This is a genomic window from Peptostreptococcus faecalis (assembly GCF_900240845.1).
GTDB classification, from domain to species: Bacteria; Bacillota; Clostridia; order Peptostreptococcales; family Peptostreptococcaceae; genus Peptostreptococcus; species Peptostreptococcus faecalis.
In genome coordinates this window covers 171562-229232 of the sequence record NZ_OERU01000001.1, presented here as the reverse complement: position 1 = coordinate 229232, position 57671 = coordinate 171562, and the positions used below count along the sequence as shown (strand labels likewise).

Here is a 57671-nt window from a genome sequence, read left to right as displayed (position 1 = left end):
AAATACATTTCAAAATACAATATTTAAATAATGTTAAAATTAAAACAAAAGAAATGGAGGATTGAAAATCATAACTTAAAGCTGAGGAGCTTGCAGGTATTATCAAACGTTGAAATCAAGGATACATTATTTATTTGGTAAATATAATGATATAAAAATATAGTGTAGTGGTAGAAAAAAATATAGCGAATAGACTTTAAATCAATAATTTAAAAAGGAGGCAAATAAGAAAAAATGAAAAAACTTAATAAAATTATTTCGGTATTACTGGCAGTTGTAATGTTTTTGTCTATAAGTAGTACGGGTGTTGGCACACATGCTGAGGAAAAGGTTAACATAAAGAGCAATGCAATAGATTATGTTGCAAATGATTTGAATAATTCGGGTTTTTCAAGAACGAAAGATGACGCTAAAAAAGTAGCAAAAGATTTTCTTAGTAAAACAAAAGTATCGTTTAGAAGTTTAAACGAAGATGAAAACCTAGAGTTGGTATATCCCTACAACGAAAATAAATTGTATAGAAGTGGGGATTCCACTAAAGATTCAAATCTATATATATTCAATAGAGAAAATGGTGGATTTATTATAGTATCAGGGGATAAGAGAGGGACTGATATACTTGGTTACTCTGATGATAATAAATTTTCAATGGAAAATGCTCCAGAAAACTTAAAAAATTGGATTTCAGAATATGAAAAGCAGATAGAATATATTAGAAATAATTCCAAAAAATTTGAAAATGTTGTCGAAGAAAAGTTAGCTCTTAGAAGCGGATTAAATGGGTTAAACATAAAAGTTGAAGAGGTATCACCATTTTTAAACGATATTAAATGGAATCAATTAGATCCATACAATCTTATGACACCTGAATATACACAAGGCAAGAAATCTGCGACAGGATGTGTTGCCACTGCAATGGCTCAAGTAATGAAATATTATGAATATCCAAAAAAAGGAGAAGCAGATTCTAGTTATGTTTGGACAAATCCTTATACTGGAGATCAACAAACATTATCTTCGGATATTTCCAATCACACGTATGATTGGAAAAATATGCCAAAAGATTATATAGGAGTAACAGATGAACAACAGAGAAATAATGTTGCACAACTAATGTATGATGCCGGTGTTGCTACTAAAATGGAATATGGTGAAAGTAGTGGTACTGCCTCATTATTTGCAGGACAAGCTTTTGTAAACAATTTTGGATATGATTCAGGATTAAAAAATTTATATCGTTCTACTTATGAAGAAAGTGAATGGGAAGATATAATTAAAGAAGAATTAACTGCAAAAAGACCTGTATTTTATGGTGGTTCAGGAGATGGTGGGGGACACCAATTCATACTTGACGGATTCAACGAAAAGAATTTATACCATGTAAACTGGGGTTGGGGTGGAATGGCCAATGGATATTATGCCCTAGATGCAATGAATCCTACAGCTCTTGGAACAGGAGCAGCAGGTGGTTCATATAATTTAAATCAAGAAATTTTAGTTGGAATTAAACCAGCAGATGAAAATAAAAGTGCTAATAAAATAAGATCGACTTTTAGTGGAAAATTATTAAATTATCCTGAGCAAAAAGAAGTCGGAAATTTAAATAAATCATCATATGAAACTACTAAAGATGAGATAATATTAAGTATGTGGGATATTTATGTAGAGGGAATGGAAGGTTTTGAGGGAGAATATTGTTTAGGAACTAAAGTTAATGGGCAATTAAGAACATCACAATTGTCTTATGGCTCAGAAGCAGGACATTTTAGCTCTTCTCAATCTTTTATTTGGCATAATTTAAGCGATTTTCCTGATGGAGAATATGAATTCAGAATGTACAAAAAAGGAACAGGAGAAACGGATTACACTGAAATTCCAAGTAAAACTGACAAGTCAGATGTAATAAAAGTAAAAGTACAAGGAAATTCTGTTACATATTATTTAAGCGATGAAAATTTTATAAAACTTTCACTAAATAACTTAGAAAGAGATTCTAGTTGGGAACTGTATTCCGGTGCCACAGGTAAATTTAATGCTACTATTAAAAATAACAGCGATAAAGAATATAACTCACTAGTGTACTTAGAACTTCAAAACAAAGAAAATGGAGCGAAATACACTGTAGGAAAAAATCAAGTTGTTATTTCACCACAAGAGGCTAAAACTATTAATATAGTAGATGATTTGAAGGTTGGTGATGCGAATATTCCAGCAGGAAACTACACTGCTAAAATTTTATATAACAAAGGTAATACCCAAGAAGACATATCTACAGGTGTATATGAGTACTTGGATAATGGAATTGATGTCGAAATTAAGAACAAAGTAGATGGAAAATTAGAAATCTTGAATGTAGGATTTAAAGAAGGTGCTGAAGATAAAATAGTAAGCGATCCAGATGATTTGAATATTGCAGTTAAAGCTACTGCTTCAGAAGGTTTAGTAGAAGGTTCTTTTACTGCAATCGTTGCAGATTATGGAACAGTTAACCAAATAATGCAATTTTCGACTGATAAATTTAGAATAGAATCAGAACAAGAAAAAGAAATATTAATTAAAAATTACGATGTATCAAAATTAATAGATGGAAATAGATATTGGATATTTTTGGTATACAATGGTGATCAGTTAGGAAGTGTTGCTCCTCTAGCATTTACATATAAAAAATCAGTAACGCCAGAAGTAAATAAAACAGCTTTAGATACAAAGATAAAAGAAGCAGAAGAAAAGTTAAAAGAAAAAGAGAAGTACACAGCTGAAACAGTAACTGCCTTGGAAACAGAACTAGCAAAGGCAAAAGTAGTAAAGGATAAAGCCAATGCAACACAAGCAGAAGTAGATAAAGCAGTAGTTGATTTAAATACAGCAATAACAAGCTTAGAAGAAAAACCAGTAGTAGATAAAACAGCTTTAGATACGAAGATAAAAGAAGCAGAAGAAAAGTTAAAAGAAAAAGAGAAGTACACAGCTGAAACAGTAACTGCCTTGGAGACAGAACTAGCAAAGGCAAAAGCAGTAAAGGATAAAGCCAATGCAACACAAGCAGAAGTAGATAAAGCAGTAGGTGATTTAAGTACAGCAATAACAAATTTAAAACAAAAACCAGTAGTAGATAAAACAGCTTTAGATACAAAGATAAAAGAGGCAGAAGAAAAGTTAAAAGAAAAAGAGAAGTACACATCTGAAACAGTAACTGCCTTGGAAACAGAATTAGCAAAGGCAAAAGCAGTAAAGGATAAAGCCGATGCAACACAAGCTGAAGTAGATAAAGCAGTAGGTGATTTAAATACAGCAATAACAAATTTAAAACAAAAAACAGTAGTAAATAAAACAGCTTTAGATACGAAGATAAAAGAGGCAGAAGAAAAGTTAAAAGAAAAAGAAAAGTACACATCTGAAACAGTAACTGCCTTGGAAACAAAACTAGCAAAGGCAAAAGCAGTAAAGGATAAAGCCAATGCAACACAAGCTGAAGTAGATAAAGCAGTAGGTGATTTAAATACAGCAATAACAAGCTTAAAAGAAAAACCAGTAGTAAATAAAAACGCTTTAGATACAAAGATAAAAGAGGCAGAAGAAAAGTTAAAAGAAAAAGAGAAGTACACAACTGAAACAGTAACTGCCTTGGAAACAGAACTAGCAAAGGCAAAATCAGTAAAGGATAAAGCCGATGCAACACAAGCTGAAGTAGATAAAGCAGTAGGTGATTTAAATACAGCAATAACAAGCTTAAAAAAAGAAAATACAGTAACACCGTCACCAATATCACCGATACAACCAGATTCGAAAAAGAAAATAGGTTTAATAGGTGGAAAATCTGCATTGACAGAAAACGTAGAAAACCAATTAAAAGACTTTACGCAGTATAGAGTAGCAGGTGAAGACAGATACAAAACATCTATAGAAGTATCAAAAAAATATGACAACTCAAATACAGTCTTATTAGCAAGTGGCGAAAAATACACAGATGAGCTAACTGCAACAGTGCTAGCAAATAAAATGAATGCACCTATAATATTAGTATCAAAAGACAAGTTGGATACTCAGATTAAGTCTGAAATAAAAAGACTTGGAGCGAACAAAGTAATATTAGTAGGTGGAAAAAATTCAATAAATGAAAAAATTGAAAAAGAGTTAGCCGATTATAAAGTTGAACGAATAGGTGGAGTAGACAGGTATGATACGGCAATACTATTAGGAGAAAGAGTAAGAGCATTGACAGGAAATAATACGGAAGCGATACTAGTAGATGGAACAAACTTCCCAGACGCAATAGCAATGACAAGTATGGGGGTAGAAAGAAATATACCAATAATGCTAACAAATCCATTAAAGTTACAAGAATTCACAGCAAATAAAATAAAAGACTGGGGATTGACAAAAGTTACTATCGGTGGAGGATCTGTATCAGAAACAGTTGAAAATGAAGTGAAAAAATTAGCAACTGTAACGAGAGTAGCAGGTAAAGACAGATATGAAACATCTGTAAAAATAGCAGATAATGTATATGGAGACTCAAAACATATAGTAGTAGCAAGTGGAGAAGTGTTCCCAGATGCAATAGTAGGAGCATCGTATGCAGCAAAAAACAGATATCCGATAGTATTATCACAGGCAAATAGAGTACCAGAAGTAGTAATGAACTACATACTTGGAAACAAATAAAAATAAAAAGTAAAGAAAAAGTGGTTTAAGTTTTTTAACTTAAACCACTTTTTTGTATCCTTCTTCTCTCAAAATTTCATTAATTACATCTATAAATTCCTGGTATAGTTTATCTTTTTTTGTAAGAGTAATAGATCCTTCGCCGTGTATATTTATTTTTATGCTATTTTTTTTAGAAGCTGAAATCACATCATCTAAAGATATGTTACATGCTGTTCCATCATCATATATTCTTGTATTCAATCCGCTTTCATCATCAGGACCGGTAATTGGCATAGATGATATCTTTTCACTGATTTCTCTGAGTTTAGGAGTAGTGTTTGGGCTAAAATTTTTAGCTATAACTTTATTGTTTTCAACTATTTTCATTCTTTTTAGCAAAAAGCCCTTATCTTCTAGATAGGCTATATTTGCAAGTCTTACATTTTCGGATACTTTATCGGAGTATGACTCTAAGTTAGATTTCCTATCCAAAGTGGTGTTGAATTTTTCACTTGTTTCAAATCTATTCATACCGCTGATTCTGTCTGCATCTAAAAATTTTGACATTCTATCAGATACAGATGCTGTTCCACCAATGATTATTTTTTTATAATCTTTGGTTTCCTTTTTTAAATTGCCAAGAGTTTCTCTTTTTTGCACAGTATCTATAGGTTCTGGGATGGTTAGAAGAACAGGTATAGAATTTGCTGCTGCTACTACTGCATCTGACGGTTTTTTGCCAGATGTAAGGTAGACAGAATCAATTTTCTCAATATTATTTCTGTATTTGAATACCTTTAAAGCAGTTTCATATTTATTTTTACCAGATAATCGCTCTGTATTGTATCCTTTTAATAAATTTGAACTAACTGAATTTTCTCCGCCAATGATTATTACTTTATCTGTTTTTTTATTTATCTTAGAAGTATTTATTTTTCCTTTGTTGTTTGTGATAAGGTCTGTATTAAAAAAGTTTGATAGAGGTGCTGCTACTATTAAATCACTATCGGACGAAGCAGAAGCTACTACGAATGTTTTACTTGAAGTTTCGCTATTATCATCTGAATAGGATTTTGTATAAAATAGCAAAGACATTATTAGCGCTATTGATGCAACTAGAGTAAAAATTATTTTTTTCATTTTATCCTCCTTAAAATATAACTACACCACTATTTTATCATATAAATAGTGCAAAAGACACACTATATAAATAAGGAGTTACAGATTTCCAAAATATATTATTTTTTTATGATGTAAAGATTGAATACTTTTTCTGTGGATAATATATACTATATAAATTATTTATATGGTATAATATAAGTTTGAAAAGGAGATGATTGCATGGAAGTTTATTTAGATAACAGTGCAACTACAAAACCGTTTAAAGAAGTTGTAGACGAAGTGGTTGTAGCATTGACGGAAGAATTTGAAAATCCATCTGCTGCATATAATAAAGGATTAATTGTAGAAAAAAAGATAAAAAAAATAAGAAGAAATATTGCGAATACATTAGGTGTTGAAGAGAAGACAATAGTGTTCACTTCTGGAGGAACAGAAGGAAACAATGCTATAATAAGAGGTGTAGCACATGCCAATAAGAAAAGGAAAAATCATATAATTACATCAGCTATAGAGCACCCTGCTGTATTGAAAACAGTGAGGGACTTGGAGGATGAAGGCTTTGAAATTACGGTTTTAGGCGTGGATGACAAAGGCTACATAGATTTGAAAGAGTTGAAAAACGCAATCACCGACAAGACTTGTCTAGTGAGTATAATGTATGTGAACAATGAAATAGGGTGTGTACAGCCAATAAAAGAAATTGGAGATATAATATCTAATTATAATGGAGAAGTCTTATTTCACGTAGATGCGGTACAAGGATATGCAAAAGTCAATTTTAAACTTAGTGAAATGAATGTTGATTTTTTGAGTGTAAGTGGCCATAAAATACACGCGCCAAAAGGTGTAGGATTTATGTATATTAAAGATGTAAATAAGTTCAAACCGTTTATGACAGGTGGAGGACAAGAGTACAGCTTGAGAGCCGGCACGGAAAATGTAGCAGGGATATATGGAATAGGAAAAGCAGTAGAAATACTATTTGAAGATATAGATAAGAATATTGAATCGATAAGAGAAAAAAGAAATTATCTTTATAAAAAAATAGTAGAGAATATATCTAATATTAAAGTTAATTCTGATATAGAAAATGGAGTATGCCATGTGTTAAATATTTCTTTTGAAGGCGTAAAAGGAGAAGTGCTACTTCATTATTTAGAAGAAGATGGAATCTATGTGTCAACAGGTTCAGCGTGTTCTTCAAAGAAAAAGGGAAGCTCAGTGCTAAATGCTATAAATTTGAGTCCAGATTTGGCAGATGGAGCAGTGAGATTTAGCCTAAGCGAAATGAACACTTTTGAAGAGCTTGATTATGCTGTAGAAAAGCTAAAACAGCATATTGAAATGATTAGAATTTTTTCAAAAAAGAAGAGATAATTATAGAAGGGTAGAAATATAAATGTATAACGTTTTAATAGCTAAGTACGGAGAGATAGGAGTTAAGGGAAAAAATAGATATATATTTGAGAACAAATTGATAAAAAACATTAGAACTATGTTAAAATCAATTGGTGAGTTTAATGTTTATAAGGAATACGGAAGAATATATATAGATGTAGATGATACTAATTATAAGCAAGTAATAGAAGAAGTTAGAAAAGTATTTGGAATAGTAGGTGTGTCAGCTGCTGTAAAAAGAGAAAAAGATTATGATATATTAAAAGAAACAGCTCTATATGTTCTTAAACACAAGATTGATGAGGGTAAAAAGAGTTTTAAAATAGCATCAAAAAGAGGTGACAAAAGTTTTAAAATGACATCTCAAGAAATGAGCATTGATATCGGTGGATATGTGCTTAAAAACATAAATAATCCAGAAGTTAAAGTAGATGTAAAAAATCCTGATGTAGTAATTACATGTGAGTATAGAAATGAACACACATTGGTGTATTCAGATTCTGTGGCAGGATTTGGAGGTCTTCCACTAGGAACAAATGGAAAAGCTATGACACTATTATCTGGAGGTATTGATAGTCCTGTAGCAACGTGGATGGTGGCTAAAAGAGGTGTAGATGTGGAGGCAGTACATTTTCACTCTTATCCGTTTACAAATATGAGATCACAAGAAAAAGTGAAAGAACTTGCAAAGATACTATCAAAATATTGTGGACCTATAAAGCTTCATATGGTAAATATACTAGATATTCAAAAAGAAATAGCACAAAAGTGTAATGATGAAGAAACTACTATATTATCGAGAAGGTTTATGATGAGAATTGCAGAAAAAATAGGAGAATCTAGATATTGTGATGCTTTGATAACAGGGGAGAGCATCGGACAAGTGGCTTCTCAAACTATGCAGGGAATTGTATGCACTAATGATTCTGTAAAAATGCCTGTATTTAGGCCTTTGATTGCAGAAGATAAAATAGATATTATTAAGACTGCTGAAAAAATTGGTACGTATGAAACATCTATAATACCAGAGACAGATTGTTGTGCTTTATTTTCTCCTAAAAAGCCTGTTACAAAGCCAAGGTTAGAGAAGATAGAAAAATCAGAGTCTAAATTAGATGTGGATGCTTTGATCGAAAAAGCAATAGAAGAATCTGTTATGGAAGTGATTTCTTACTAAAAAAATAGATTTGATGTGGTTTATTTATTTTAAGTAAATCGAATAAAAATGTGAATAATATTCAAAAGCTGGGTATACATAAGGACAGATGTATCGGTGCCAATTAATGATTATGCAAATTTTATTTTCATGAAGCAAAGTTTATGTATATAGAGTAATTCACATTTATTAGTGATGGCTTTATTGCCTGTGGAGGAAAAAATATATATGAATAGTAATGTAAAAGATATTGCATTGATATTTGAAGGTGGGGGGATGAGAGCATCTTTTTCATCTGGAATATCAAATGTGTTGGTAGAAAATGAAATATTTTTTGATTATGCGGCGGGTATTTCAGCAGGTGCTGGTACAGTAGTAAATTATTTATCCAGAGATATAGAGAGAACAAGGAAGTCTTTTGTTGATCTTGCGGATGATCCTAATATGGGAGGATGGGCGAGTTTTTTAAAAGGCAACGGATTTTTTAATTCAGAGTATATATATGAGAGATCTTCACTACCAGGAGAGTGCTTGGAACTCGACTTTGAGAAACTAATGAAAAATCCAGCTAACTTTAGAATGGTAGCGTATGATGCGATTAATGGTCAAGCCAAGAATTTCTCAAAAAAGGATGTATTTCAAATAAGGGATTTAATGAAGATTGTAAGAGCCTCTTCGTCGTTGCCAATACTTATGCCACCTACAGAAATAAATGGAAATATTTATTATGATGGAGGTCTTACAGGAGGCATACCACTAGATATAGCGATAAAAGATGGATATAAAAAGTTTTTTATAGTCAGAACGAGAGAAAAATCTTATAGAAAAAAGCCTATGAAATACAAAAAAATAATAAAGGCAAGATTTAAAAAATATCCAAAAGTTGCTAAAGCTATGATAAATAGACATTATGTATATAATTTTATATGCGAGCAAATTGAAAGATTAGAAGCTGAAAATTTAGCTTATGTTGTATATCCTGAAGATATGAGCATAAGTAACATGGAAGGCGATAAGAAAAAATTGGATGAAATGTACTCTCAAGGTTATAGAATAGGTAATAAAGATTTAGATCGTTGGAAAGAATTTGTATTTAATAATAAGTAATACATAATAAAATTATAAAGTTAATATTATGTTGTGCGATGAAAGTAGTAACATTTTATTTTTTTTAAAAAGAACTATTATGAGTACTGACTCTATAGTTCTTTTTTAGAGGTGAAAATATGAATGAAAAATTAATGCAGATGTTAGAGGAAATGACTAAAAAATCTAAACTGGATGAATCAATGATGCAACAAATTAATGAATATTTGTCTGGAAAAAGAAAAAAGTTTGATATTGATTATGCAATATTTAACGAAATGAGTGAATTTAAGAAAAAAGTTTTGATGGCATGTTTTGAAATTGAATATGGACAGACAAAAACATACGCACAAATAGCAGAAGAGATAGGCAATCCAAAAGGATATAGAGCCGTTGGAAATGCCTTAAATAAGAATGAGTATCCTATTATAATTCCATGCCATAGAGTGGTTGGAACTGATAAAAAAATGCATGGATATGCTGGAGGTATCGAGTTAAAAAAAGAACTATTACGCCTTGAATCAAAAAAATAGTTTACAGATACCTATATTTGCACTTATAATAGAAAGATATGCGAATAGAAAGGAAATTATATGGAAGTTATAAAATTTAGTGATTTACAGATCGATGAAAGAATAAAAAGAGCAATAGAGGAATTGGGATATGAACAGCCATCTCCAATACAAGCACAGTCTATACCAACTATTATAGAAGGAAAAGACGTAATAGGGCAAGCGCAGACAGGAACGGGAAAAACAGCTGCGTTTAGTATACCTTTATTACAAAAGTTGGATCCACAAGATAGAAGCTTACAGGCTATTATATTGTGTCCTACAAGAGAATTGGCAATACAAGTATCGGAAGAAGTGAGAAAGCTTGCAAAGTATATGCAGGGAATAAAGACATTACCAGTATATGGTGGACAGCCAATAGATAGACAGATAAGAGCGTTAAAAGGAGGAGTGCAGGTAGTAATTGGTACTCCAGGAAGAGTAATTGACCACATAAACAGAAAAACTTTAAAGTTGAATAACGTAAAAATGGTAGTTCTAGATGAAGCAGATGAAATGCTTGATATGGGATTTAGAGAAGATATTGAGACTATAGTTAGTAATGTACCAGAAGAAAGACAAACTACATTTTTCTCTGCAACAATGCCAAAAGCAATTTTAGAACTAACTAAAAAATATCAGAATGATCCTGTTCATATTAAAGTAGTAAGAAAAGAACTTACAGTATCAAATATAAAGCAATTTTATATCGAAACTAGATTTTCAAATAGATTAGAAGTATTAACTAGATTAATAGATGTTTATAATCCAAAGCTAACTGTTGTATTTACAAACACTAAAAAGGGTGCGGATGAATTAGTATCTAACCTACAGGCAAGAGGATATGGAGCGGATTCTCTACACGGGGATTTAAAGCAAGTACAAAGAGATATTGTAATGGATAAATTTAGATCTGGTACTATAGATATTCTTGTTGCTACAGATGTGGCTGCAAGAGGTATAGATATTGATGATGTAGAATGTGTAATAAACTATGAATTACCACAAGATGAAGAATATTACGTTCATAGAATAGGAAGAACTGGACGTGCTGGAAGAGATGGAATTGCTTTTTCATTTGTATTCGGAAGAGAAATGAGAAAGTTAAAAGACATTGAAAGATTTACAAAGTCTAAAGTTCTAAAGCACACAATACCTACAGTAGATGATGTAGAACAAAAGAAAGTAGGTCAATTCTTTGAAACTGTAAAGGCAACTCTTGAAGAAGGTAATTTCTCAAGACAGTTACAGTGGGTTGAAGATTTTTGCAATCAAGAAGATTTTTCTATAATTGACATTTGTGCTGCCATTGTAAAAAAAACATTAGGAGACGAAGAAAAAGAAGAAATTAAAGAAGAAAAATCAGGAGATAACAGAAGAAAAAATAAGGGAACTAAATCATTTGAGACTAGTAGATTATTTTTTAACGTAGGAAGAAATCAAAGAGTGGAAGCAAAAGACATATTTGGAGCTATAGTTGGTGAATCTGGAGTTAAAGGAAAGCACATTGGAAATATTGATGTATATGACAAATACTCATTTGTAGATGTAGATAAAGACAAAGCGAAGACTGTTATTGATAGAATGATGAATGCAAAGATAAAAGGTAATAAACTTAATATCGAAAAAGCAAATAAAAAAGCTCGTAAAAAAAATAAGAAGTAAAAAAATAGACTATAAAAGCCTTAAATCAAATTGATTCAGGGCTTTTTTTATATTTAGAATTTGTATTTAAAATATTGAAGTCAAAGTTTTATTATATAAAAAAATCCATTGAGATAAATTTATTATAAATTCTCAATGGATTTTTATTTATTTTCATTATTTAGTTATCTGTTTCTATTAGTGGTATATCCGTTATTAACGCCAGTATTACCAGTGTATCCGTTATTAGCACCAGCGTTGCCAGTATATCCGCCATTAACGCCAGTATTACCAGTATTAGTAGTACCGCTATTGCCCGTAGTACCAGTATTACCTGTAGTATTACGATTAGTAGTAGTTGCTGGTTTAGTAGTTCGTGTAATAGGAGCAGGTGTATAGCTATATCTATCTGGAGCTGTTCCATCTATAAATGCAGCTAGAACTCCATATGAGCTACGTCCACCATCAACTGAGTTAATAGTCGTCATATATACGCCATCCGGCTTAGTGAAAGTCTTGTATTCTAGACTTTGGTGTACTCTGTTCATTATTCTACCCCAAAGCTTAGAAGATACCATAGATCCTCCACCTTCTATTCTACGTCTTGCCATTGTAGTGCCATCTTCATTCTTGACACCAGCATCATCACCTATGTAAGTAGAACCAACATAATAAGGTGTATAGCCGACAAACCAAGTATCTAAATAGTTATTAGTTGATCCTGTTTTACCTGCTACTGGTATTCCAGAACTCAATGAAGCGTTCTTACCGATACCTTCATTTACAACCGCCTTTAGCATGTCAGTGACTACATATGCTACATCAGGATCTACAACTTTATGAGTTTTAGGAGTATTTTTTACAATTAGCTCTCCGTTATAAGTTGTAATTGTTGTAAATATTTCAGGTTCTACATAAACACCACCATTTGCTAGAGCTCCGAAAGCAGAAGCCATTTGAAGTGGGCTAATACCCTTCGTAAGACCACCAAGAACTAATGAGTTGAAGTGTCTATCACTTCTCTTCATACCAGCTTTATTTTCTTCCTTGAAGTCAAGTAAAGTGGTAATTCCAAAGTTTCTAAGATAATCCATCATTACATCTATAGAATCATCGTAAGTCGGTCCAAGAAGCTCTGCAGTCTTGTATGCTATAGTATTAGATGAAAGTGCCATAGCATGCCTCAAACTCATTGATCCTTGACCTGTTGTAGTAGTATCAGGGTTGTCTGCTGTGTTTTCTTTAAATCTGTATCCACCTCGCACATCTGATATAGAAGTAGATTGTGTTACTTTTCTTGTATCAATAGCAGGAGTGTATACAGACAGAGGTTTTATAGTCGAACCGGGCTGGTAAGGAGTGATCGCGCGGTTAAGCGTTCTTTTAGCCTTTATATTACGTCCACCTATCAATCCCTTTATATTTCCTGTTCTATAATCTATTATTACAGATGCAGACTGAGGTTGACTCAATCCGTTTGCAGCAATAGTATCATTAGGGAAGTTTGAGCTGTTTTCATATTCTATCTCTATAGATTCCTGTATTTTAGGATCTATTGTAGAATTTATAATCAAACCACCGTTATAATACATTTTTTTAGCTTCTTCTTCTGTCTTTCCTTGCTCCATTAATGAAGTTACCACGTCCATTTCAATTAGGCTTTCTACTGAATTTGTTATTTCATCTTTAGAGTCTGGTAATTTTACGTCTATTTTTTCATTTAAAGCTGCAACATATTGTTTTTCAGTGATTACATTTAAGTCTCTCATTTTTTTCAGTACAACCTCTTGTCTTACCTTTGCATTTGGGTTAGAAATGGCCTTTCTGACAAGAAGATCCCCACTCTTTAGTTGCTTATATGTATCATCATCTACTAAATCCCACTCAGCTAGCTTTTCATACATATCTTTTTCTACGCTGTTTGCAGCCTCCAATTTTTCTGTCGGAATGAAGAATAAAAGTTTGTGATCTAAATCTGACTTAGTCTCATCTCCAGTTATTCTTGCTGTAGTGTATGGAGCATATCTTGCAGGATTTCTCGTTACACCGGCTAATATAGCCGCTTCACCTAAAGTCAAGTCTTTGGCATGTTTGTTAAAGTATCCCATAGATCCAGCTTCAACACCAAATAAATTTTTACCAACAAAGTAGTTGTTTAAGTATGTTTCTAATATTTTATCCTTATTCACGGTTTTACTCATTTCCAGTGCATAATAAATATCTTTTATTTTACGACTCATAGTTTGATCACTACTTGTAAGTAGTATTTTAGATACCTGCATAGGAATCGTACTACCACCTTGTCTTTGGCCTAGAAGAGTCTTAACAACAGAACGTCCAAGTCCCCAATAATCGACACCACTATGAGAGTAGAAACGCTCATCTTCTATAGAGACGATAGCCTTTCTTAGATACGGTGACATATCACTCAGAGGAACGGGTGTCTTTTTAAATCCACTCGGTGCCGTTGACATTGTTTCACCATTTGAATATTTTATTGTAGTAGTTTGATGTGTCAATTTATCTAATAATGCTTCATTTACTGGTTTAACATCTTTTAAAGAGGCAAATACAAAGCCCAATCCTATGGCAAAGCATACGATCATAAAAGCTATTATACCACCTATTATTTTTTTCTTTTTTTTGCTTCTTAGTTTTTTCTGCAACGCTTTAGAACCACTTCTAACTTTAGAATTATTTTTATCTTTATTTTTTCTATTTACTTGAATAGAATTATTGTTTGCGTTATCGTTTCTGTTAGTTTTAGAGTTGCTTGATGCTGAAGATCCGACAGCTCTAACTTTTGACGAAGGGTTCTCGGATGTAGAAGTTTTTCTTGAAGAAGAGCCACTTGGCCTAGTATTGCTAGCACTTGAATTTTTTTGCCTCTCTGATGGCAAAGTCATTCTTTTATTGTCAGGTCTAGAACTAGACTTTTGATTAGAAGTTTGTGTAGTTGCTCTTTTATTAGAGTTGACCTTTTTTCTTCTTATCTTACTCTTGTCTTCAGTTTTTCCTTTTTTCATAGATTCTAACCTCCTCACTAATTAATAATTATACTTTATATGTGTTTATATTACAACAATATACTTGAATAATTTACTAATTAATAATATGATTATAGGTAGAAAAGAAGACAATTATTATTAAATAAAGGAGTAAATTAATGTTAGTCGTAGATAGAGTAAGTCATGGATTTGGAGCAAGAACAATATTAGAAAATGTTTCGTTTAGAATTAGAAAAGGTGAGCATATTGCACTTGTTGGACCTAATGGAGAAGGAAAATCAAGCTTTTTAAATATAATAACTGCAAAGCTTATGCCTGATGCAGGGGATATAAAATGGTCAAACAGAGTAACTGTAGGATATTTAGATCAGCATACAGTATTGGAAAAGGGAAAGACTATTAGAGAGGTTCTTAGAGATGCATTTAAGCATATGTATGAACTAGAAAAAGAAATGTTAGATATTTACAATAAGATGGGGGATGCCACAGAAGAAGAAATGGGGAAATATCTAGAAGATACAGCAGATATACAGACAATGTTAGACCACAGTGGATTTTATATGATAGATGCAAAAATTCAGGAAGTTGCAAATGGTTTAGGTCTAGGTGAAATTGGACTTGACAAGGATGTATCTGACCTATCAGGTGGCCAAAGAACAAAAGTGCTGCTGACTAAACTGCTATTAGAAAACCCAACAATATTGGTTTTAGATGAGCCTACAAACTTTTTAGATGAGGAACATATTATTTGGCTTACTAGATATCTTCAAGAATATAGTAATGCATTTGTGCTTGTATCACATGATATAGATTTTATAAATAACACTTGTAACGTAATATATCACTTAGAAAATGGAGAATTGAATAGATATAAAGGAAATTATGACGAATTTGAAAGAAGAAATGAAATTAAAAAACGTCAAGAAGAACAAGCTTATGAAAAACAAGTAGAAGAAAGAAAAAAATTAGAGGATTTTATAGCAAGAAATAAGGCCAGAGTAGCAACAAGAGGAATGGCAAATTCTAGACAGAAGAAATTGGACAAGATGGAAATATTAGAAAGACCTCGTGAAAAAGTTAAGCCGAGTTTTTCATTTAATAGTGGGAAAGCGTCTGGAAAACTAATTTTTGAAACTAATAATTTAGTACTTGGATATGGTGAGCCACTTACAAAACCTCTTAATTTTAGAATGGAAAGAGGCATGAAAATTGCTCTAAAGGGTATGAATGGAATTGGTAAATCAACTCTTTTAAAGACTCTTTTAGGAATTACAAAGCCATACAAAGGTGATGTAAGACTAGGTGACTATTTGGAAATAGGATATTTTGAGCAGGAAAGTTCTCATGAAAATACAAAAACCGCATTAGATGAAGTGTGGAGCGAGTTTCCAGGTTTAGATAATATAGATATTAGAAGGGCGCTTGCGAAGAGTGGTCTGACAAATGATCATATTACTAGTCAAATGAGAGTTTTATCAGGAGGAGAAGCAGCTAAAGTAAGATTATGCAAAATAATGATGAAAGATATAAACTTTTTAGTACTTGATGAGCCTACAAATCACTTAGACGTAGATGCAAAAGAAGAATTAAAAAAAGCAGTTAAAGAATTTAAAGGGACCGTGTTATTAGTAAGCCATGAGCCTGAATTTTATAACGATATTGTAGATGATGTATGGAATATAGAAGACTTTACAACAAAAATAGTTTAAATATATTACATAAAATAAAACTAAATAAAATTTATATAAAAAAACTAAGTAAAATTGATATAAAAAAAGGAACTTGTTAAATTAAACAAGTTCCTTTTTTATAATATGAATCATTTATAACATGAAAATATAAATTATATATAATTTATTATACGAATAAAAAATATTTATTTTTCTATATCCCATTCATCAAACCATGTATCATCTAGCTGAGAAAGTAACTCTGTATACTTACTTTCATTTGCTATTTGAAGTTCTGCTTTTTTCTTGTAAGTGTTTACTGAAGCAGCACTCTTTTTAACAGGTTGTATCGTACCAGTACCAGCGACACATCCTCCAGGACAAGCCATTCCTTCAAGAAGGTATCCATTTCTTTTACCTGCCTTTGCAAGTAAAAGCATATTTCTACATTCTTTAAGACCATCTGCTTTATCTATAGGAATTTCCATATCTGGATTAGATTTCTTAATTAAGTCAACAACTGCATTTGCAACTCCTCCAGAAACTGCAAACCCTCTTCCGGCTCCCGTTCCATAGTTGACTTTTTCAGTAGATGCTGGTTCAATTTCTTCTAAGTTGATACCTTTAGCTTCAAACATACCCATTACTTCTTCATAAGTAAGAACGAAATCAACGTGGCTCTTTACTGATTTTCTTGTTGCTTCTAGTTTTTTAGAAACACAAGGTCCAATAAACACTACCTTAGTGTCTGGATATCTTCTCTTAATAAATCTAGCAGTAAATACCATTGGTGTCATTGCCATAGAGATATTATCTCTGAATTCAGGGAATAACTTTTTAGCCATTACTGACCAAGAAGGGCAGCACGATGTAGCCATGAAATCAAGTTTTTCAGGAACATTTGTCATAAAGTCTTCTGCTTCTTCAATTGTACATAAATCCGCACCTATAGCAACTTCAACAACATCGAAGAAACCTAATTCAAGCAGTGCAGCTCTTAATTTTTCTGGTGTAACCTTTGGTCCGAATTGTCCAATAAAAGCAGGTGCTATTTCTGCAATAACTTTTTCTCCAGATTTCATTTCATTAATCAATTGGAATATTTGTGATTTATCAGCGATTGCTCCAAATGGACATGAAGAAATACAGACACCACATGAAACGCATTTATCGTAATCGATAGAAGCTCTTCCATACTTGTCTGAAGTAATTGCATCCATTCCACAAGATTTTGCACAAGGTCTTTCTAGCTTTGTAATAGCAGAATATGGACATACTGATTGGCATCTTCCGCATTTAATACATTTTTCTTGATCTATAAAAGATTTCCCATCTACCATTGAAATAGCATCCTTAGGACAGACTTCTATACAAGGTCTTGCTAGACATCCTCTACATATATCAGTAGTTTTATAAACATTGTCAGGACATGAATTACATGCAAACTTGATTATATTTACAAAAGGTGCTTTGTATATTGTATTTTTTACAGAACCTTCATCAATATCAGTGTACAATGGAGCATGCTCAGAAACCTTTCTCAAAGGCATACCCATTGCTAATCTAACTCTTTCACCAACAATTGCTCTTTCTAAGAAAATACTTTCTCTATGAGAAGCGATTTCACCTGGTATTATGTTATATGGAATTTCTTCTAACTTATTATAGTTATCATCTCCATCGTAAGCAAATCTTGCAACTTCCGTGAATACATCTCTACGAACTTTAGCAATAGCGGTAAAAATACCCTTTAAACTCATTAATTTTACCTCCGAATATTATTTATATTTTAGTCGTATAAAGTATACCATATAAATGTGTAAAAATAAACAATATTAACCAGTTTATTTATGGAAAAAACAATATTATATTAAGTGATAATCAAGTAAAATTTATTAAAAAAGCAATACTGTCAAGACTATAAATATTTTAAAAATAGTAAAATCTTTCGAATTTGTTAAAAATTAAGTAAACTGTAGTTATCTTTTATAAAATAATAGCATTATTAAAAATATTTGAGTTTTAGATAAGGGATCAAGAAAGTGAAATTATAAAGTTAATATAGAATTAACATTAATTTAATTTTTTTTACATTTAATTAATTAGTGTTTAACATTTATAAAATATAATTTTAAGTGACAGTAAAATTATTATAAGAGTGCGTAGTTTAGTATTAAAGGGAACTCATAGGAGGAGAAAATGTTAAACAAAAAAATTGGTATACTAGCCTTGGCTGTTGTACTTACTACTTCTGTATTAGTAGGATGTTCTAAGAAAAATAATGATGATTCTGGAAATGAAATAAAGGGAAATATAACTTCGGTAGGATCATCTGCATTATTGCCACTTGCTGAATCCGCTGGAAAAGAGTTTTCAAAGATACATCCAGATGTGATTGTTAATGTTCAAGGTGGAGGTTCTGGTCAAGGACTAAGTCAAATAATAGCCGGAACTGTAGAAGTTGGAAATTCTGATATATTTATAGAAGAAAAAAACATAACAAATAATGAAATTAAAGACAATAAAGTAGCTGTTGTAGGAGTAGGTCCTGTTATAAATAAAAATATAAAAATAGACAACATTACTGGACAGCAGTTAAAAGATATATTTACAGGAAAAATAAAAAATTGGAAAGAAGTTGGGGGACCAGATTTAAATATTGTACTTATAAATAGAGCAGAAGGGTCTGGAACGAGAAGCACATTTGAAAAATTTGGACTAGGTGGAGTAAAATCCGCTAAAGCACAGGAACAAGATAATTCAGGTTCAGTTCAAAAAATTGTTGCTCAGACTCCCGGAGCTATAAGTTATTTATCTTTCTCATATTTTAATGACACTATTAAAGCTTTGAAAATAGACGGAGTGGAGCCCAATGCTGAAAGCGTTGGAAAAAATGATTGGAAGATATGGTCTTATGAACATATGTATACTAGAAAAGATGCTAATAGAGCTACAATAGAATTCATTGAATTTGTAAGAAGTGATGAAGTTCAGAAAAATGTAGTTGCTGAATTAGGGTATATACCAATAAATGTGATGAAAGTTGAAAGAAATGCACAAGGAGAAATTACAGAACTTAAATAGATAATATATTTCGCAAAAAACTGTGACTAAGTATTTTGTCATAGTTTTTTATGTGTGGGAGGTAAAAATGGGTAAACTAGCGGAGAAATTTAATTTAAAAAACAAAGCTTCTCTTGAAAAAAGAGGAAAAAGAATAACATTAATATGTACTCTATTGATGTTGTTGATAGTTGTAACTATAATAGCTATGGTTACGGTGAAGGGGATGTCTACTTTTGTAGTCAACAAAGTTTCAATAGGAGAATTTTTATTTAAATCGGATTGGCAACCTACTTCAGTCGATCAAAATGGTAGACCACTAGTTGGAGCTTTACCTATGATTTTAGGTTCATTTGCGGTGACATTTTTATCAATATTGTTTTCTACTCCATTTGCTATAGGAGCAGCTATATATATGGTTGAAATATCACCTGAAATTGGTAAAAAATACCTTCAACCAATTATTGAACTTTTAGTGGGAATACCTTCAGTAGTATATGGTATGATTGGTCTGACAGTAGTAGTTCCTATTGTTAGGGATATATTTGGTGGTACGGGATTTGGAATACTTTCAGGTACAATAGTACTTACAATTATGGTACTTCCAACTATAACATCTCTAAGTATAGATGCAATAGCATCTGTAGATAATAGCCAGAGAGAAGCTTCACTAGGTCTCGGAGCGACTAGATGGCAGACAATATATAAAGTTGTAATTAGAGCAGCACTTCCAGGTGTACTAACAGCTATAGTATTGGGAATGGCTAGAGCGTTTGGTGAGGCGTTGGCGGTTCAAATGGTTATAGGTAATACAAGTATAATACCAGAATCACTTACTACTCCAGCAAGTACGCTTACAAGTATATTGACTATGAGTATGGGTAACACTATACCAGGACAATTAGAAAATAACGTATTATGGACTTTAGCACTTATATTGATGTTGATGTCATTATTCTTTATAGCTTTGATTCACATGATTGGAAGGGAGAAAAAGGATGATTAGTATAGTTTTAAATAACACTTTTTATAAAATAGATAGATGTTTAGAAGAATTGGGGGGTGGATGTTAAATGTCGCCAAAGCGAGCCGATAAAATAGCAACAGGAGTAATATATGGTATAGTTGGAATTATATGTGCAATTTTATTGTTTATAATAGCTCATGTATTAATAAAAGGACTACCTAGCATTTCATTAGGATTTCTAACAAAACCAGCAGAATCTTTTCAAGCAGGTGGAGGTATAGGACCCCAGATATTTAACTCACTATACTTACTTGTAATAACATTAGTGATCAGTATTCCAATTTCTTTGGGTTCAGCGATATATTTAACCGAATATGCACCTAAAAACAAATTGACAAGCGCGGTAAAAACTTCAGTTGAAGTACTGAGTTCACTTCCTTCAATAGTAGTTGGTTTATTTGGTTTTTTACTATTTGTAATATATTTTGGTTGGAGTTTCTCGATATTATCAGGTGCTTTAACTCTTACTATATTTAATCTTCCAACATTGGTAAGAGTAATGCAACAGTCACTAGCTAGTGTTCCGGATTCACAAAGAGAAGGAACTCTTGCACTAGGCCTTACAAGATGGGAATGCAGTAAATATATTTTGATTCCTTCAGCATTACCAGGAATAATAACAGGTGTAATTCTTTGTGCGGGAAGAATATTTGGTGAAGCAGCTGCTCTAATATACACTGCAGGTCAGAGTGCTCCAGCACTGGATTTCACATCTTTAGATATAACTTCTCCAAGCAATCCATGGAACTTGATGAGACCAGCTGAGACATTGGCTGTACATATATGGAAAGTAAATAGTGAAGGAATAACACCAGATGCAGTTGATATTTCAAACGGATCAGCAGCAGTCTTAATAATAGCAATACTAATATTTAATATATTAGCTAGATATCTTGGAAAAGTACTATACAAAAAGATGACAGGTGGAGCATCTAAATAATAATAAAAAGGAAGAGTGATAATTATGGAAAATATTATAATAGAATCAAAAGATTTAGATATATATTATGGTGATTTTAAAGCTATTAAAAGTGCAAATATTGCATTTGAAAAAAATTCAGTTACAGCTCTTATAGGTGCTTCTGGTTGTGGTAAGTCTACATTCTTAAGATCAATAAATTTGATGAATAGAGAGGTAAAAGATTGTAGATTAGAAGGAGAAATACTATATAAAGGCGAAAATATACTCAGAGAAGATATCGATATATACGATATCAGAAAAAATATAGGAATGGTATTTCAGAGACCGAATCCTTTTAATATGAGCATTTATGATAATATAACATTTGCATTGAAGTGTCATGGTATAAAGGATAAAACTACATTAGACGAAGCCGTAGAAACTTCTTTACAGCAAGCAGCTCTTTGGAATGATGTAAAAGATAATTTAAAAAAGAGTGCTATAGCATTATCAGGTGGTCAGCAGCAGAGATTATGTATAGCAAGAACCCTTGCAATGAAGCCAGATGTGATTTTATTAGATGAGCCAACTAGTGCTCTGGATCCTATATCTACTTCAAAAATTGAGGATATGATTTTTGAATTACAAGATAATTATACAATAATAATTGTTACACACAATATGCAACAGGCGGCAAGAATTGCAGACAGAACAGCGTTCTTTCATCTAGGTGAAATAGTAGAATATGATAGAACAGATATTATATTCTCTAATCCTGCAAAGAGAAAAACAGAGGACTATATTACAGGTAGATTCGGTTAAGAAAAAAATTTGTAGAGGGGGAAGTTGTTGTGGAAAGAGTAGAGAAAAAAGGAAGAATAGTTTTAAATAATGAATTAAAGAATATGAGTGAAGAGATTTTAAAAATTGAAAAACTTGTATGCGCATCTATGGTAAAAGTTCAAAAGGCTATTACTGAAGATAATTTAGAATTGACAAAAGAAATTAAATCAGATGACGAACATATTAATAAGCTATGTATAGATTTAGAAAAGCATGCTTATAATATTATTGCATTGCAGCAGCCTATATCAGGAGATTTAAGATTAATAGTATCAATTATAAGAATAATACCAGATCTTGAGAGAATGGGAGACCACACAAAAGCTATAGCAAAAGTACTTCCATCGGTAAAAGGCTTAGACGTAAACTCTTCTATTGAAGTAATGCTAGAAGCATTAGCTCTACTTGTAGAAAGACTTGATAGAAGCATGGATGCTTTCCAAAATATGGATAGTGTAGCAGCAAGAGAAATAGCAAAGGGCGATGATGATATTGATGAATTATCTTCTCTAATGCTGAAAAAAGTAATAAAAGAAATGAAAAATGATCCAGGACATATAAAGAAGGTTTCAAAATTATTGCTACTTGCAAAGAGTATTGAAAGAATAGGAGATTATATTGTAAATATCTGTGAAACTACAGTATACCTAAATACTGGAGAGCTAGTAGAATTAATGTAATTGAATTAAAAAAGAAATAAATAATATTATATATTAATTATAAAAAAGTACCTAGCCGAAGCTTGGTACTTTTTTTGGTGTAAATAAATCATTGTAGTTTGTCTAAAATTATTGTAGATTTTCTAGATAAAATTTCTAGCTTAGAATGGAGAAAAACTGTTGCTGAACCAAGAATTTTCAGTAGCTAGTTTAATCTCTGCATCAAAAGAATCTCTATGTGCAATTTCCCAAGAAGCTAAAGTTTCTAATAATTTTTTTGCATTAGGATCTTCAGCTTTTTTAGCGGCCTCATCATAGAACTTAGCGAAGTCACTTTCCATTGCGTAAGCCATTCTCAATATTGGTAAATCATCTACAGCTTTGTTAAAGTCCATGCTCTTAATATCTCTTTCATTTATCTTGAAGATGTCTTCGCCACCTTTAAGTTTAGATACGTCAACTTGGTCAAAAGAACCATTATTTTCTAACTTTTGACATTGTTCATTTAAAATATTATAGTGATCATCTTCCATATCTGCTAATTCTTTAAAAATTTCTTTGTTTGAATTTTCTTGAACTTTGTCCAAATACATTTTGTAAAACTCAGATGCCTTTTGTTCCATATTCATTGCATACTTCAAAATTTCTACATAATTACTGTTATTCATTCGAGTACCTCCCCAATATAAATTGTTAGATTTAATTTGAATCAAAAACTAGAAAATAAATCACTTTCCAAACAACAAAATATTAAGAATATTTTGTATATAATAATTATAATATATACAAAAACTTTGTATATGTCAAGTAATGCTATATACGAGAGATACCTAATAAAATATAAAATATCATTGACTAAAAAATAGCATCTATAATTTTAAATATGTTTTTAAATATTGTTGCAAACTATTTTTTTTTATTATATAATTTATACAATATATATAGCGAAGACAAAGAGGAGTAGGCATATCTATTTTACAGAGAGAAAATCGTAGGTGGAAGATTTTTAAAGATGGTGTGTTGAAGGTAGCTTTTGAGCTAATTGTGTGAAGTAGAAATATGTGTAGCACAATTCGGGTGGTTCCGTTAAAGATTTCAAGAGCCAGTTTATATAAATTTAAACTGGAATTAAGGTGGTAACGCGAACTTTTCGTCCTTTTGTGGGTGAAGAGTTTTTTTATTTTACGGATTAAGTAATAAGTGTGACGCCTAGAATAAAAATATATTAATTAGGAGGAAATGATATGAGAGAAAATTTACCAAAAAATTATGATCCTAAAGAATTCGAAGATAGAATTTATAAGGAGTGGGTTGACAAGGGGTGCTTTAAATCTAAGATAGATAAAAACAAGAAACCTTTTACAATTGTAATGCCTCCTCCTAATATTACTGGTCAACTTCATATGGGGCACGCATTGGATGATACACTTCAAGATATCTTGATCAGATGGAAGAGAATGGATGGATTTGAAGCACTATGGATACCTGGAACAGATCATGCGTCAATTGCCACTGAAGTAAAGGTAGTAGATCAGATTAAAAAAGAGACAGGTAAGACTAAGTATGAAGCTGGAAGAGAAGAATTTCTAAGACGTGCTTGGGCATGGAAAGATGAATTCGGTGGAAAGATAGTAAATCAAGTAAAAAAACTGGGTGCATCATGTGACTGGGATATGGAGAGATTTACTATGGATGAAGGCTGTAATAGAGCAGTAACAAAGTTTTTCGTAGAGCTTCATAAACAGGGACATATTTATAGAGGCAATAGAATAATAAACTGGTGTCCAGATTGTAAGACGACTTTATCGGATATTGAGGTAGAGCATGAAGATAAAGAAGGAAGTTTCTGGCATATTAAATATCCAATAAAAGATAGTGACGAATTTTTAGAAATAGCTACTACTAGACCTGAAACAATGCTTGGGGATTCAGGAATAGCAGTACATCCTGAAGATGAAAGATATGCTCACCTTGTAGGTAAATCTGCAATACTTCCTTTAGTTGGAAGAGAGTTAATAATAGTAGCAGATGACTATGTTGATAAGGATTTTGGAACAGGTGCAGTAAAAATGACACCAGCTCATGATCCTAATGACTTTGAAGTAGGAAAGCGTCATGGATTAGAAGAAATAAATGTAATGAATGATGATGCTACAATGAACGAACTAGCGGGAAAATACGAAGGCATGGATAGATATGAATGCAGAAGAGAGCTAGTAAAAGATTTGGAAGAAGAAGGATACTTAATTAAAATTAAAAAGCATGATCATGCGGTAGGTACTTGCTATAGATGTCATACAGTTATAGAACCAAGATTATCATTGCAATGGTTTGTAAAAATGGATGAGCTATCGAAGCCTGCAATTGATGTATTAAAAAATGGTGAGTTAAAATTTGTGCCTGAAAAATTTGATAAGACTTATCTTCAGTGGTTAGAAAAAATAAGAGACTGGAACATATCTAGACAACTTTGGTGGGGTCATCAAATACCAGCATATTATTGCCAAAACTGTGAAGAGGTAATGGTACAGGAGAATTCTCCAACTAAGTGTTCTAAGTGTGGTTCTACAGATATAAAACAAGATGAAGACGTACTTGATACATGGTTTTCTTCTGGATTATGGCCATTTGAAGTACTAGGGTGGCCAGAAGAAAGTGATTTATTAGATTACTACTATCCTACAAGTGTGTTAGTTACAGGATATGATATTATATTTTTCTGGGTAGTAAGAATGGTGTTTAGTGCAATGTTCTGTATGGATGAAAAACCATTTGAACATGTATTTGTACATGGTCTTGTTAGAGCTGCAGACGGCAAAAAAATGTCAAAATCACTAGGAAATGGAATAGATCCTCTTGAAGTAATAGATGAATATGGTGCAGATGCACTTAGATTTACACTTGCAACTGGTAACTCACCAGGAAATGACATGAGATTTTATATGGAGAGAGTAGAATTTGCTAGAAACTTCAATAACAAACTTTGGAATGCGTCGAGATTTGTATTTATGAATTTAGAAAATGAAGATGTAAGTAATCTAAATAGAGATGTTGTTGAGAAGGATTTAACTCTTGCAGATAAGTGGATAATATCAAGAATAAATAGAGTAGTAGGCGAAGTTTCCCACAATATGGAAAAATTTGAATTAGGAATTGCACTACAAAAAGCATATGAGTTTACTTGGTCTGAATACTGTGACTGGTATATAGAAATAGTTAAGCCTAGATTATATGGCGATGACGAAGATGCCAAAAGAGCAGCACTTTATACTCTTACATATGTTCTAGAAAAAATATTGAAGTTACTTCATCCGTTTACACCATTTATTACAGAAGAAATATACAGTTATCTTCCAACAGTAGAGGGAAATATAATAGTATCTGAATACCCTCACTATAAAGAAGAAGATAATATGGAATTAGAAGAAGAAAAGATGAACCTTATAATGGAAGGAATAAGAAGTGTAAGAAATGTAAGAAGTGAAATGAATGTTCCGCCATCAAGAAAGGCTAAGACTATAATAGTTTCGACTCCTGATAAGAGAGAAGCTATGGAAGATGGTAAAGAATACTTCAAGTCATTAGCGTCTGCATCGGAAGTAGAAATAAAAGATACTACAGAGGGCATTCCAGAAGATGCAGTATCTATAGTAATAGATGGAGTAGAAATTTTTATCCCATTTGACGAATTAGTAGATATAGAAAAAGAAATAGAAAGATTAAACAAAGAAAAAAATAAGGCAATATCTGAAATAAAAAGAGTAGAAGGAAAATTAAATAATCCTAACTTCGTAAACAAAGCTCCAGAAAAACTTGTTGAAGAAGAAAAAGCTAAAAAAGAAAAATATGAAGATATGCTGAAAACTATTGAAGAAAGACTATCAAAATTAAGTTAGTTTTAGCTAATAAAATGATTTAATAAAAAAACTGTGTAGAACATAAGCTCTACACAGTTTTTTATTTTTGTAATTTATTTAGAAGTGTTTATCGCGTAATTATATCTTTCTTCAGCATAATCCCAGTTGATTACATTCCAAAATGCACTTATGTAATCAGGTCTTCTATTTTGATAATTTAAGTAGTATGCATGTTCCCATACATCTAGCCCTATTATAACTCTCTTAGAATCCATTACTGGAGAATCTTGGTTTGCAGATGATTCTACAGATAGCTTTTCACCATCATATACAAGCCAAGCCCATCCGCTACCAAAACGATTAGCAGCTGCCTGATTGAATTGAGATTTGAATTCTTCTAGATTTCCAAAAGTGTCCTCGATAGCTTTCTTTAAATTTCCTACTGGAACATTGCTTCCACCTGGAGCTAATAGTTTCCAGAATAGAGAGTGATTATAATGCCCCCCTCCGTTATTAATAACAGCTTGTCTTATTTCGGCTGGAACGCTATCGATATTTCTTAGTATATCCGATAGCTTCTTATCCTGAAGTTCAGCAATATCTTTTATAGCAGCATTTAGCTTATCTACATAAGCTTGATGGTGCTTAGTATAATGTATCTCCATTGTTTTAGTATCTATATGTGGCTCTAATGCGTCGTATGAGTATCCTAATTCTGGTAATTTGTAAGTCATAATAATTCTCCTTTTTTATTATAATAATTAATAACAGTTATCTGTTAGTAATTATTATACCACGAAACATTAATAATAATCATTATTATTATAAAAAATAAATATTTTCTAAAATAAAAAAAGACCCCAATTTAAATATAAACTGAGATCTATTTATATATTGTTTTAATTATCGAATAAAATTTACTTTAGGTTTTCTAATAATTTTTTTGTGTACTCCCATACTCTACCAACTGAAGATATAATCATATGTTCTTTTGGTGTATGAGCGTCAAATATGTCTGGGCCGAAACTGATCATATCAGTATTTGGTAGAATTCCTTTTAGAAGTCCACATTCAAGACCGGCATGAATAGAAGTAAGTTCAGGCTTTTTACCATAAAGTTCTTCAAAAGTTTTTACTGAAATATCTCTTAGCTCTGATTCAGCTTCATACTGCCAAGCAGGGTATGCTGAATATTCCTTTGTTGCAGCTCCGACTCTTTCCGCGATAGTGTTTACTATATCAAGTGTTTCTCTAAGAGAACTTGAAGATGCAGAACGAGCAGCAGTTACAAGTGTTAGCTTTCCATCTACTTCGCTTATTATAGCGTTATTAAGAGAAGTTTGAACTAGGTTTTCAATATCCTTACTCATAAATCTTACGCCATCAGGAAGCATCATTAAAAAGTCTATAACATTGTTGCTTAGATCTTTTTTGTAAGCTTCATCGGCTTTTGTAGGGTTGATTTCTATTTTGAAATTTGGTTCTTCAACTCTGTATTCTTCTATAATCTCTTTTGAAAGAGAGTTTAATTTTTCTTCTATTTTAGAAAAATCATCTACTTTTATTACTGCTTTTGCATAACTAGGTATAGCGTTATGTTTAATTCCACCTTCTAAAGAAGATAGAGTAATATCTTTTTTAACTGAACTCAATAATCTTCCAAGAACTTTAATAGCATTTGCTCTTTGAGTATGTATTTCAGCTCCAGAATGTCCACCTTTTAGCCCAAAAATAATTATTTCATAAGCATCTCCAGCAACATTTTCTTTTTCTAGTACAAATGTAGTGTCTATATTAGATCCACCTGAACAACTTACAAGAAAAAAACCTTCTTCTTCTGTGTCCAAATTCAGCAAACGTGTTCCTGAAAGGTGATCTGCAGTCAATTGCATAGCTCCATCCATACTAGTTTCTTCATTAGTAGTTATTAATAGCTCTATTGGAGGATGAGCTATATCATCAGCTTCAAGTATTGCTAACCCGTAAGCAACTGCAATACCATCATCTCCACCTAATGTAGTATCGTTTGCTCTAAGAACATCACCTTCTACGATCATCTCTATTGGATCAGTTTCAAAATTATGGTTAGAAGTATCTGCCTTTATAGGAACCATATCTACATGACCTTGTATAATTACAGCTTCAGAATTTTCATATCCAGGAGTAGCTGGTTTTTTAATTATTACGTTGTATATATCGTCCATATATACTTCTAAGTTTCTGTCCTTTGCAAATTTAACTAAGAATTCACTAGCTTCTTTTTCATTGCCAGAACCTCTTGGTATTTGGTTTAGTTCATAAAACCATTTAAAAACGTTTTTTGGTTCAAGATTGCTTAAGTTATTCATTTGTGGTTTACCTCCTAAAAATAAGTATAATTGCGAATAAAAAACTTTATTTTATATTAAAAAATAAAGAAATATAAAAAACTTTATTTATGTATGATATTCATAAAAAATAAAGTAAAAAATAATAACTATACTCTCTAATAATCATAGTACAATATTTACATTGAAAAAACAAGTGGAATTGAAATGAAATATCTCAAAAAATAGATTATAAAAGCTACAATATACACTCATATTTCTGTATAATATAATATATAAAATAAAATTGAAAGGGGAGTAGCTATCTTTAATTTTATAGATGGTGAAATTAATATGGATTATAAGGAATCTTTAGAATATATACATGGAATAGGCAGATTTGGAATGGTACTTGGGCTAGATATAATGAAAGAGTTGTTAAAAAGACTAGAAAATCCAGAAAAAAATTATAAAATTGTGCATGTAGCTGGTACGAATGGAAAAGGGTCTACATCGTCATATATATATAACACGCTTGTAAAAAGTGGATATAAAACTGGATTATATACTTCTCCATATCTTGAAAAATTCAATGAAAGAATTAAAATAGATTCAAGAGATATAACAGATGAAGAAGTAGCGGAATGTGCTACATATGTTAGAAATACAATAGAAGAAATGTTAAAAGACGGATTTAGACAGCCTACTGAATTTGAGGTGGTAACAGCAGTTGCCTTATTATTTTATAAAAGAATAGGTGCGGAAGTAGTCGTACTGGAAGTTGGATTAGGAGGAAGATATGATGCTACAAATGCTGTAGAATCAACTACTGTAAGTGTAATTGCCTCAATAGGATTAGATCATATAGGTGTTCTTGGAGATACAGTAGAGATGATTGCATATGAAAAGGCAGGAATAATTAAAAATAATGGAAATGTATTTTTATATGAACAATCAGAGTCTGTTACTGATATAATAAAAGAGGTATGCGATTCTAATCACGCAAAGCTTAGAGTATCAAAAAATTTGGAAGCCATTATAAAAAAATCAAATATAAATAATCAAGTGTTTGATTTTGTAGATTATTCAGGTGAATTATTTGAAGATGTCAAAATAAGAATGATAGGAAAGCATCAAGTTTTTAATGCCTCTTTGGCGATAGATGTATTAGTGTATTTAAAAGAATCAGGAGAATTAGAAAAAATAAGTAAAGAAGCTATTTATGATGGATTGTTAGATGCTAGATGGGCTGGAAGATTTGAAGTCATCTCAGAAAAACCACTTTTTATAATTGATGGTGCACATAATTTAGATGCTGCTAAATTCTTGGCAACAGAGGTGAACAGGTTAATTCCAAGTGAGTATAAAAAAATACTAATATTAGGTCTTTTAAAAGATAAGGATGTAGATGGAATTATAAAGACTCTAGTACCAAGCTTTGACAAAGTAGTAGTGACTTTACCGGACAATCCGAGAGCTATGGCTGTAGAAGAGGTCGCTTATAGAGTAGGTATGTATTGTGACGATATAGTATGTATTGAAGATGTTGAAGATTCTTTAAAATATGTAGAAGAAATCTTTAATCAAACTTCAAAGGAGAAAGTTGAAAAAAATCAAAAGAATAAAAAACAAAAAGGTAAAAAAATAAAAAATTACGATAATAAAAAAGAAAAGTACATGGTTGTTAGTGCTGGGTCATTGTATTTAGTAGGGAATGTAAGAAAGTCAGTAAAAGAAAAATTTAATAAATAAAATTAGGAAGGTGTTGCATATGCAACATCTTTTTTTTGTTTATTAAAATATAATAATCATACAGGGTAGTCAAAAACGAAAAATACTAAATAATAAATATAAACTTTTTATGGAGGAAATAACAATGAAAAATATTGAAATGTTTTGTAATCAATGTCAAGAAGCAGCAGGTAATGTAGGTTGCAGTATAAAAGGAGTATGTGGAAAGACTAAGGAAGTAGCTTTGATGCAAGATTTATTAATATATGCTACAAAAGGACTATCTGAAGTAACTACGAAATTAAGAAAAGAAGGTAAGTCAATTTCAAAGGAAGTAAATAGTTTAGTTACATACAACTTATTTACAACGATCACTAATGCCAACTTTGACGAAGAAATGATATTCAATAAGTTAATAGTTACACTAGATGCAAAAAAGGAATTGCTAAAGGAATTATCAAACTCAGAAAATTTAGGAGAAGCTGTGATTTGGGATGAAAGATGCCCTTCAAAAATGAATGAGAAAGCCAAAACTATAGGTATTCTTTCAATAGAAAATGAAGATATAAGAAGTTTAAAAACTTTGGTTTTATACGGATTAAAAGGATTGTCAGCCTACATGAAACATGCAAATGTATTAGGATACGAAGATGAAACTGTAGACGCTTTTTTACAAGAAGCTTTATACAAGACAACTCAAGATTTAGGAGCAGAAGAATTATTTAATCTTGTTATAGAAACTGGAAATGCAGGTGTAAAGGGAATGGAAGTTCTTGACAAAGCGAACACTAAGACATTTGGAAATCCAGAAATTAGTGAAGTTAATTTAGGAGTGAGAAATAATCCAGCAATTCTAATATCAGGTCATGATTTAAAAGACATGAAGCAATTATTAGAGCAAGCTGAAAGAGAAGGCGTAGATGTGTATACGCATTCAGAAATGTTGCCAGCAAACTATTATCCAGAGTTTAAGAAATTCACTAACTTAGTTGGTAACTATGGTAATGCTTGGTGGATGCAAAAAGATGAATTTGAAAGTTTCAACGGGCCGATACTAATGACAACAAACTGTATAGTACCTCCTAAGGATAGCTATAAAGATAGGCTATTTACTACAGGAGCGTCAGGTTATCCAGGATGCAAGCATATTGAAGCTGATTCAAATGGAAATAAAGATTTTTCTGAATTAATTAAGCTTGCTAAAAATCTGAATTCTCCGACTCAGATCGAAGAAGGAAATATAATAGGTGGATTCGCACACAATCAGGTAATAGCCTTAGCAGATAAGATAGTAGAAGCAGTAAAAACAGGAGCAATTAAAAAATTCGTAGTAATGGCGGGTTGCGATGGAAGACACAAAAGCAGAGAATACTATACAGAATTTGCGAAAGCTCTTCCAAAAGATAGTGTAATATTGACTGCAGGTTGCGCAAAGTATAGATATAATAAATTGAATTTAGGTGATATAGGTGGAATTCCTAGAGTCTTAGATGCTGGACAGTGTAATGATTCATACTCATTAGTTGTAATAGCACTTACACTGAAAGAAGTATTTGGGTTGGAAGATATAAATGATTTACCTATAGTGTACAATATTGCTTGGTATGAACAAAAAGCTGTAATAGTACTATTATCGTTATTAGCTTTAGGAGTGAAAAATATACACTTAGGACCAACTTTACCAGCATTTTTATCACCAGAGGTAACAAATGTATTAGTTGAAAAATTTGGAATAGCAAAAAACTCAACAGTTGAAGAAGATCTTGGTTTATTTTTTAACTAGAGTAAAACTATAGAGTAGATGAAAAGAAAGGGGCGGGTGCAAAACCGTCCCTTTTTTATTTATAAATAAAATATTTTGACAAATCAGTTTTTTATACTGTAAATTGATTGTTAAATAATGTATAATAGTATTTAAAGATAATACAGAATATTAAGATATCGAGGTGTTGGTAATGAAAGAAATTAAAGCAGGAGAGTTTAGACAAATTTATATTAGGATGTTACAACAAGAAAAATTTGTTGAATCCATTATAAGAGTATCTGAAGAGGAGATGCTTGACCTAGACTTGAAAAATGATTTGGATGAAAATATTGGAGTATTAGAGCAAGGTGATGTAGATGAAATCACTAAGAATCATTTCAAGGATCCTAAGTGGCTTTGCGATAACGTTCAGATAGTTGAAAGACGATTTGCTTATGCTGTAAAGAAAGTAATAGAAAAAGATGAAAGTCAAATGTTAAATCTAGAGACAGCAATTTATGAGCTAGGGCAAACGTGGGAGCCAGATTATAAAGATCTTCCAGTAAGACATACATATAATTTGATTAGAAACTTGCTTTTAGATGGTGTTGCTAGTGAAGAAATAAATGAAATAATAAGTGAAAATGATGATGAAATCGTATGGAAGAGAAAAAGGTCTACTACTCAAAAATATTGGACTTATTTGGACATTGATTTTAATAAATATTTTTTACCATTGAGAAGAGCCTTTATACAAGGATTTATTGAAAAAACAGATATTGAATTTAAAAAATTAGATGATACAGTCTGTGTATTATCTAAAAGAAGATAACTATATAAGAAATATATAAAAACAAAGAGACTATGTACCTGTTTTGAGGAGAATAGTCTCTTTTTGATTAGAAAATATTATAAAAATTTATATTCCTAGTATTTCTTTTATCATAGTATATTTTTCCATGTAGCCTTCATTCCATTTTTCACAAAGATCTTTAGCATCTTCTTCTGTGTCAACATTTAAATTAAGAGTCATGATGTTTTTTCTGCCTTTGACAATTATCAAAGTTACAACATATGTAGTATCTCCTTGAAGAGAGTAGTTGGACTGACGCTTGATCTGAGAAGAAAAAAGATCTTCTCCATTATCGATTATATACTCATCTATTGTATTTTTAAAATAGTCAGGAATTCTATTTTGAAAATAAACAAGTACTTCTAGCCCATTTTGAGTGATTGCGTATAGTGTAGTGTCATTTTTTGTATAGGTTGTAATGAACTTTGATTCTATCATTTTTGGAAGTAATGTCAGTAAAGTGAAGTAGTTCATAACATCTGTTCCAAGAATAATTTGTATAAGCTGTGAATCAGTTATACCATCATCTGTATTATTTAAAGTATATAAAATGACTAGTTTTTCTAAAATCAAATCATCTGTGCTGTTGTTAATCATAATTTGGCCTCCTTCGAAAGCATTTTATTTAAAGTATTATATAATTGATTTTATTAAAAAAAAGTAATAATGTCAAAAATAAATTATAACCAATATTTATTGAATCTGTAGAATTTTTGTAAACAATTCAATCTATATATTAATATAATGTAACCTTTTGAAATCAAAAAGATATATTATATTCACTCAATATATGTTACAATTATAATGTTTGTAAGAAGAAATTTAATTGAGCGTTAAAATTTAAATTTATATTTTTAAACAATATCTATAGAATAAAGAAATGTCAGATGAAATAAAATTTTTTACTTTATTACTTTATATAATAAAAATGTATTTGGGGGGCATAATGTTTAAAAAATTGAAGACTAAAAAAATTAAAAAAATTGCAGCGGTTTGTCTTTCGATATTTTTTCTGATGCCGTCTGTTACCTCTGTTAATGCACAAAGATACAATGATTCATACTCTGTTTCCTCGGTAATTTCTGATATGAAAACAGGGCGAATAGTGTATCAAAAAAATCCTGATAAAAAGGTTGCTATGGCGAGTTTAACAAAAATGATGACTTTGCTAGTGACATTTGATGCTATCAAAAATAAGCAGGTTGGTAAAGATGACACAGTGAGTATTTTATCTACAGATGTAGATAGGAATGGTACTAACATGCTATTAGAGCAAGGAGATTCAGTAACTTTAGGAAATTTAATGGATGGAATGATGATAGTATCTGCAAACGATGCCGCTCTTGCTATTGCACATCATGTAGGTGGAGACTATAATAAATTTGTTGAAATGATGAATGAGAAGGCTAAAGAGATAGGTATGGAAAACACTATCTTTTACAATTCAAATGGACTACCTCTTTCTGATGAGAAAGAAAAAACCTCTGTTGAAAATACCACTACAGCAAGAGATGTATTGATTCTTTCAAAGTGGCTTTACGAAAATTACCCAAAGGAAACTACTGAAATTACTGACAAGATGAAATTTGTATATCCACAAAAAAATATCGATAAAGAAAATACGAATCCACTTTTGCCATTAATTGGAGAAGTAGATGGACTAAAAACGGGGTTTACGCCTCAAGCAGGTTATTGTCTTGCGTATTCAATGTCAGTAGACAAGACGAATGGAAATGATGGAAAAAATAGATTGATTGGAGTGAGTATGGGAGCTCCTAGCAAGGAAGATAGAAAAAAAATATCATTTGAAGCTTTAAAATATATATCAGAAAATTATAAAACGAAAAATATTGCTCCTAGTGGAAATAGTGTAGTTTGCACAAATATAAATGGCATAGAAGGATTAAAAGTAAACTTAACAACAGAAAAGGATTTATATGCAATTAAAAAAAATACAGAAAAATTTACATATGAAGTTAAGTTTAAAAAAATGAGTATAATCGATAGTGAAGATGGATCATTAGGACATTTAGAAGTAAAAGACTCTTTTGGAAACATTGTTGCTGAGTCAAATCTATATGCGGATGTTCCGATAAGTGATATGCCATTTGAAAAAAGAGTAATCATTACATTTACTTCAATATACAATTTTTTTACAGGAAACAATGAAAATACAAATGAATACCCAATAATTACTTTATAGTATTAAAATGGAATTAAACGGCTACTGAATTCAGTAGCCGTTTAATGTTATTTAATAAAAATTTTATATTTATCGTAATTTTCTGGGCTTAGAGAAATGTTTAATTCAATACCTACTTCTGTTAAAGCAAAATCATCCATTTTCAAGGATTCAGTTTCTTTTATTTCATTGAAAACATCGTATCTAGAGTAAGGTATAAGAAGTTTAGTATACATATCGTAAGGATACAGATTATCTTGAAGCATCTCTAAAAATTCATTGAAGTTCATTTCAGTCTTGGCAGATAAATAAAGTGTATCATTATCACCTTCAGGTATTTCGTCAAGTTTATCTGCTTTATTATAGATAGAAATATTTTTCTTGTCTTCAACACCAATTCTTTTTAAAGTGTATTCCATAATACTCTTTTGGGCATCTAGTCCATTAGAGCTAGCATCATATACAGTCACGATTAAATCAGCATTTGCAACTTCTTCAAAAGTAGATCTAAAAGCTGTTCTAACTGTTCTAGGTATATCACTAACAAATCCAACCGTGTCTACAAGAAGAAAATATTTGCCGTTCATCAATCTAGATTTTCTAAGAGACACATCTTGCGTGGATAACATTTTATGGGCAACCAATATTTCACTTTCCTTTGAGTGATAAGGATCCTTTTCAATTAGTTTATTTATTAGAGTAGATTTACCTGAGTTTGTATATCCTATGAATGCTACTAGAGGTATATCAGAGCTAGATTTTTTTGTTCTCTGAACAAATCTATTTTTAACAACTATACTGATTTCAATGTCTAGAGCAGATAGTTTTCTATTTATTTTATTTTCATCTGTTAAAAGCCTTTTTCCGTTTGGAGAGTTTACACCAATTCCATCTGAATATTTATATTTATTTTGAAAGGCTTCAAGTTTTGACAGTCTATACTTGAGTTGTGCTTTTTCAATTTGAAGTTTTGATTCTCTTCTATTTGCTCTTGATGAAAATATATCTAATAGAAGTATAGTTCTATCTACTATTTTTTTTCCAGTGACAAGCTCCATATTTTTCATCTGTGTTCCGGATAATTCATCTATTACAACAATTATATTTATGCCAAGTTCATCTGCTTGTACAGTTAGTTCATCTAGAGTAGGCCTATCTAGGTAGTAATTTTCATCTATTTTTTGATGTAGTATTAATTCTGCTTTCACTTCTGATCCGGCTGACTGAACTAATTCTTTTAACTCAATCATGGATTCTTCAACACTTGTAGCGTGAATAGTTTGTCCTTCAACTACAGCTAAGGTAAGGGCAACTTCTTCAAAGTCGGCTGTGTCTTTATTCGAAATTATTAGATTATCCATAATTACCTCCCTATTTTAATTAGTAAATTATTTTTTATTTGATTTTTATATACTCTTTGTAAAGATTGTAGTCTTCCTCGTCTAGTGATACAACTAGATCGATTCCTTTTTCAGTGTATTCAAATTCATCTATATGATATTTTTCTTTGATAAGGTTAAAAATATTACCCTTGTCAAATGGTAATAATAAATTCACCTTGTATGTATTTTCCATTAAACAATTTTGAATTAAATTCATTAATTTATCCATATTTATGCCTTTTTTAGCAGAAATATATACGAGATCGTCATGATTCTTCGGATAGATATCAAGGTCTAATTTGTCAATTTTATTGTAAACAGTAATTGTCTTTTTATCATCAGCGCCCAAATCTTTTAAGACACTTTCTGTTGTTGTTTTTTGTATATTAGAGCTAGAGTTAGTAGAATCAATTACATGTAATATTAAATCAGCATATAAAACTTCCTCTAAAGTTGCCTTAAAAGCATCTATTAAATCATGTGGCAATTTGCTTACAAATCCAACTGTATCTACTATTAAAAATTCTTTTTTATTTGGTAAGCTAGCTTTTCTAAGAGTTACATCTAGAGTAGCAAAAAGCATATCTTTTGTAAAAACCTCTTTTTCTCTTTCGTAGTCAGGATGTGTTTTTATAATTTCATTTAAAATTGTGGATTTTCCCGCATTCGTATATCCAACTAGAGCTACAATAGGAATTTTATTTTTACTCCTTTGCGATCTTTGTATGTCTCTATTTTTAACGACTTGTTTTAACTCTTTTCGTATTACGGCAGCTCTGTTTAGTATATGTCTTTTATCTTTTTCTAGCTTTTGTTCACCAGGACCTCTTGTTCCGATACCAGCACCGGTTCTACTCATTTGTCCACCCATACCATACAGTCTAGGAAGTCTGTATTTTAACTGAGCAAGTTCGACTTGCAACTTACCTTCCTTGCTAAGAGCTCTTTGAGCAAAAATATCTAGTATTAGAATAGTCCTATCTATTATTTTTTTGCCTATAATATTTTCTATATTACGTATCTGTGCACCGGATAATTCATCATTGAAAACTATCATAGTGGCATCTAGGCTTTCTGCATATATTTTTATTTCTTCTATTTTTCCACTTCCTAAGTAAGTAGAAGTTTCGATGTAGGATCTATTTTGTATTACTTCTCCTACTACCTCTGCTCCTGCAGCAAGAACTAGTTCTTTTAGTTCAGCCATTGAGTCTTCTATATTTACATCTGAAGAATTTTTATTTGAGGTAATATTTAGACCTACGCAAAGTGCTTTTTCAGGTTCATTATCAATTTTGTGATTGTTTACACTTAAGTCATTTAGCATATTTTTCATATATAACAAACAACTCCTTTCATTGTGATTATAAGTGTTTGTAAGTTATTATTAACTTGATTATAACATATAATTTAAATATGAAAATAATTAAGTAGATATTTTTCTTTACACTAATAAAAAATTATAGTATAATAAACAAGTCATGCTGTGTACAGTATGTCTAAGGCATTGCCTTTAAATGGACAATGTAGTGGAACTAAAGGAAGTACGCAGAATAAAAGTTAAGGTGTGTTATTCTGAAAATTTTATTTTAGTTTTCGCACATCCATTCAAACGCAAGTGGATAATGTGTAAAGTGCACATCCATAAAAATTAATTTAAAAAGGAGAAAAATATGTCATCAATTACTAGAGGTCCAAAGTTTAAATTATCTAGAAGACTAGGTTTAAACGTTTGTGGACATCCAAAAGCAATGAACAGAGCTGGAAGAGGAACTGCAAGAAGCGATAAGAAGCTTTCTCCATACGGACAGCAGTTATTAGAAAAGCAGAGACTAAGAGCTTACTATGGTGTATCAGAAAAGCAAATGAGAATTTATGTAAAGAAAGCTCAGAAGGTTAGAGAAGCAACAGGTATTGCCCTAATAAGAACTCTTGAGTGTAGACTAGACAACCTTGTTTATAGAATGGGTCTTGCAAATTCTATAAAGCAAGCTAGACAGATGGTAGCTCATGGAAATATTCTTGTTAATGGCAAGAAGGTAGATATTCCTTCATTTATAGTAAGTGTAGGGGATGAAATATCTCTAAAAGAAAAGCTTAGAACAAACGAATTATTCAAGGCTAACTTCGAAGCAGCAGCTTTAAATGAAAATTCATATATAACTAAGGATCAGGCTAACTTTGCTGGAGTTTTAACTAGATTACCAGAAAGAGAAGAAGTTCCAATAGAAATAAATGATGCTCTTGTAGTTGAGTTCTACTCAAAATCATCATTATAAGAAAAAATTAAAAATCAAATTTTTAAATTTAACCGTTGTAAATACTTTTATTTACAACGGTCTTTTTTTATTTTATTAACAAATATAATTTTATGATATTGAAAATTTAAATATTGTAAAAATCACTTTACCTTAGATATAAAAAGATAGTTTCCCCTTATATCGGAGATGTATACTTTAGTATTTGGATCTATTTTTTCAAGTGAATAAACGTTTACTTCCATATCATTAATTAAAGCTTTTCCCCTGTTGTTCTTATTTAGGGGCGTTATGAGTATTCCCTCTTTATTTAAATATTTTAAATTTTTTCTCTTTGAAGAATATCTACCAAATTCTCTTACGATCAATATTAATATACTTATGGTAATATATGCAATAAAAGCTGTTTTATAGTCTTTTGCAAATAATATGGAAAGAGCTAATGCACCAGTAAAACTGTTATTAACTCCTAATGTTTGCGTTTTTCCAGTAACAAAATCATCTTTATCTCTAGCTTCTAAGTAACTAACATATAAAACTATTATTAAAAATAATATTAATACATATAAAAGAGGAGGTTGTGTCGTATATCTAGTAATATTATTGAAAAAATTTACAAGTAAATACGAAAAAATTATCATAGGAACTATTCCTAAAAGTATTATTAAAAAGTCTTTTTGTCTGCCATTGTTTAAAGAAATTTTCATTATAAAATCCTCCTATTAAATTTAATTTGTGCATACATTAACAAATATTGATAAAACATATCTTACAAATAGATATAACAAGTATATATTATATTATAACACTAATATAATAACTGAATTAGTTACAAAAAATAAAAAATTTAATAGATTATTTTTGAAAATATATTTTAACAAAATTGTATTATAATATTTTATATATCTGCTTATAATGATATAATGTATATAGTTAGCTAATTCAAAAAAATGCTAAAATTCAAATAATTTATTAAGAGGTTTTTTTAAAATTAAGGCGAATATATATTTATTAGCTGATTATTAAATTTAAGGAGGGGATAAACTTGGTAATAGGATGGGAAAATATTGATAACCTTGATGATTACTATATTACATATCTCCTTTATAAAGAGTCCCGCACTGTTTTGCAGATATCAAAAATAAGAAACAAGTCTGTGGAAGATGTAAATGACGATTTGATAAAAGCAAAGCTATCGATAAGAGAATATAACAAGTCTAAAGAAACTAAGGTAGAAAGCATCATAGAATATTATTTATCTCTTTCAAAAGATGATAGGCTGAAATATATAAAAAATATGTCTGAATACGAGTATGAAAACTTTAAGAAAGATGTGCATCGTGGAATATTAGATTTACAAAATATCGATGATTTGATTGTATTAGTTTGGACAGCGGGTGAACTAAAAGACAGTGAATTTTTGAAATTAATTTATCCACTCACTGAAAAGAAACACTCTAACATGAGGCGTATAGCATATTCGGCAATCGGCAAAATTGGAGATAAAGAAAGTGTAAGTATACTAGAATTAGGTTTGTTAGATACTAATCCTCAAGTAAGACAGTATTGTGCAAGATATCTTGGTAATATCGGTAGTAAGAGTAGCATAAGGATTCTTGAAAACCTTGTTACAAAGAAAGCTGATTTTGAAAAAGAATATGTTCTAAGAGCGGCACAAGACTCTTTAGAAAAACTCTATTTAAAATTTGAAATCAGAAAATAAATCTGCGTAGGTGCGTGGAGTTAGTTTACTAAAGAAAATGGAGGGGTTCAAAATGATAGTGAGACGTTGTTCTGGTGGTGTTGTTTTTTATGCAAATAAGGTTTTATTGGTAGAAAATGATAAAAACGAATGGACTTTACCAAAAGGTAAAATAATTGGTGAAGCTCTTCCTCATGAAAGTGCTATTCAGAGAGTTAAACTTGAGACAGGAGTAGAACCAAAAATACTCGATATTGCTGGAGATACTATTTATGAATTCTTCTCTAGAAGTAGAAATCAAAGAGTGTGCAATGCTGTTATGTGGTATGTAATGGAAGCTGAGACTGCAGATACTAATATTTCAAATGAATTTGCAAATGGTGGTTTTTATAAAGTAGCGGATGCTCTGGAAATGTTAACACATAGCAAAGAAAAATCTTTAGTGGACGTTTCTTATAAAAAGTATAAGAATTATAAAAAAAATGGAGATAGTGGAAATATATTTACATCAAAAAAATAAAAAATTATTATAAAAATATGCCTTGATACGTATCAAGGCATATTTTTATAATAATTTTTATAGTAAAAAGACATAGTAATTAGTTTTGTAAATTATTTGTGATATAATATATTTGAATTGAATTATTAAGATCAGGGGGCTGTATAGTGAAAACATATAAAACACTTCATAAATATGGACAAGACGAGTTCACTGTGGAAAAATCATTGTTTATAGGGTATGCAAAACCAGTTGAAAATGAAGAAGAGGCAAGGACTTTTATAGATGAAATAAAGAAAAAGCATAAAGATGCTACTCACAATGTATGGGCATATACAATTGGTGAAAATATGAATATACAAAGATATAGTGATGATGGCGAACCTCAAGGTACAGCAGGGATTCCAACGCTTGAAGTAATAAAAAAAGAGGATTTAAGAAATGTTGTGGTCGTTGTAACTAGGTATTTTGGAGGTGTTAAATTAGGTGCAGGAGGGCTTGTAAGAGCATATACTAATGGAGCAAAAATAGGTCTAGTAGCAGGGCAAATAGTAGAAAAAAAAGCATTTGTACAGGTAGATATTTCTATAGATTATACTTTATTAGGAAAAATTCAAAATGAGCTTTCTAATGAATCGTATAATATAAAAGAAATAGAATACACTGAAAATGTAAATGTAATAGTATATTGTGAAATTGAAAGATTAGATAAGCTGAAATCACTAATAATAGATATTACGAATAATAATGTAGATATAATAGAAAAAGAAGAATTTTATTTATCTGTTATAGAAGGAAAAATAATTTATTAATAAAAGGAGCAAAGAGATGAATATAAGAGAGCAAATTGATAAAACTGTAGAATGGATAAAAGAAAAAGTTGAAGAGGCAAACTGCAAAGGTGTTGTAGTTGGACTATCTGGAGGAATTGATTCTGCAGTAGTATCTTATTTGATAAAAGAAGCTTTTCCAGAAAATTCAATGGCAGTAATAATGGGAATAAGAAGCAATCCAAAAGATAGAGAAGATGCTATGAAGGTAATAGAAGGGTGTGGAATAGAGTACTTAGACTTGTCACTAGATAAAGAACACGAATCCATATTAAATATGGTTACTGGTAAACTAAAAGAAAAAGAATTATACAATGAAGAAAGTTTAAAAATAACAGATGCAAATTTAAGAGCTAGAATGAGAATGGCTACGGTATATGCAGTTGCAAACAATCAAAGATATCTAGTAGCTGGAACTGACAATGCTGCAGAGCTTTATACAGGATATTTTACAAAGTATGGTGACGGTGGAGTTGACTTCCTGCCTATAGCTAATTTAACAAAGAGAGAAGTATTTGAATGGGCAAGAGAGCTAGGAATACATTCAGATATTATTAACAAAGCTCCTTCAGCAGGTTTATGGGAAAATCAAACTGATGAGGATGAAATGGGAACTACATATGGATACATCGATATGGTAGTAGAAGGAAAAAAAGACTTGGTTCCAGAAAAAGATTTAAAGATCATAGAAAGATTACACAGAGTAAGCAATCATAAGAGAAGTACTGTTCCTACACCTCCTATTTTTAAGTAGAGTAAAAAGCTAAGTCATAGTACTTAGGTTTACTTATTAGAAGAGCTATGATAAAATATATTGTTGTAAAAAAGTATTAAATATATTTATATTAAAAATAATAGAAAATATCTATTGAGGAGATGATTTTATGGGACGTATACATAACATAGAAGCGAGAAAAGGTAAGCAAGATGCAGCAAGATCTAATACTTTTACTAAACACGCGAGAGCTATTACCGTGGCAGCAAAAGAAGGTGGAGGAGATCCAGAGTACAATGCTTCTTTAAAGGCAGCTATAGTAAAGGCAAAAGCAGATAATATGCCGAATGATAATATAGATAGAGCAATAAAAAAAGGTACAGGCAGCGGTGATGGAGATAACTATGAACAAATAGTTTACGAAGGTTATGGTCCTGGGGGAGTAGCAGTAATAGTTGAAACTCTTACAGATAACAAAAACAGAACAGCTGGGAACGTAAGATATTACTTTGACAAAAACAATGGTAATTTAGGTACACAGGGATGTGTGTCATTTATGTTCGATAGAAAAGGTCAAATCTATATTCTAAATGAAGATGGAGTTGATGAAGAAAAATTAATGGAAGAAGCACTTGACTTAGGTGCGGAAGATTTCATAGCAGATGAAGATGGATTTGAAATAATCTCAGCACCAGAAGATTTCAACGAACTAAGAGAAGGTTTAGAAGAAAAAGGATATTCATTTGTATTGGCAGATGTAAAGTTAATACCTCAAACAACTACAGTTCTTGATGATGAAGCTCAGATAAAGTCCTTAGAAAAGATGCTTGATACGTTGGAAAATGATGATGATGTTCAAAATGTACATCACAATTGGGAAGTTCCAGAAGCATAGAAAATTATAATATTAAATGGAGAAAATATGGAAAATATAGGAAATGAATTCGAAGTAAATAACTATGAGTTACATGGGTATAAAATAGGTACATTTGTATTTAATTACAGAGAAGAATTGGATGAATCAGGTGAAAAATTTGTAGAAATCGACGTATATAAATTCAGTAACCCTGTAGTTCTTTATGTAAAAACATATAAAGCTCCTTACATTGAAAATGCAAGTGCAGTTGAAGTATGTGAAGCATTGTATGAAGAGTTCTACCTAGCAACAGAGGAAGCTTAATATACAACATATGCAGAACAAAATCAAAAAGTGCTGTAATTAAACGTCTATAGTGTAATTGAAATATACAATACTAGCAACATAGTATTAAAAGGAGAATAGTTATGAATATAGGAGATATAGCATTAGATTTTAAGCTTGAAGATAAGGATGGAAATTTAGTTAGTTTATCAGATTTTAAAGGTAAAAAAGTGATACTTTATTTTTATCCAAAAGACAATACTCCAGGTTGTACAAAACAAGCGTGCAACTTTAGAGATAATTACCCACAGATAATGGAAAAGAATGCTGTTGTTCTTGGTATCAGTAAAGATAGTATTAAAAAACACTCTAACTTTACTGAAAAATATGAACTTCCTTTCACTCTACTTTCTGATCCAGACGGAAAAGTAATTGAAGAATATGGAGTTTGGAAAGAAAAGAAAATGTATGGAAAAACATTTATGGGTATAAATAGAACCACTTTTTTAATAGATGAAAACGGGGTTATAATAGATAAAATTGATGGTAAAAGAATGAAGGCCTCTACTAATGCAGAAGATATATTAGCAGGCGAGTTTTTGAAATAAAATTCATATAAAAAGTAATTACCATATATAAAAAGACTAAATAATGGGGAAAATTATCCCCATTATTTTTATTTAGAGATTAAAATACAACTGATGAATATAATGAATAAAAAGAAAATGTAAAATATGAGTAAAAAGCAAATGGAAAATATGAATGAAGAGGTAAATGTGGTAAAATTAAACATAGAATAAAAAAATTGATTGAGGTGATCAAATGGATGGAAATTTATCAATGGAAATAGAAAAAAAATATGAAAATGAAGAATTAACAACAGAAAAAGCAAAAAAAATTATCGATGAACTTACAAGTGAAATAAATTTTCATAATGAAAAATATTATAGAGATGATGCGCCTCAGATTAGTGATTTAGAATATGACAGGCTATTAAATGAATTGATATATTTGGAAGGGATTTTTCCTGAATTTAAGAAGGTAGATTCACCAACACAAAGAGTTGGAGGTGTAGCTCTGGATAAATTCACACAGTATGTTCATAAAAAACCTATGATGAGTTTATCAAATGTATTTTCTGAGGGAGACATTAGAGAATTTGATAGAAGAATTAGGTCGATTATCTCAGGCAAAGTAGAGTATGTAGTTGAATTCAAAATAGATGGATTGTCTGTTGGGGTGACATATGAAGATGGATATTTAGATGTCGGTGCCACAAGAGGCGACGGTTATGTAGGAGAAAATGTAACAGAAAATATAAAAACGATAAAGACTCTCCCTATAAAGATAAATGACAAAAGAGAAATAATAGTAAGGGGAGAAGTATTTATATCAAAGGCAGATTTTGAAAAGGTAAACTCATATCAAGAAGAACATGATCTTGCAATATATGCAAATCCTAGAAACCTTGCAGCAGGGTCTCTTAGACAGTTGGATTCAAAATTGGCAGCAAAGAGACACTTAGATATGTTTGTTTTCAATCTTGAAAATGCAGAGGATTTAGGGCTTAAACTGCATAGCGAAGCCTTTGAATACATGAAAAATCTAGGCATAAAAATAAATGAAAAATACGAAGTGTGTGATACTATAGATCGTGTTATTGAAACTATAAATTACTGGACAGAAAATAGGGGAAACCTAGACTTTGATATAGATGGAATGGTAATCAAAATAAATTCATTCTCTCAAAGAGACGAATTAGGATATACTGCAAAAAGCCCTCGTTGGGCAACAGCTTATAAATTTCCTGCAGAGAGAAAGAAAACTAAACTTATTGATATAGAGGTAGAAGTTGGTAGAACTGGAACAATTACACCGACTGCTATATTGGAGCCGGTATCTTTAGCTGGTACCACTGTGAGCAGAGCGACTCTTCATAATGAAGACTATATAAAAGAAAAAGATATTCGAATTGGAGATACGGTAGTTGTACAAAAAGCAGGTGAAATAATACCACAAGTAGTAGAAGTATCTATTGAAAATAGAACAGGGGTTGAAAAAATATTTGAAATGCCTAGCAATTGTCCAGAATGTGGAGAAGAAACAGTAAGATTGGAAGGTGAGTCTGCTGTTAAGTGCATAAATATATCTTGCCCTGCCCAAATTAGAAGAGGAATAATACATTTTGTATCTAGAGATGCGATGGATATCGATGGTATGGGAGAATCTATAATAACATCTTTACTTGACAATGGAATAATTGACAGAATATCAGACTTGTACTATATGAATGCTGATGAGTTAATTGTACTTGATAGAATGGGAGAAAAATCTGTATCAAATTTGATGAACTCAATTGAAAAATCTAAAACTAATGATTTGTGGAGACTTATAAATGGATTGGGAATAAAATTCGTAGGAGTTAAAGGTGCCAAATTATTAGATGAAAACTTTAATAATTTAGACGAAATAATATCTGCAAGCGTAGAAGACTTGATAAGGATAGATGAATTTGGCGAAATCATGTCTGATAGTGTAGTTAAATTTTTCAAGGAAGAAAAAAATATTGAAATGATTGAAGAATTAAGGCGCGCAGGAGTGAATTTTGAGTCAAAACAAAAAGAATTTAGTGATAAACCTATGTTATTTGAAGGCATGAAGGTGGTGCTTACGGGAACTCTTCCTACACTAAAAAGAAATGAAGCAAAAGAGTTGCTAGAGGAATGTGGAGCGAAGGTTGTTTCTAGTGTTAGCAAGGCTACGACATTTGTTTTAGCCGGAAAAGAAGCAGGATCAAAGCTTGAAAAAGCATTGAACCTAGGGGTAAAAGTGATTGATGAAGAATCTTTTATGGAATTTTTAAAATATAGAACAGAAGAAGAAGTTTTAGAAAAATTATAGAATTTAGAGGGTGAGTCTATGAAAAAAGAAAATAATATTGAAAAAAGCAAATTTGTAAGAATTGATGAAAGAGGTATGGATGAAATAAGACAAACTAAAATTTCAAGGAACTATACAAAATATGCAGATGGCTCAGTACTTATAGAGATTGGAAATACAAAAGTTATTTGTACAGCATCTGTAGAAGAAGGAGTACCAGCATTCTTGAAAGGAAGTGGCAGTGGATGGATAACAGCGGAATATTCAATGCTTCCAAGTGCTACTGAAAAAAGAAAGAAAAGAGACTCTACTAAAGGTAAAGTGGACGGAAGAAGTCAAGAGATACAGAGATTAATAGGTAGATCAATAAGGTCAACTGTAAATATGGATTTACTTGGTGAGAGAACTATATGGATAGATTGTGATGTAATTCAGGCAGATGGTGGAACAAGAACCGCATCGATAACAGGTGCTTTTGTGGCACTCGTAGATGCTTTATATAAATTGTATAAGAAAAAAATAATAAAAAAGATGCCTATAGATTCATTTTTATCCGCAATAAGTGTAGGGATAGTTGATGGAGAAGTAGTACTAGATATGTGTTATGAAGAAGATTCGAAAGCGGAATCAGACGCTAATGTAGTAATGACAAATAGAGGTGAATTTATAGAGATACAGGCAACTGGAGAACAAAGACCTTTTAAAAAGGAAGAACTTGAAAAAATATTAAAATATGCAGAAAAAGGTAATAGAGAGTTGATGAGACTGCAAAGAGAGGCTCTAGGTGAAGCTTCAAATTCTATTATTGGAAAAGAATACGAAAAAGAAGCTATTTTGGCGACAGGAAACAAGCATAAATTAGAAGAAATAAAAGAGATGCTTTCTGATATAGATTTTAAGATTGATTCATTAAAAGATGTAGGCTTAGAGAGCATAGAAATTATAGAAAATGGAAGAACTTTCGAACACAACGCATTAATAAAAGCCAGAACTATAGCTAAAAAAACAGGTAAAATAGCAATAGGAGATGATAGTGGAATTGAAGTAGATGCACTTGATAAAAGGCCGGGAGTTTACTCAGCTAGATATGCAGGAGAAAATGCTACAGATGCTCAAAATAGAGAAAAAATGTTTGAAGAATTAGAAGGCATAGAACTAGAAAATAGAAAAGCTAGATTTGTTTGTGTGATAGCAGTAGTATTTCCAGATGGAGAAGAAATATTATCTAGAGGCGTTGTAGAAGGAAAAATTGACCTTGAAGAAAAGGGTGAAAACGGATTTGGATATGATTGTATGTTTATCCCTGAAGGCTACAATAAGACATTTGGGGAATTATCATCAGATATAAAAAATAGCTTAAGTCATAGAGGTAGAGCACTTGAAGATATGAAAATAAAGTTGAAAAAGACAATGGATTCTAGAACAATATAAAGCTAAGAGGTAAATATGAAAATAATTATATTATCGGATACTCACGGTTCTAAAAAAAATATGGATAATTTGGTGCCAATGATAAAAAGCGATATTGACTTAATAATACACGCTGGGGATAATTTTAGGGACTCTGTGTATTTAAAAAATATGACAGATGTTCCAGTATTGGCAGTAGTTGGAAATTGTGATTTTGAAAACTCAGAAGAAAATATAGAATTTGAACTTGAAGGCATAAAATTTTTTCTAACTCATGGACATAAATATGGAGTAAAATACGGACTTGAAAAGATAGCACAGGAGGGATCTAGAAGAGACGTAGATATTGTAATATTTGGTCATACTCACGAAAAAGAAAAAAGTATTATGAATGGGATTCAATTAATCAATCCAGGTAGTTTAAGAATTCCAAGAGATGGAATTGAAAAAAGCTATGTTATAATGAAGTTAGAAAATGGAATCTACGAATATGAGTTTAGATTTTTATAGAATTAATAAATTTTATATTCTTAAAATACAATTAAGACAACTTTTAAAAGTAAAAAGTACAAAACATTAGTAGATATTTTATAAGTATTGAAAATACTATATATGAATATTAATAAACCGTTGTAATTTAATAGTTATTATAGTATAATTAAATGGTTAAATTGTGCTTTAAAATATTAACATAAAATAATAATGGAAATTATAGAATATAAATTGGGGAGGAACATTTTTATGAAACCAGAGTTGATTAAGAGAGAAGGAAATTCTGTAACATTTGAAATAATAGTAGATGCAGCAGAATTTGAAAAGGCTATAGACAAGGCATATAACAAAACTAAGTCTAAATACAATATACCAGGATTTAGAAAAGGGAAAGCTCCTAAAAAAATCATTGAATTAAATTATGGAAAAGGCATATTCTTTAATGATGCTTTAGATATAGTATTACCAGAAGTATATCCAGCAGCAGTAGAAGAATTGTCAATAGATGTAGTAAGCCAACCAAGTTTAGACATCAAAGACATAAAGGAAGATGGATCAATAGTATTAATAGCTGAAGTAGATGTAAAGCCAGAATTTACAGTTGAGAACTACAATGGTGTTGAAATAGAAAAGATTGAAAAAGAAATAAGTGATGAAGAAGTAGAAAATGAATTAAAAGCACTTGTTGAAAAACAATCTAGAATGGTAACAGTAGATACTCCTGTTGAAAGTGGAAACATAGCAGTGATAGACTTTGAAGGTCTATTAGATGGAGTTGCATTTGACGGAGGAACTTCTGAAGGATACTCATTAGAAGTAGGTTCTGGAACTTTTATACCAGGATTTGAAGAACAAGTAATCGGAAAAACAGCTGGAGAAGAATTTGATGTAAATGTAACTTTCCCAGAAGATTATCCAACTGAAGAACTTGCTGGAAAGCCAGTTGTATTCAAAGTTAAACTTAACGAAGTAAAAGTTAAGGAACTTCCAGAATTAAATGATGATTTTGCAAAAGATACTACAGAATTTGATTCATTAGAAGAATTAAAGAATGATATAAAGACTAACTTAGTTAACAGAGCAGAAGAAGAAGCTAAGAATGAAATGAAAAACAGCGTAATTGAAAAAATTGCTGAAAGCGTTGAAATAGATATACCAGAATCAATGATAGAAGCTCAACTTGACAGACAAATACAGGAAATTGAAATGCAGTTAAGCTATCAGGGATGGAATCTTGAAAAGTTTGCTGAACTATCAGGACAGAGTATAGAAGAAATTAGAAATTCAAGAAAAGAAGAAGCTGAAAAACTAGTTAAAAATACTTTAATTGTAGAAAAAATTGCTGAATTAGAAAATGTAGAAGTAAGTGAAGCTGAACTAGAAGCAGATTTAGAAAACTTCGCAAAAATGTACAATATGGAAGTAGAAAAGATAAAAGCATCTATTGGAGAAGCTGAATTAGAAGGAATGTCTTCAAGAATTAAGGCGGATAAGACAGTAGATCTATTATTAGAAAAAGCAGTTCTAAAGTAGAAATAGATGATAAGTATTTGCAAATAAAAATAAATTTGTTTAATACAGGTTAAATTTAGGTATACAATGTAAAATAGAAGTATAATTTTTTATAAAGACCACATTGTATGTGGTCTTTATCTAAAATTAGCTTTTACAAAAATAAAGTAAATGGAGGGTTAAAATGGCGTTAGTACCTTACGTAGTAGAACAAGACGGTAGAGGAGAAAGATCCTATGATATTTACTCAAGACTTCTAAAGGATAGAATAATTTTTTTAGGTGATGAGGTAAATGATACTACAGCTAGTTTGATAGTAGCTCAGATGTTATTTCTTGAAGCTGATGATCCAGATAAAGATATACATCTTTATATAAATTCACCTGGCGGAAGCGTTACAGCTGGTATGGCTATATATGATACAATGCAATATATCAAACCAGATGTGAGCACGATATGTATAGGAATGGCTGCATCTATGGGTGCGTTCTTGCTATCTGCAGGAACTAAAGGAAAGAGATTTGCTCTTCCAAACAGTACTATAATGATTCATCAGCCACTTGGAGGATCTAAAGGTCAAGCTACAGATGTAGAGATCCATACTAAATTTCTTTTGGACACAAAAGAAAAATTGAATAAGATTTTATCAGAAAGGACTGGACAATCTCTTGATGTAATGAAAGAGAAGACAGAACGTGATAATTTCATGACTTCTGATGAGGCAAAGGAATTTGGCTTAATAGACGAAGTAATTGCTGATAGGAGATAACTTTTTTAGGAAAGAGGTGATAATATACCTATGCAAGAAAACAGTAAACAATATAAATGCTCTTTTTGTGGAAAGAGTCAAGATCAAGTGAAGAGAATAATTGCAGGGCCAAGTGTATACATTTGTGATGAATGTGTTGAGCTTTGTAGTGAAATAATTAAAGAAGAAATAGAAGATGATATAGATTTGGTTGAGGGAGAACTTCCAAAGCCAAAAGAAATAATGGATATTTTGGACGATTATGTAATTGGACAAGATAAAGCGAAGAAAGCACTTTCTGTTGCAGTATATAACCACTATAAGAGAATATATAGTGGAGCAAAAGAATCTGATGATGTACAGATTCAAAAGAGTAATATATTATTACTAGGACCTACTGGATCTGGAAAGACATTATTAGCTCAGACTTTGGCAAAGATACTAAATGTACCTTTTGCAATTGCTGATGCAACCTCTCTTACAGAAGCGGGATACGTTGGAGAAGACGTTGAAAATATTGTATTGAAATTAGTTCAAGCAGCTGATTTTGATATAGAAAAGGCTCAAAGAGGTATAATCTATATTGATGAGATAGATAAGATTTCTAGAAAATCAGATAACCCTTCAATAACTAGAGACGTAAGTGGTGAAGGAGTTCAACAGGCACTTCTAAAAATATTAGAAGGTACTGTTGCTAATGTTCCTCCATCAGGTGGAAGAAAGCATCCTCATCAAGAATTCCTAAAAGTGGACACAACTAATATACTATTTATCTTAGGTGGAGCTTTTGATGGAATAGAAAAGATTGTACAGAAGAGAAGTAAAGAAAAGGTATTGGGATTCGGTGCTAAGATTGAAAGTAAGTCTGATATAGATTTAGGTAAATTGTACTCACAAGTTATACCTGAAGACTTATTAAAATTTGGTTTAATACCAGAATTTGTAGGTAGAATACCTGTATTAGCGACTCTAGATTTATTAGATGAAGAATCTTTAGTAAAGATACTTACAGAACCAAAAAATTCACTAGTGAAGCAGTATTCAAGATTATTTGAATATGATGATACTAAGTTAGAATTTGAACACGATGCTCTTCTAGCTATTGCTAAAAAAGCTATAGAAAGAAACACTGGAGCAAGAGGGCTGAGAAGTATAATAGAACATTCATTAATGGATACAATGTATGAAGTTCCATCTTCAGAAAATATCGAAAAAGTTGTAGTTACAAAAGAAAGTATAGAAAATGATGATAGTAAACCTCTTATAGTCTACAGAGACAATAGAGAAATTGTCAATGATGATCCTATAATAGGAAACGCTGAATAAATGAGTGAAACTCCTAGTAATCTATCTAATATATATTAGATAGAAGCTAGGAGTTTTTATATAAAATTTTTAGAAAATGATTATTAATAAATAATTATAAACTAAAAATAATATGACACTTTTTGCACGAAATATATATTAATGAAGTATTTTTTACAAAAAATACAAATAAGAAACAATTTTTTGTTATAAATGAGTTGAAAATAGGTATATACAAATATATAATATAATGTACATAGAAATAAATTGAGTTTATTAAAAATGAACACAAAAAGCATTCAATTTTTATTATAGCGTAGCGAAAGGAGATAAAAATGAATAACAATACAGATAACAATGAGAAAATAGAGAATACAAATAATGACGTAATTACATATGGCGAAAAATTAGAAATGCCAATGATACCTCTTAGAGGAATTTCTATAGCCCCATGTATACTACAAACATTTGATATAGGCAGAATAAACTCTATAGAGAGCTTTGAATTATCAATGATTAACGATGAAAAGATATTTTTAGTTAGTCAGTTTAATTCAGGTGTAGAAAATCCCTCTGTAGAAGAAATCTATTCTATAGGTACTATATGTAGCATTAAACAAGTAATTAGAACATCAGATTCATCAATAAGAGTATTGGTGGAAGGAATAAGCAGAGCAAGGTTAGAGTCTATGAGAATAGATGAAAATGATGCATGGATTGGTGAAATAACGCCTATAGAATTTAATGAAGAGAATTTTGAAGCAGAAGAAAAAAATGTACTTGAAGCATATTCAAGAAGACTAGTAAGTGGATTTGAAGATTATCTAAGCATAGCAGCTGATATGCCTTCAGATGCATCGATGGATTTGAGTGATGCAGAAGGATATTCAATGTTGGTTGATATAATTGCTTCAAGTCTTTTCCTAAAATTTGCAGATAGACAGAAAATATTAGTAACACTTGACGTTGAAGAAAGAATGAAAATGCTTTACACTCACTTATTAGAAGAGTTGGAAGTAATTAAAATCGACAAGAAGATAAATCAAGATGTAAGAAGACAAATGAATAAAGTTCAAAAGGATTACTACCTTAGAGAGCAATTAAAAGCAATTCAGAAAGAACTCGGCGACATCGGAGAAGAAGGTGAAGCTAGTGAATATATGACAAAACTAAATGAATTGAAATTGCCTAAGGAAACGTATGAAAAGATAGAGAAAGAAATAGAAAAATTTGAAAGAACTCCTTTAGGTTCACCAGATTACAATGTTTCAAAAAACTATTTAGATGTAATATTCTCACTTCCTTGGAATAAGGAATCTAGAAATAGATTTGATATTAAAAGATCAGAAAAAATACTAAATGAAGATCATTATGGATTGGAAGACGTTAAAGAAAGAATTCTTGAATATTTAGCAGTAAGAAAATTATCTAAGAATCTTAAATCTCCAATAATTTGTTTAGTTGGACCTCCAGGTGTAGGGAAAACTTCTATTGCAAAATCAGTTGCAAGATCTATAGGAAGACACTTTGTAAGAATTTCTCTAGGTGGTGTAAGAGATGAAGCAGAAATAAGAGGTCATAGAAGAACGTATATAGGAGCAATACCGGGTAGAATACTAAACTCTGTAAAAGAAGCTAAGGCTAAAAACCCAGTAATACTATTAGATGAAATCGATAAAATGTCAAGTGACTTCAAGGGAGATCCAACATCAGCAATGCTTGAAGTTTTGGATCCAGAACAGAACAAGTACTTTGTTGACCATTACTTAGAACTTCCTTTTGACTTATCAAAGGTTATGTTCATAACTACAGCCAATGATTTGAGACAAATTCCAGGACCACTGTATGACAGAATGGAAGTAATTGAAATAGAAGGATACATAGAAGAAGAAAAACTAGAAATAGTTAAAAGATATATTTTGAAAAAACAGTCTAAGGAAAATGGATTAGCAAAAGATTTTATCACATTAGACGATGATGTAATTAAATTTATAATAAGCAGATATACTAGAGAGTCTGGTGTTAGACAACTAGAGAGAACAATTGCTAAATTGTGTAGAAAAGTAGTAAAAGAAATGGCTGAAAATCCAGATTTAAAACCAATTACAATGACTAAAGAATTGGTGGTAAAATATTTAGGACCTGAAAAATTTAAAGAAGATCCACTAGATTTAAAACCACAAGTAGGAGTAGTAAATGGTCTTGCATGGACTGCTGTAGGTGGAGTTACACTAGAAGTAGAAGTAAGCGTGTTGCCAGGTAAGGGAAATATTGTACTGACAGGAATGATGGGAGATGTAATGAAGGAATCAGCTAGAGCTGGAATTTCATATATTAGATCTATCTCAGATGAACTAGGAATCCAGCCAGATTTCTATAAAGAAAAAGATATACATATACATATTCCAGAGGGAGCGACTCCTAAAGATGGACCTTCTGCTGGTATTACAATGACTCTAGCAACAATTTCTGCACTGACAGGAAGACCTGTTCCAGGAAATATAGCGATGACTGGAGAAATTACACTTAGAGGTAGAGTCTTAGCTGTAGGTGGAGTAAGAGAAAAAGTTCTAGCTGCGTACAGAATGGGTGTTAGAAAAATCATATTACCAAAAGATTGCGAAGCGGATTTAGAAAAAATTCCTGAAAACGTAAGAAAAGATATTGAATTTGTCTTAGTTGAACATATGAGTCAAGTACTTGATGTAGCTTTGATGGAAAAGAAGTAGGGTGTATTTTATGTCGGAAAATAAAAAAAAGAATACTAACAATGCAAACTTAGAAGAAAAAATGAAGATCAGAAATGCAGAGATTACTATGAGCGCTGTTTCAAAAAAACAGTATCCAAGTGAAGGTGTTCCAGAGATAGCTCTTGCTGGAAGATCTAATGTAGGAAAATCATCATTAATTAATGGTTTGTTAAATAAAAGAAACTTTGCTAGAACATCATCTACTCCAGGAAAAACGAGAACAATAAACTTTTATTTAATAAATAATGAGTTCTACTTTGTAGATTTACCTGGATATGGATATGCAAAAGTTTCTAAAACTGAAAAAGAAAAATGGGGAGGCATAATGCAGCAATATCTAGAGTCAAGAGAAGAACTTTGTTCTATTCTTTTGCTAGTAGATGTGAGACATGAGCCAACTGAAGATGATAAGCTAATGTATGAATGGATTAAGTTCTTTGGATATGACTGTATAGTAGTTGCAACAAAAGCAGACAAAATTTCAAGAGGACAATACCAAAAGCATGTAAGTATAATTAGAAAAAAATTGCAGATGGATAGTAATGATAAAGTAATACTGACATCAGCTTCAAAGAAAATAGGTTTTTCTCAACTATGGGATAGTATAGTTGAAAGCTATGAAGAGCATGGATATGAGATCAACTATGAAAAGACGACTGAATAAAAAATTAAATTGAAATAAATCAATGAGATTTAAGACTTCTAAAAGTTAAGTTAAACGACTTTTAGAAGTCTTTTTTTTGTTAGGAAAATATGATAGCTTATCAGGGTTAAAATATTTTAAAAATGACTATAACTTTAAAAGCAAAGTGAGGTGCAAAATGGAAAAAATACTATCATCATTAGTATCGGAAAAGTTTGCTAATAAGTATTGTGTCTATCCAGTAAATATTAGTGAGACAGAACTAGTAGTGCAGATGGAAAAATTTAACATAGATGTTGTCAATACTCTAAAGGCAATGTCAAATAGAGAGGTGATAATAGAAAAAAAGTCAGGTTCAGAAATTAGAAGAAATATTAAAGAAGGCTATAAAAGTAACTTAAATAATAGTAAAAAAGAAGTGAGCGAAACAATGGATGAGTTGATTGAAAAAGCAGCTGATTTTAACGCAAGTGATATACATTTAGAACCATTTTCATCAGAACTTAGAGTAAGATTTAGAATTAATGGAGATTTAGTTGCTATCGATAGATTTTCAATAACCGAGTATTCAGAATTAAACACCGTAATAAAATTGAATTCAGGATGTGATATTACTGAAAAAAGAATCCCTCAAGATGGTAGATTTACATATAAAAAAAATAAATATTTATTGGATATAAGATTAAGTACAATTCCTACTGTATACGGAGAAAAAATTGTAATGAGACTTCTAAATAGAAGTAATTTTATAAGAAGCAGGAAGACTTTGGGTTTCTCTGATAAAGCAATAAATACGATAGATAAAATTATTGAAAATAAAAATGGGATTATTATAATTTCGGGGACGACAGGTAGTGGAAAATCGTCTACAGTATACTCATTGATTCAAGAGTTAAAAAGTAAGGACATTAATATAACTACTATAGAAGATCCTGTAGAGTATAAAATGGAAGGAATAAATCAGATTCAAGTAAACTACAAATCTGGACTTAAGTTTGATAATGGACTAAGAGCTATACTTAGACAAGATCCTGATTGTATCGTGTTAGGAGAAATAAGAGATAGCGAAACTGCGCAGATTGCATTCAGAGCGGCGATAACAGGTCATCTGGTGATAACAACATTGCATACAAACGATGCATTATCATCAATTGTAAGATTGCTAGATATTGGGATAGACTCGTATCTAATAAACGCAGCATTACTAGGAGTAATATCACAGCGATTAGTTAAAAAGAAAATGATAGTAAAGGGTGACTCAGAAGAAGAAAGGACTTTGATTTATGAAATACTTAGCATGAACGATGAAATTAGAGACTGCATAAAAAATAATGGAAGTATAGAAAGTATGAAAAAAATAGCACTTAAAAGCGGAATGATAACTTATGAAGAGTCTATTGAAGAAAAAAATAACGGATAAAGAACTCAAAATAATATGCAGTCAAATTTCTAATATGACAAAGTCTGGATGTGATATTATTCTTATATTTCAGACACTAATAAAAACTTCATCACCTAATACATCAAGAACACTTAGTCTCGTAAAAAGATATTTAGAATCAGGAAAAACACTCGCAGAATCATTTTATATGACAAATAGATTCTCTAACTTTTTTCTTAGCATGGTCAGAGTTGGAGAAATGAGTGGAAAAATTGAATATATTTTTGAAAAGCTATCTAAGTATTATGATAGAGAGGCAAGTGTGAAATCTAAATTAATAAGTGCATCAATATATCCTGTTATATTAATCATAGCATCAGTGGTGGTATTTAATTTTATGCTGTTGTTTGTTGTTCCAAATTTTGAAGGACTGTTTCAGATGGATGATATTATACTCCCGCGGTCTACAAGAATAATATTTTTTTTATCAAAATTTATGAGGAAAAATTTTATACCTATATTACTATCGTTTATAGCCATAGTTTGTATTTTAATCAAATGGATTAAAGAAAATT

At 31.1% G+C, this 57671-nt stretch carries 45 protein-coding genes and 1 other annotated feature (1 of these 46 running past the window's edge); of the genes, 35 read left to right on the top strand and 10 right to left on the bottom strand.

Annotated elements, in window-relative coordinates:
- Window positions 1-234: 234 nt before the first annotated feature.
- Window positions 235-4665, top strand: coding sequence for a C10 family peptidase (locus C0982_RS10405; RefSeq protein WP_145994491.1), 4431 nt, complete (start codon window positions 235-237; stop codon window positions 4663-4665).
- A gap of 39 nt (window positions 4666-4704) precedes the next feature.
- Here C0982_RS10405 and C0982_RS01115 read toward each other — a convergent pair whose 3' ends face one another.
- On the bottom strand, window positions 4705-5787 hold the full coding sequence (locus C0982_RS01115; protein ID WP_101772412.1) for a cell wall-binding repeat-containing protein: 1083 nt from the start codon (window positions 5785-5787) through the stop codon (window positions 4705-4707).
- A 201-nt stretch (window positions 5788-5988) separates the two neighbouring features.
- On the opposite strand from C0982_RS01115, the gene C0982_RS01110 reads away from it, so the two are divergent.
- The 5 genes from C0982_RS01110 to C0982_RS01090 all read left to right on the top strand — a co-directional run bounded on the left by C0982_RS01110 (window position 5989) and on the right by C0982_RS01090 (window position 11625).
- Window positions 5989-7146 carry a cysteine desulfurase family protein gene (locus C0982_RS01110; protein ID WP_101772411.1) on the top strand — a complete coding sequence of 386 codons (1158 nt, stop codon included), beginning with the start codon at window positions 5989-5991 and terminating at the stop codon, window positions 7144-7146.
- A 22-nt stretch (window positions 7147-7168) separates the two neighbouring features.
- A complete protein-coding gene (thiI, locus tag C0982_RS01105) occupies window positions 7169-8344 on the top strand; it encodes a tRNA uracil 4-sulfurtransferase ThiI (protein WP_101772410.1) in 1176 nt (391 codons plus the stop codon).
- Between the two features lie 207 nt (window positions 8345-8551).
- Complete coding sequence (locus C0982_RS01100) at window positions 8552-9430, top strand: patatin-like phospholipase family protein (RefSeq protein WP_101772409.1); 879 nt, start codon at window positions 8552-8554, stop codon at window positions 9428-9430.
- A gap of 119 nt (window positions 9431-9549) precedes the next feature.
- Window positions 9550-9942, top strand: a complete 393-nt coding sequence (locus C0982_RS01095) for a methylated-DNA--[protein]-cysteine S-methyltransferase (RefSeq protein ID WP_101772408.1) — start codon at window positions 9550-9552, stop codon at window positions 9940-9942.
- Window positions 9943-10002: 60 nt separating this feature from the next.
- Window positions 10003-11625 carry a DEAD/DEAH box helicase gene (locus C0982_RS01090; protein WP_101772407.1) on the top strand — a complete coding sequence of 541 codons (1623 nt, stop codon included), beginning with the start codon at window positions 10003-10005 and terminating at the stop codon, window positions 11623-11625.
- Window positions 11626-11789: 164 nt separating this feature from the next.
- Here the strand turns inward: C0982_RS01090 and C0982_RS01080 are convergent, their stop codons facing one another.
- A complete protein-coding gene (locus C0982_RS01080; protein WP_180946835.1) occupies window positions 11790-14630 on the bottom strand; it encodes a transglycosylase domain-containing protein in 2841 nt (946 codons plus the stop codon).
- A gap of 140 nt (window positions 14631-14770) precedes the next feature.
- On the opposite strand from C0982_RS01080, the gene C0982_RS01075 reads away from it, so the two are divergent.
- Entirely contained in the window at window positions 14771-16321 is a 1551-nt protein-coding gene (locus C0982_RS01075) for an ABC-F family ATP-binding cassette domain-containing protein (protein WP_101772406.1), read from the top strand.
- 167 nt (window positions 16322-16488) lie between these two features.
- On the opposite strand, the gene C0982_RS01070 is transcribed toward C0982_RS01075, so the two are convergent.
- Window positions 16489-18042: a 4Fe-4S dicluster domain-containing protein gene (locus C0982_RS01070; RefSeq protein ID WP_101772405.1), complete on the bottom strand. Its 1554-nt coding sequence runs from the start codon at window positions 18040-18042 to the stop codon at window positions 16489-16491.
- Between the two features lie 439 nt (window positions 18043-18481).
- On the opposite strand from C0982_RS01070, the gene C0982_RS01065 reads away from it, so the two are divergent.
- The 5 genes from C0982_RS01065 to phoU all read left to right on the top strand — a co-directional run bounded on the left by C0982_RS01065 (window position 18482) and on the right by phoU (window position 22796).
- Window positions 18482-19366, top strand: a complete 885-nt coding sequence (locus tag C0982_RS01065) for a phosphate ABC transporter substrate-binding protein PstS family protein (RefSeq protein ID WP_101772404.1) — start codon at window positions 18482-18484, stop codon at window positions 19364-19366.
- A gap of 67 nt (window positions 19367-19433) precedes the next feature.
- Window positions 19434-20351 carry a phosphate ABC transporter permease subunit PstC gene (gene pstC / locus C0982_RS01060; protein ID WP_101772403.1) on the top strand — a complete coding sequence of 306 codons (918 nt, stop codon included), beginning with the start codon at window positions 19434-19436 and terminating at the stop codon, window positions 20349-20351.
- 67 nt (window positions 20352-20418) lie between these two features.
- On the top strand, window positions 20419-21312 hold the full coding sequence (gene pstA, locus C0982_RS01055; RefSeq protein ID WP_101772402.1) for a phosphate ABC transporter permease PstA: 894 nt from the start codon (window positions 20419-20421) through the stop codon (window positions 21310-21312).
- A gap of 24 nt (window positions 21313-21336) precedes the next feature.
- On the top strand, window positions 21337-22095 hold the full coding sequence (gene pstB / locus C0982_RS01050) for a phosphate ABC transporter ATP-binding protein PstB (protein WP_101772401.1): 759 nt from the start codon (window positions 21337-21339) through the stop codon (window positions 22093-22095).
- A gap of 29 nt (window positions 22096-22124) precedes the next feature.
- A complete protein-coding gene (phoU, locus tag C0982_RS01045) occupies window positions 22125-22796 on the top strand; it encodes a phosphate signaling complex protein PhoU (protein ID WP_101772400.1) in 672 nt (223 codons plus the stop codon).
- 140 nt (window positions 22797-22936) lie between these two features.
- Here the strand turns inward: phoU and C0982_RS01040 are convergent, their stop codons facing one another.
- The gene (locus C0982_RS01040) at window positions 22937-23443 is read right to left on the bottom strand and encodes a ferritin-like domain-containing protein (RefSeq protein ID WP_101772399.1); all 507 of its coding nucleotides are present in this window, start codon (window positions 23441-23443) and stop codon (window positions 22937-22939) included.
- Between the two features lie 270 nt (window positions 23444-23713).
- Window positions 23714-23936: a binding site (T-box leader), on the top strand.
- 83 nt (window positions 23937-24019) lie between these two features.
- Between C0982_RS01040 and C0982_RS01035 the strand changes: the two genes are divergently transcribed.
- Window positions 24020-26671, top strand: a complete 2652-nt coding sequence (locus C0982_RS01035) for a valine--tRNA ligase (RefSeq protein WP_101772398.1) — start codon at window positions 24020-24022, stop codon at window positions 26669-26671.
- A gap of 74 nt (window positions 26672-26745) precedes the next feature.
- Here C0982_RS01035 and C0982_RS01030 read toward each other — a convergent pair whose 3' ends face one another.
- Together C0982_RS01030 and C0982_RS01025 are read right to left on the bottom strand one after the other, a co-directional pair.
- Window positions 26746-27366 (bottom strand): superoxide dismutase, encoded by a 621-nt coding sequence (locus C0982_RS01030; RefSeq protein ID WP_101772397.1) that lies wholly within the window; start codon window positions 27364-27366, stop codon window positions 26746-26748.
- A gap of 183 nt (window positions 27367-27549) precedes the next feature.
- On the bottom strand, window positions 27550-28980 hold the full coding sequence (locus tag C0982_RS01025; RefSeq protein ID WP_101772396.1) for an aminoacyl-histidine dipeptidase: 1431 nt from the start codon (window positions 28978-28980) through the stop codon (window positions 27550-27552).
- A gap of 312 nt (window positions 28981-29292) precedes the next feature.
- On the opposite strand from C0982_RS01025, the gene C0982_RS01020 reads away from it, so the two are divergent.
- The 3 genes from C0982_RS01020 to C0982_RS01010 all read left to right on the top strand — a co-directional run bounded on the left by C0982_RS01020 (window position 29293) and on the right by C0982_RS01010 (window position 33245).
- Window positions 29293-30690: a bifunctional folylpolyglutamate synthase/dihydrofolate synthase gene (locus tag C0982_RS01020; protein ID WP_101772395.1), complete on the top strand. Its 1398-nt coding sequence runs from the start codon at window positions 29293-29295 to the stop codon at window positions 30688-30690.
- 124 nt (window positions 30691-30814) lie between these two features.
- A complete protein-coding gene (gene hcp, locus C0982_RS01015; RefSeq protein ID WP_101772394.1) occupies window positions 30815-32452 on the top strand; it encodes a hydroxylamine reductase in 1638 nt (545 codons plus the stop codon).
- 172 nt (window positions 32453-32624) lie between these two features.
- The gene (locus tag C0982_RS01010; protein WP_101772393.1) at window positions 32625-33245 is read left to right on the top strand and encodes a hypothetical protein; all 621 of its coding nucleotides are present in this window, start codon (window positions 32625-32627) and stop codon (window positions 33243-33245) included.
- Window positions 33246-33332: 87 nt separating this feature from the next.
- Here the strand turns inward: C0982_RS01010 and C0982_RS01005 are convergent, their stop codons facing one another.
- Window positions 33333-33863, bottom strand: coding sequence for a DUF4364 family protein (locus tag C0982_RS01005; protein ID WP_101772392.1), 531 nt, complete (start codon window positions 33861-33863; stop codon window positions 33333-33335).
- A gap of 349 nt (window positions 33864-34212) precedes the next feature.
- Here C0982_RS01005 and C0982_RS01000 point away from each other — a divergent pair, with 349 nt between their 5' ends.
- A complete protein-coding gene (locus C0982_RS01000) occupies window positions 34213-35469 on the top strand; it encodes a D-alanyl-D-alanine carboxypeptidase family protein (RefSeq protein WP_180946834.1) in 1257 nt (418 codons plus the stop codon).
- 47 nt (window positions 35470-35516) lie between these two features.
- On the opposite strand, the gene hflX (C0982_RS00995) is transcribed toward C0982_RS01000, so the two are convergent.
- Window positions 35517-36809 carry a GTPase HflX gene (gene hflX, locus C0982_RS00995; protein ID WP_101772390.1) on the bottom strand — a complete coding sequence of 431 codons (1293 nt, stop codon included), beginning with the start codon at window positions 36807-36809 and terminating at the stop codon, window positions 35517-35519.
- A gap of 34 nt (window positions 36810-36843) precedes the next feature.
- The gene (hflX, locus tag C0982_RS00990) at window positions 36844-38157 is read right to left on the bottom strand and encodes a GTPase HflX (RefSeq protein WP_101773182.1); all 1314 of its coding nucleotides are present in this window, start codon (window positions 38155-38157) and stop codon (window positions 36844-36846) included.
- Window positions 38158-38503: 346 nt separating this feature from the next.
- On the opposite strand from hflX (C0982_RS00990), the gene rpsD reads away from it, so the two are divergent.
- Window positions 38504-39109 carry a 30S ribosomal protein S4 gene (gene rpsD, locus C0982_RS00985; RefSeq protein WP_101772389.1) on the top strand — a complete coding sequence of 202 codons (606 nt, stop codon included), beginning with the start codon at window positions 38504-38506 and terminating at the stop codon, window positions 39107-39109.
- Between the two features lie 122 nt (window positions 39110-39231).
- Here the strand turns inward: rpsD and C0982_RS00980 are convergent, their stop codons facing one another.
- Window positions 39232-39795, bottom strand: a complete 564-nt coding sequence (locus C0982_RS00980; protein ID WP_101772388.1) for an NfeD family protein — start codon at window positions 39793-39795, stop codon at window positions 39232-39234.
- Between the two features lie 338 nt (window positions 39796-40133).
- Between C0982_RS00980 and C0982_RS00975 the strand changes: the two genes are divergently transcribed.
- From C0982_RS00975 to C0982_RS00895, 17 genes are all read left to right on the top strand, one after another.
- Window positions 40134-40811 (top strand): HEAT repeat domain-containing protein, encoded by a 678-nt coding sequence (locus tag C0982_RS00975; protein ID WP_101772387.1) that lies wholly within the window; start codon window positions 40134-40136, stop codon window positions 40809-40811.
- A 52-nt stretch (window positions 40812-40863) separates the two neighbouring features.
- Window positions 40864-41310 carry an NUDIX domain-containing protein gene (locus C0982_RS00970; protein WP_101772386.1) on the top strand — a complete coding sequence of 149 codons (447 nt, stop codon included), beginning with the start codon at window positions 40864-40866 and terminating at the stop codon, window positions 41308-41310.
- A gap of 146 nt (window positions 41311-41456) precedes the next feature.
- Entirely contained in the window at window positions 41457-42101 is a 645-nt protein-coding gene (locus C0982_RS00965) for a YigZ family protein (RefSeq protein WP_101772385.1), read from the top strand.
- Window positions 42102-42117: 16 nt separating this feature from the next.
- Entirely contained in the window at window positions 42118-42873 is a 756-nt protein-coding gene (gene nadE / locus C0982_RS00960; protein ID WP_101772384.1) for an NAD(+) synthase, read from the top strand.
- Between the two features lie 130 nt (window positions 42874-43003).
- Complete coding sequence (locus C0982_RS00955) at window positions 43004-43729, top strand: YebC/PmpR family DNA-binding transcriptional regulator (protein ID WP_101772383.1); 726 nt, start codon at window positions 43004-43006, stop codon at window positions 43727-43729.
- Window positions 43730-43756: 27 nt separating this feature from the next.
- Window positions 43757-44014 carry a hypothetical protein gene (locus C0982_RS00950; protein WP_101772382.1) on the top strand — a complete coding sequence of 86 codons (258 nt, stop codon included), beginning with the start codon at window positions 43757-43759 and terminating at the stop codon, window positions 44012-44014.
- 104 nt (window positions 44015-44118) lie between these two features.
- Complete coding sequence (gene bcp, locus C0982_RS00945; protein ID WP_101772381.1) at window positions 44119-44583, top strand: thioredoxin-dependent thiol peroxidase; 465 nt, start codon at window positions 44119-44121, stop codon at window positions 44581-44583.
- 232 nt (window positions 44584-44815) lie between these two features.
- Window positions 44816-46876, top strand: a complete 2061-nt coding sequence (gene ligA, locus C0982_RS00940; RefSeq protein WP_101773181.1) for an NAD-dependent DNA ligase LigA — start codon at window positions 44816-44818, stop codon at window positions 46874-46876.
- Between the two features lie 18 nt (window positions 46877-46894).
- Window positions 46895-48286, top strand: coding sequence for a ribonuclease PH (gene rph / locus C0982_RS00935; RefSeq protein ID WP_101772380.1), 1392 nt, complete (start codon window positions 46895-46897; stop codon window positions 48284-48286).
- Between the two features lie 15 nt (window positions 48287-48301).
- Window positions 48302-48775 (top strand): metallophosphoesterase family protein, encoded by a 474-nt coding sequence (locus C0982_RS00930; protein WP_101772379.1) that lies wholly within the window; start codon window positions 48302-48304, stop codon window positions 48773-48775.
- A 231-nt stretch (window positions 48776-49006) separates the two neighbouring features.
- Window positions 49007-50290 (top strand): trigger factor, encoded by a 1284-nt coding sequence (gene tig, locus C0982_RS00925; protein WP_101772378.1) that lies wholly within the window; start codon window positions 49007-49009, stop codon window positions 50288-50290.
- Window positions 50291-50453: 163 nt separating this feature from the next.
- A complete protein-coding gene (gene clpP / locus C0982_RS00920) occupies window positions 50454-51038 on the top strand; it encodes an ATP-dependent Clp endopeptidase proteolytic subunit ClpP (RefSeq protein WP_101772377.1) in 585 nt (194 codons plus the stop codon).
- Window positions 51039-51068: 30 nt separating this feature from the next.
- On the top strand, window positions 51069-52343 hold the full coding sequence (clpX, locus tag C0982_RS00915) for an ATP-dependent Clp protease ATP-binding subunit ClpX (RefSeq protein WP_101772376.1): 1275 nt from the start codon (window positions 51069-51071) through the stop codon (window positions 52341-52343).
- Between the two features lie 392 nt (window positions 52344-52735).
- Window positions 52736-55051 carry an endopeptidase La gene (lon, locus tag C0982_RS00910; RefSeq protein WP_242961501.1) on the top strand — a complete coding sequence of 772 codons (2316 nt, stop codon included), beginning with the start codon at window positions 52736-52738 and terminating at the stop codon, window positions 55049-55051.
- A 61-nt stretch (window positions 55052-55112) separates the two neighbouring features.
- Window positions 55113-55736 (top strand): ribosome biogenesis GTP-binding protein YihA/YsxC, encoded by a 624-nt coding sequence (yihA, locus tag C0982_RS00905; RefSeq protein WP_242961500.1) that lies wholly within the window; start codon window positions 55113-55115, stop codon window positions 55734-55736.
- A 157-nt stretch (window positions 55737-55893) separates the two neighbouring features.
- A complete protein-coding gene (locus C0982_RS00900; protein ID WP_101773180.1) occupies window positions 55894-57135 on the top strand; it encodes a GspE/PulE family protein in 1242 nt (413 codons plus the stop codon).
- Window positions 57101-57671 carry the 5' portion of a type II secretion system F family protein gene (locus tag C0982_RS00895; protein WP_101772373.1) on the top strand. It continues 482 nt past the right edge of the window, so the window shows 571 of its 1053 coding nt (coding positions 1-571); the start codon lies at window positions 57101-57103; its stop codon lies beyond the right edge, outside the window. The genes C0982_RS00900 and C0982_RS00895 overlap by 35 nt, the downstream gene beginning before the upstream one ends.

What these genes read in the sequence shown, in the direction of transcription:
- C0982_RS10405 (WP_145994491.1), top strand. Translation starts at nt 235, where the DNA reads ATGAAAAAACTTAATAAAATTATTTCGGTATTACTGGCAGTTGTAATG.
- C0982_RS01115 (WP_101772412.1), bottom strand. Translation starts at nt 5,787, where the DNA reads ATGAAAAAAATAATTTTTACTCTAGTTGCATCAATAGCGCTAATAATG.
- C0982_RS01110 (WP_101772411.1), top strand. Translation starts at nt 5,989, where the DNA reads ATGGAAGTTTATTTAGATAACAGTGCAACTACAAAACCGTTTAAAGAA.
- thiI (WP_101772410.1), top strand. Translation starts at nt 7,169, where the DNA reads ATGTATAACGTTTTAATAGCTAAGTACGGAGAGATAGGAGTTAAGGGA.
- C0982_RS01100 (WP_101772409.1), top strand. Translation starts at nt 8,552, where the DNA reads ATGAATAGTAATGTAAAAGATATTGCATTGATATTTGAAGGTGGGGGG.
- C0982_RS01095 (WP_101772408.1), top strand. Translation starts at nt 9,550, where the DNA reads ATGAATGAAAAATTAATGCAGATGTTAGAGGAAATGACTAAAAAATCT.
- C0982_RS01090 (WP_101772407.1), top strand. Translation starts at nt 10,003, where the DNA reads ATGGAAGTTATAAAATTTAGTGATTTACAGATCGATGAAAGAATAAAA.
- C0982_RS01080 (WP_180946835.1), bottom strand. Translation starts at nt 14,630, where the DNA reads ATGAAAAAAGGAAAAACTGAAGACAAGAGTAAGATAAGAAGAAAAAAG.
- C0982_RS01075 (WP_101772406.1), top strand. Translation starts at nt 14,771, where the DNA reads ATGTTAGTCGTAGATAGAGTAAGTCATGGATTTGGAGCAAGAACAATA.
- C0982_RS01070 (WP_101772405.1), bottom strand. Translation starts at nt 18,042, where the DNA reads ATGAGTTTAAAGGGTATTTTTACCGCTATTGCTAAAGTTCGTAGAGAT.
- C0982_RS01065 (WP_101772404.1), top strand. Translation starts at nt 18,482, where the DNA reads ATGTTAAACAAAAAAATTGGTATACTAGCCTTGGCTGTTGTACTTACT.
- pstC (WP_101772403.1), top strand. Translation starts at nt 19,434, where the DNA reads ATGGGTAAACTAGCGGAGAAATTTAATTTAAAAAACAAAGCTTCTCTT.
- pstA (WP_101772402.1), top strand. Translation starts at nt 20,419, where the DNA reads ATGTCGCCAAAGCGAGCCGATAAAATAGCAACAGGAGTAATATATGGT.
- pstB (WP_101772401.1), top strand. Translation starts at nt 21,337, where the DNA reads ATGGAAAATATTATAATAGAATCAAAAGATTTAGATATATATTATGGT.
- C0982_RS01040 (WP_101772399.1), bottom strand. Translation starts at nt 23,443, where the DNA reads ATGAATAACAGTAATTATGTAGAAATTTTGAAGTATGCAATGAATATG.
- C0982_RS01035 (WP_101772398.1), top strand. Translation starts at nt 24,020, where the DNA reads ATGAGAGAAAATTTACCAAAAAATTATGATCCTAAAGAATTCGAAGAT.
- C0982_RS01030 (WP_101772397.1), bottom strand. Translation starts at nt 27,366, where the DNA reads ATGACTTACAAATTACCAGAATTAGGATACTCATACGACGCATTAGAG.
- C0982_RS01025 (WP_101772396.1), bottom strand. Translation starts at nt 28,980, where the DNA reads ATGAATAACTTAAGCAATCTTGAACCAAAAAACGTTTTTAAATGGTTT.
- C0982_RS01020 (WP_101772395.1), top strand. Translation starts at nt 29,293, where the DNA reads ATGGATTATAAGGAATCTTTAGAATATATACATGGAATAGGCAGATTT.
- hcp (WP_101772394.1), top strand. Translation starts at nt 30,815, where the DNA reads ATGAAAAATATTGAAATGTTTTGTAATCAATGTCAAGAAGCAGCAGGT.
- C0982_RS01010 (WP_101772393.1), top strand. Translation starts at nt 32,625, where the DNA reads ATGAAAGAAATTAAAGCAGGAGAGTTTAGACAAATTTATATTAGGATG.
- C0982_RS01005 (WP_101772392.1), bottom strand. Translation starts at nt 33,863, where the DNA reads ATGATTAACAACAGCACAGATGATTTGATTTTAGAAAAACTAGTCATT.
- C0982_RS01000 (WP_180946834.1), top strand. Translation starts at nt 34,213, where the DNA reads ATGTTTAAAAAATTGAAGACTAAAAAAATTAAAAAAATTGCAGCGGTT.
- hflX (WP_101772390.1), bottom strand. Translation starts at nt 36,809, where the DNA reads ATGGATAATCTAATAATTTCGAATAAAGACACAGCCGACTTTGAAGAA.
- hflX (WP_101773182.1), bottom strand. Translation starts at nt 38,157, where the DNA reads ATGCTAAATGACTTAAGTGTAAACAATCACAAAATTGATAATGAACCT.
- rpsD (WP_101772389.1), top strand. Translation starts at nt 38,504, where the DNA reads ATGTCATCAATTACTAGAGGTCCAAAGTTTAAATTATCTAGAAGACTA.
- C0982_RS00980 (WP_101772388.1), bottom strand. Translation starts at nt 39,795, where the DNA reads ATGAAAATTTCTTTAAACAATGGCAGACAAAAAGACTTTTTAATAATA.
- C0982_RS00970 (WP_101772386.1), top strand. Translation starts at nt 40,864, where the DNA reads ATGATAGTGAGACGTTGTTCTGGTGGTGTTGTTTTTTATGCAAATAAG.
- nadE (WP_101772384.1), top strand. Translation starts at nt 42,118, where the DNA reads ATGAATATAAGAGAGCAAATTGATAAAACTGTAGAATGGATAAAAGAA.
- C0982_RS00955 (WP_101772383.1), top strand. Translation starts at nt 43,004, where the DNA reads ATGGGACGTATACATAACATAGAAGCGAGAAAAGGTAAGCAAGATGCA.
- C0982_RS00950 (WP_101772382.1), top strand. Translation starts at nt 43,757, where the DNA reads ATGGAAAATATAGGAAATGAATTCGAAGTAAATAACTATGAGTTACAT.
- bcp (WP_101772381.1), top strand. Translation starts at nt 44,119, where the DNA reads ATGAATATAGGAGATATAGCATTAGATTTTAAGCTTGAAGATAAGGAT.
- ligA (WP_101773181.1), top strand. Translation starts at nt 44,816, where the DNA reads ATGGAAATAGAAAAAAAATATGAAAATGAAGAATTAACAACAGAAAAA.
- rph (WP_101772380.1), top strand. Translation starts at nt 46,895, where the DNA reads ATGAAAAAAGAAAATAATATTGAAAAAAGCAAATTTGTAAGAATTGAT.
- C0982_RS00930 (WP_101772379.1), top strand. Translation starts at nt 48,302, where the DNA reads ATGAAAATAATTATATTATCGGATACTCACGGTTCTAAAAAAAATATG.
- tig (WP_101772378.1), top strand. Translation starts at nt 49,007, where the DNA reads ATGAAACCAGAGTTGATTAAGAGAGAAGGAAATTCTGTAACATTTGAA.
- clpP (WP_101772377.1), top strand. Translation starts at nt 50,454, where the DNA reads ATGGCGTTAGTACCTTACGTAGTAGAACAAGACGGTAGAGGAGAAAGA.
- clpX (WP_101772376.1), top strand. Translation starts at nt 51,069, where the DNA reads ATGCAAGAAAACAGTAAACAATATAAATGCTCTTTTTGTGGAAAGAGT.
- lon (WP_242961501.1), top strand. Translation starts at nt 52,736, where the DNA reads ATGCCAATGATACCTCTTAGAGGAATTTCTATAGCCCCATGTATACTA.
- yihA (WP_242961500.1), top strand. Translation starts at nt 55,113, where the DNA reads ATGAAGATCAGAAATGCAGAGATTACTATGAGCGCTGTTTCAAAAAAA.
- C0982_RS00900 (WP_101773180.1), top strand. Translation starts at nt 55,894, where the DNA reads ATGGAAAAAATACTATCATCATTAGTATCGGAAAAGTTTGCTAATAAG.